Annotated in this window: 38 protein-coding genes; 24 read left to right on the top strand and 14 right to left on the bottom strand. The window is 54.7% G+C overall.

The features are described from left to right. On the top strand, nt 1–1376 hold a 1376-nt coding region (locus tag ACYX34_RS01205), incomplete at its 5' end, for a LamG-like jellyroll fold domain-containing protein (RefSeq protein WP_462074728.1). A 127-nt stretch (nt 1377–1503) separates the two neighbouring features. Further along, nucleotides 1504–1704, top strand: coding sequence for a hypothetical protein (locus ACYX34_RS01200; protein WP_462074727.1), 201 nt, complete (start codon nt 1504–1506; stop codon nt 1702–1704). Nucleotides 1705–2191: 487 nt separating this feature from the next. Here ACYX34_RS01200 and ACYX34_RS01195 read toward each other — a convergent pair whose 3' ends face one another. Continuing rightward, complete coding sequence (locus ACYX34_RS01195; RefSeq protein WP_462074733.1) at nt 2192–2503, bottom strand: fibronectin type III domain-containing protein; 312 nt, start codon at nt 2501–2503, stop codon at nt 2192–2194. 507 nt (nt 2504–3010) lie between these two features. Next, on the bottom strand, nt 3011–3508 hold the full coding sequence (locus ACYX34_RS01190) for a fibronectin type III domain-containing protein (protein ID WP_462074726.1): 498 nt from the start codon (nt 3506–3508) through the stop codon (nt 3011–3013). Between the two features lie 2395 nt (nt 3509–5903). On the opposite strand from ACYX34_RS01190, the gene ACYX34_RS01185 reads away from it, so the two are divergent. Continuing rightward, nucleotides 5904–7184 carry a fibronectin type III domain-containing protein gene (locus ACYX34_RS01185; protein ID WP_462074725.1) on the top strand — a complete coding sequence of 427 codons (1281 nt, stop codon included), beginning with the start codon at nt 5904–5906 and terminating at the stop codon, nt 7182–7184. Between the two features lie 1936 nt (nt 7185–9120). Then, nucleotides 9121–10155 carry a hypothetical protein gene (locus ACYX34_RS01180; protein WP_462074724.1) on the top strand — a complete coding sequence of 345 codons (1035 nt, stop codon included), beginning with the start codon at nt 9121–9123 and terminating at the stop codon, nt 10153–10155. 82 nt (nt 10156–10237) lie between these two features. On the opposite strand, the gene ACYX34_RS01175 is transcribed toward ACYX34_RS01180, so the two are convergent. The 3 genes from ACYX34_RS01175 to glgC are packed head-to-tail and all read right to left on the bottom strand — an operon-like array spanning nt 10238 to nt 14406. Then, the gene (locus ACYX34_RS01175) at nt 10238–11293 is read right to left on the bottom strand and encodes a DEAD/DEAH box helicase (RefSeq protein ID WP_462074723.1); all 1056 of its coding nucleotides are present in this window, start codon (nt 11291–11293) and stop codon (nt 10238–10240) included. 40 nt (nt 11294–11333) lie between these two features. After that, nucleotides 11334–13193 (bottom strand): helicase-related protein, encoded by a 1860-nt coding sequence (locus ACYX34_RS01170; RefSeq protein WP_462074722.1) that lies wholly within the window; start codon nt 13191–13193, stop codon nt 11334–11336. Next, entirely contained in the window at nt 13168–14406 is a 1239-nt protein-coding gene (gene glgC / locus ACYX34_RS01165) for a glucose-1-phosphate adenylyltransferase (protein ID WP_462074721.1), read from the bottom strand. Before glgC ends, ACYX34_RS01170 begins: the two co-directional genes overlap by 26 nt. A 138-nt stretch (nt 14407–14544) precedes the next feature. Between glgC and ACYX34_RS01160 the strand changes: the two genes are divergently transcribed. From ACYX34_RS01160 to ACYX34_RS01120, 9 genes are all read left to right on the top strand, one after another. After that, on the top strand, nt 14545–14829 hold the full coding sequence (locus ACYX34_RS01160) for a hypothetical protein (RefSeq protein ID WP_462074720.1): 285 nt from the start codon (nt 14545–14547) through the stop codon (nt 14827–14829). A gap of 262 nt (nt 14830–15091) precedes the next feature. After that, complete coding sequence (locus ACYX34_RS01155) at nt 15092–16324, top strand: TolC family protein (RefSeq protein ID WP_462074719.1); 1233 nt, start codon at nt 15092–15094, stop codon at nt 16322–16324. Between the two features lie 40 nt (nt 16325–16364). Then, nucleotides 16365–17552 carry an efflux RND transporter periplasmic adaptor subunit gene (locus tag ACYX34_RS01150; RefSeq protein WP_462074718.1) on the top strand — a complete coding sequence of 396 codons (1188 nt, stop codon included), beginning with the start codon at nt 16365–16367 and terminating at the stop codon, nt 17550–17552. Between the two features lie 55 nt (nt 17553–17607). Then, entirely contained in the window at nt 17608–20679 is a 3072-nt protein-coding gene (locus tag ACYX34_RS01145; RefSeq protein ID WP_462074717.1) for an efflux RND transporter permease subunit, read from the top strand. A gap of 39 nt (nt 20680–20718) precedes the next feature. Beyond that, on the top strand, nt 20719–21513 hold the full coding sequence (locus ACYX34_RS01140) for a HEAT repeat domain-containing protein (protein ID WP_462074716.1): 795 nt from the start codon (nt 20719–20721) through the stop codon (nt 21511–21513). Nucleotides 21514–21572: 59 nt separating this feature from the next. Next, on the top strand, nt 21573–22118 hold the full coding sequence (def, locus tag ACYX34_RS01135; protein WP_462074715.1) for a peptide deformylase: 546 nt from the start codon (nt 21573–21575) through the stop codon (nt 22116–22118). A 225-nt stretch (nt 22119–22343) separates the two neighbouring features. Beyond that, complete coding sequence (locus tag ACYX34_RS01130) at nt 22344–24068, top strand: ABC transporter ATP-binding protein (protein WP_462074714.1); 1725 nt, start codon at nt 22344–22346, stop codon at nt 24066–24068. A gap of 299 nt (nt 24069–24367) precedes the next feature. Continuing rightward, nucleotides 24368–24562, top strand: coding sequence for a hypothetical protein (locus ACYX34_RS01125; RefSeq protein ID WP_462074713.1), 195 nt, complete (start codon nt 24368–24370; stop codon nt 24560–24562). Between the two features lie 5 nt (nt 24563–24567). Beyond that, a complete protein-coding gene (locus tag ACYX34_RS01120; RefSeq protein ID WP_462074712.1) occupies nt 24568–24777 on the top strand; it encodes a hypothetical protein in 210 nt (69 codons plus the stop codon). 143 nt (nt 24778–24920) lie between these two features. On the opposite strand, the gene ACYX34_RS01115 is transcribed toward ACYX34_RS01120, so the two are convergent. From ACYX34_RS01115 to thiS, 9 genes are all read right to left on the bottom strand, one after another. Further along, the gene (locus ACYX34_RS01115) at nt 24921–25253 is read right to left on the bottom strand and encodes a hypothetical protein (RefSeq protein WP_462074711.1); all 333 of its coding nucleotides are present in this window, start codon (nt 25251–25253) and stop codon (nt 24921–24923) included. A 75-nt stretch (nt 25254–25328) separates the two neighbouring features. Further along, on the bottom strand, nt 25329–25838 hold the full coding sequence (locus tag ACYX34_RS01110) for a M67 family metallopeptidase (RefSeq protein ID WP_462074710.1): 510 nt from the start codon (nt 25836–25838) through the stop codon (nt 25329–25331). 243 nt (nt 25839–26081) lie between these two features. Then, nucleotides 26082–26885 carry a molybdopterin-synthase adenylyltransferase MoeB gene (gene moeB / locus ACYX34_RS01105; RefSeq protein ID WP_462074709.1) on the bottom strand — a complete coding sequence of 268 codons (804 nt, stop codon included), beginning with the start codon at nt 26883–26885 and terminating at the stop codon, nt 26082–26084. Between the two features lie 37 nt (nt 26886–26922). Further along, the gene (locus ACYX34_RS01100) at nt 26923–27171 is read right to left on the bottom strand and encodes an NIL domain-containing protein (RefSeq protein WP_462074708.1); all 249 of its coding nucleotides are present in this window, start codon (nt 27169–27171) and stop codon (nt 26923–26925) included. Nucleotides 27172–27173: 2 nt separating this feature from the next. Next, complete coding sequence (locus tag ACYX34_RS01095) at nt 27174–27446, bottom strand: MoaD/ThiS family protein (protein WP_462074707.1); 273 nt, start codon at nt 27444–27446, stop codon at nt 27174–27176. Further along, nucleotides 27443–28693 carry a threonine synthase gene (thrC, locus tag ACYX34_RS01090; protein WP_462074706.1) on the bottom strand — a complete coding sequence of 417 codons (1251 nt, stop codon included), beginning with the start codon at nt 28691–28693 and terminating at the stop codon, nt 27443–27445. The genes ACYX34_RS01095 and thrC overlap by 4 nt, the downstream gene beginning before the upstream one ends. 22 nt (nt 28694–28715) lie before the next feature. Then, on the bottom strand, nt 28716–29534 hold the full coding sequence (locus tag ACYX34_RS01085; protein ID WP_462074705.1) for a HesA/MoeB/ThiF family protein: 819 nt from the start codon (nt 29532–29534) through the stop codon (nt 28716–28718). Between the two features lie 153 nt (nt 29535–29687). Next, on the bottom strand, nt 29688–30617 hold the full coding sequence (cysK, locus tag ACYX34_RS01080) for a cysteine synthase A (RefSeq protein WP_462074704.1): 930 nt from the start codon (nt 30615–30617) through the stop codon (nt 29688–29690). Further along, complete coding sequence (gene thiS, locus ACYX34_RS01075; RefSeq protein WP_462074703.1) at nt 30614–30814, bottom strand: sulfur carrier protein ThiS; 201 nt, start codon at nt 30812–30814, stop codon at nt 30614–30616. Before thiS ends, cysK begins: the two co-directional genes overlap by 4 nt. Before the next feature lie 269 nt (nt 30815–31083). Here thiS and ACYX34_RS01070 point away from each other — a divergent pair, with 269 nt between their 5' ends. The 11 genes from ACYX34_RS01070 (at nt 31084) to ACYX34_RS01020 (ending at nt 40173) form a co-directional block, all read left to right on the top strand. Next, nucleotides 31084–31461 (top strand): hypothetical protein, encoded by a 378-nt coding sequence (locus tag ACYX34_RS01070; RefSeq protein ID WP_462074702.1) that lies wholly within the window; start codon nt 31084–31086, stop codon nt 31459–31461. Beyond that, nucleotides 31458–32021, top strand: coding sequence for a phospholipase D-like domain-containing protein (locus ACYX34_RS01065; protein WP_462074701.1), 564 nt, complete (start codon nt 31458–31460; stop codon nt 32019–32021). Before ACYX34_RS01070 ends, ACYX34_RS01065 begins: the two co-directional genes overlap by 4 nt. 49 nt (nt 32022–32070) lie before the next feature. Beyond that, nucleotides 32071–33342 carry an FAD-dependent monooxygenase gene (locus tag ACYX34_RS01060; protein WP_462074700.1) on the top strand — a complete coding sequence of 424 codons (1272 nt, stop codon included), beginning with the start codon at nt 32071–32073 and terminating at the stop codon, nt 33340–33342. 4 nt (nt 33343–33346) lie between these two features. Further along, nucleotides 33347–34099: a hypothetical protein gene (locus tag ACYX34_RS01055; RefSeq protein WP_462074699.1), complete on the top strand. Its 753-nt coding sequence runs from the start codon at nt 33347–33349 to the stop codon at nt 34097–34099. Between the two features lie 41 nt (nt 34100–34140). Then, the gene (locus tag ACYX34_RS01050) at nt 34141–34851 is read left to right on the top strand and encodes a TPM domain-containing protein (protein ID WP_462074698.1); all 711 of its coding nucleotides are present in this window, start codon (nt 34141–34143) and stop codon (nt 34849–34851) included. 79 nt (nt 34852–34930) lie between these two features. Further along, a complete protein-coding gene (locus ACYX34_RS01045; protein ID WP_462074697.1) occupies nt 34931–35203 on the top strand; it encodes a type II toxin-antitoxin system Phd/YefM family antitoxin in 273 nt (90 codons plus the stop codon). An 8-nt stretch (nt 35204–35211) separates the two neighbouring features. Next, nucleotides 35212–35469, top strand: coding sequence for a type II toxin-antitoxin system RelE family toxin (locus tag ACYX34_RS01040; protein WP_462074696.1), 258 nt, complete (start codon nt 35212–35214; stop codon nt 35467–35469). 25 nt (nt 35470–35494) lie between these two features. Further along, a complete protein-coding gene (locus ACYX34_RS01035; RefSeq protein WP_462074695.1) occupies nt 35495–36268 on the top strand; it encodes a DsbA family protein in 774 nt (257 codons plus the stop codon). Nucleotides 36269–36386: 118 nt separating this feature from the next. Then, nucleotides 36387–37661 (top strand): toll/interleukin-1 receptor domain-containing protein, encoded by a 1275-nt coding sequence (locus ACYX34_RS01030; RefSeq protein ID WP_462074694.1) that lies wholly within the window; start codon nt 36387–36389, stop codon nt 37659–37661. A 20-nt stretch (nt 37662–37681) separates the two neighbouring features. Further along, nucleotides 37682–39280 (top strand): tetratricopeptide repeat protein, encoded by a 1599-nt coding sequence (locus ACYX34_RS01025; protein WP_462074693.1) that lies wholly within the window; start codon nt 37682–37684, stop codon nt 39278–39280. A 158-nt stretch (nt 39281–39438) separates the two neighbouring features. Next, nucleotides 39439–40173 (top strand): oxygen-binding di-iron domain-containing protein, encoded by a 735-nt coding sequence (locus tag ACYX34_RS01020; RefSeq protein ID WP_462074692.1) that lies wholly within the window; start codon nt 39439–39441, stop codon nt 40171–40173. Nucleotides 40174–40414: the final 241 nt, after the last annotated feature.

Here is a 40414-nt window from a genome sequence, read left to right as displayed (position 1 = left end):
TGGTGACCCTCGGTAATCTGCACGGCAGTAATCCCTTCAGTGGGCAGCTTGACGAGCTGCGGATCTATAACCGGGTGCTGACTCTCACGGAAATTCAAACGGATCGCTCTACGCCGATCGCCCCGGGATCGACCGACAGCACGCCGCCGAGTACGGTGGCGGGATTGAATGCCACGGCTGTCATTGGCCCACAGATCAATCTCAGCTGGACGGCGGCCACCGACAACATTGCTGTTACCGGCTATCGCGTGGAGCGCTGTCAAGGGCTAGGCTGCACGACCTTTGCGCAAATCGCGACTCCCTCCGGGACCACCTTCAGTGACACCGGCTTGGCTGCTTCCACGGCGTACAGTTACCGGGTGAAGGCGGTCGATGGCGCCGGCAATGTGAGTGTGAATTATTCGAACGTGGCCACGACCACGACTGCTGCGGACACGACGGCACCCACCGCGCCGACTGGCCTGGCGACGACGACCGGGACCACCCAGATTACGCTGACCTGGGCGGCCTCCACCGACAACGGGGGAAGTGGTCTGGCCGGCTACGAGGTGCTGCGCTGCCAAGGGACAGGGTGCACCAGTTTTGTGTTGATTGCCACAATTAGCACGACTAGTTACACCGACACCGGTTTGGCGGCCAACACCACCTACAGCTATCGCATTCAGGCCGTCGATGGGGCGTTGAATCGCAGTAGCTCTGCCAGTATTTCCGCAACGACGGGAAGTGGTGGAGGAGGGAGTACTGGCTTGGTGACAACCATGGGGATGAATGAAGGCAGTGGGACGACGCTGGCGGATGCCTCAGGGAACAACCACACGGGGACGCTGGTCAACGGCCCACTCTGGGTGGCAAGTCAGGCGACCTATGGGCAATCGGTGTCATTCGATGGCGTCAACGATGCGGTGTCGGTGGCCAATCCCAGCACGTACAACTTCGGCACGGCTGATTTCACGATTGAACTCTGGGTCAAGCGTAACGGACTGGGCGGCGGCCAACGGCATCTGCTGAGCAAATGTGATGCAACGACCTGGGTTGTTGGCTGTAAAGAGCTGTACTTTAACGCGAACAATCAGTTGGTGTTCGGATCATTTAGCACCGGGGACACCCTTGCGAGCACCATCGCGGACACGAACTGGCACCATGTGGCGGTGACGTTTGCGGACAGCACCAACACGCTGCGGATGTATGTGGATGGGGTCTTGATCACGGCAATCACCAAGGCACTGGAAGCGGATGGGGCGACCCATGTGGTGACCCTCGGTAATCTGCACGGCAGTAATCCCTTCAGTGGGCAGCTTGACGAGCTGCGGATCTATAACCGGGTGCTGACCCTCACGGAAATTCAAACGGATCGGGCCACCCCTCTGTCGCCATGAGAGTGGCCGTAGCTAATCGAACGGAAGACCCTATAAGCGATTTGTGAGGAAATCGGTTATTCATTACACGCTTGGGCGCATCGAAAGGGGTTGAATTAAAAATGTGCAGGGCCATCCCGTAATAGGGATGGCCCTTTTTTTATTTCCGCAGGTTTATGTTGCTGAGATCGACGTTGGCTTCCGTCTCGTGATGCAGTTGGATTCTGGACTCCTTGAACAGGCGAACGCTATGACGGTGACTCGTGTCGTGAGCAAGGTAGATGATCCTGAGGGTAGCCCTGTCGACGGAGGGTGGCGTCTTCAGCGTGTGGTGTTTTTTCTCGCCTGAGTAGTGGCGGCACTGTGTTTTTGAGGGCCCTCGACAGGGGGCTGGAGGATTTACAAGATCACCCTGTACTCTCTTCTGAACAACTGTCGCGTTGATCAGGCCAGACGGCGTGATCGCCAGAATGTTGATCAGCGCGTCCTCACACCAACGGACATTGCGATAAGTTGTGCGTTCGCTCACGCCGTCGCTGTGCCTGATGTGTAGGTACGGTGGTTCTTGCGTTCCGCCTAAGCATGCTCCGGCTCGTCACGGCTCGATGGCAAACCAAATCGCTTGGCGGTGGTGGGTATTCGCGCCAGTACTCCAGCGTCATCAGACGGCTGCCACCTCTACAACCGTTTGTTTCCCACCTGGTTGGCCGCGGGAACATCTCCTCCGGCATCTCTTCACATCTCTAAATGCCCATGACGGTCTTCCCCTGACTGGAGAGGTCCCAGCTGTGATTCCATGTCTCGGGGAATCATGAATATGGAGTTATGCAAAAAGTCTATTGTATTGTCTTACTGACCTCGTTGGATGGGGTGCTTTCGCCAGCACCGTTATAAGACGTAACGGCGAAATAGTATGTTCGGCCAACAGCCAAGCTGCTCACGGTTGATGATGTGACCGTGCCCACCGTAATGGTTCGTGTATAGAGCCGGGGTGCCTCGCCGACATAGACTTTATAGCCAGTTACGGTTGTGCCGGTGACTGCGTTCCATCTGAGCGTTGCCGACTTTGTAGCTGTTGGTGTTGAAGTAGTGGGCGGGGAGAGAACTAATGTCGCAGAGACGGTTCTTGTGCACCAGGTGCCCACCATGATCGTGATGGTGGCTTTATAGGTGCCTGCCACGAGCCCTGCCGTGTTGACAGCGGCTGCGAACTTCGCACTAGTAGTTATGTAAGTTTTTGCAGGCGACACAGAAAGCCAGGAAGCATTGTCGGAAGCCGTAATGGTAGCTTGCCACGTAGATTTCCTGGAGACAGTGATTGTTTGGTTTGGTGGGTTTGTCGCTCCCTGCACGGCATAATAAGTCAGCGATGTGGGTGTCGCGGTAGTGGCAGTGGCGGCATCATGACACGCTAAGCCTTCAGAAACGAGCCCAAAGCACATGAGCATTGTGACTCCGATCCTCCCCCAGAAACTAGGGGAGACCGAAGCGAGATCTTTACAGCGGGATCGAGCCGTTTGGTAAGTGATTGCTCTTAAAAAGTCTCTCATAAAACCTCTCCATCAGCTGGAATGCGTCTCTTGTGCTGAATTGGTTTGAGAAAATACTTCTCGTGTAAGTGAAACAATAATTGACTGAAGCGTAAGTGCAGTCATCTATGATTGGATCGGAGGAGTTACTATTGTAATTGCATTCGAGCAGAGACTGTCGGTTTCATTGAATGCTTGGATAGCGAGAAAATATTCTGTGTTGGGTTCGAGCCCCGTGATCGTAGTGTGTGTGTCCTCGACGGTTTGGCTTTTTTGAGAGGAGCAGACACTTGGTTCAGGTTCATCCGGGTTCGACTCTTCTGATGAGCGTTTCCCATAATGGATGTTGTAACCAGCTGCTTGGAAATCCGATGGAGGATCCCAAGCTATCTGCGCAGTAACATCTGTTGCTGTCGAAGTCACATCAATCTTTGGGTCTTCTCCGTCATCAGCCTGTGCCACACTGGATTGAGGGGCATTGTTCGGAGAAGTTATCGGTCCTTCTGTGCCATCATTCGCGCAACCAGCCAGCGATATAAGTGGCAAAAGAAAAAGTACCAGATGGACCATCGAGATGATAGGGTTTCGGGAGGCTAAGGTAATGAGGATCTTAAACGGCAACATAAGAGATGCTCCTCTGCTGGATCGGTAAGGGGATTTTGATGCTATATGAGGGAACGTCTAATCAATGCGATGCTCTTCTACAACCAGCTGTCAAAATGCTGGGGATATAAATGATTTCTGCTCAATGGCTCCAATCTGAGCCAAGCGTTCCCTGCGCATCGCGCCAGATGGTGACCTATGTAAGACGCAGCGAACCACCGCCGTTGTTCTTCTTGAGGAAGCTGAGTGAGCAAGAGTGATGCCGGAAGAATCTTCGCTATGTTCTTGCTTTCAAAAGGATTTGCACCGCTGCTCGAAATTTGGAAGTGTAGTTTGTGAAGGGATCAGCCTGCAGAAGGATTAAGCACGCACAAGAATGAGGTCTCCGGTGGGCACATATTTATTCCTAGCCATCTTACTGAGGCGTAGATGTAAATGGAATCAATATAATGCTGCTCCCTTAGTATTTGGTGCACTGCTGATGGTCTATCGCTAGTTTCATTTATGGTGCCAACGAGGGGGTATGTGAGACTTTTCCCCAGCTCGTCAGTAGACTTTGTGAAGGTAGCGCGTTTGCTAAACTTGAGTGTCATCGACGCGATGACTGTGGTGGGCTATAGGCAGTTGATCTTGTGGGGCTGACCAAGATCCTCAAAGCATGAGAAGTTTCGCGCGTGTGAGTCAGTGTGGGGCGCCTGCTCTCCCTGAGTGAAGATGCGGTGAATCACTCCGTGGTGGAACTCAGTTTTGATCTCCTCATGTTTGAGACCGCTGGAGTATTTCATTGCCGTTTGAGCCTATGACACTGATGGTCTTAGTAAAGACATCACGTTGGATGACGTCAGCCTGACCGCGTTACATCGTAGTACTTGGAAACTCAGGATCGAGGACGTGTGTCACTTACGATATCGTCAACGCCACGGGCTTGTTTACAGCTAAGCCGATCACCATTGATAGCCCTCACGATTTGATCGACAGACATGAGTTACTGGTATTCAAGGGGTTTCTTTGGCACGGTGAAGTCGTGTTCGATGTGATTGAGGGCTGGAGAAAATATGGCGAAAAAACAGCAGAGTGGCGCCGATGTGCTGGATGAGCTTCTGCCGTTTCCGGCGATTTATGAAAGGCCGAGCTGTCCATGATAACCAGGTGCGTCCAGGTCAGACACGGACATTGCCTAGCTTTGAGCCAAGAGTTGAACGCCTGGCATCGCACCGTCTTCAAAGAGGACCGGTCCTGAAAAATCCGTCCCTAGGCCTGCAGTGCGCAGTCTCCTATGCCAGAATATCAGGCCGTACACCCGGTGTCCCTTGGGTGGATACCCATATAGCCACGTGGGACGGAAGGCGAGAAGACGCATTCATCGACATGGATGAGCTGCTGGCTGCGACGTATGCATTGCGCATGAAGACGCACCAACTTTCTTCGTTGCAGCGGGCTGCACTCTGTGTAGCCGGTCGTTTCCTCCCGGATCCACCACATCTTGTGGAATGCGTTCCTGATGCACTGGCATGAGCCCCCGCAATGCCGAGCTGCTTTCCCTTCTGTTAGATCGTCCTGCGCGGTGACATGACGCCGCAAGACTTCCCGATCTAGTTTGTGCAGTTTTGGGCCCAGGGCGTCCGTGTGTCAGCCCATTGAGCTTGAGCTACCGGGACAGGCTCCCCTTGCTCACCATGAACCATCGGTCCGTCTCCGCCTTACTGCAGCCCTCTCGCACAAAACTTACTACCTTCCCGTGCAAATCCAATAAACATCTCATACCCTAATTTCTTCCACAGTGCACTTCCTCTGTTCATCAGTACCTGTGAGCGTAACTAAGCTATAACGCTTTTCCTGTGAGGAAAAGAATGCTGCAGGCTCTGGAAAAACCATGAGTGCAAACTCAACTTCAGCTTGATCTTGATATAGTGCGTCCTCGCATTCCCTGACTTACCCTCTTTAGATTACGAGCAGGCTCCGAGACCTCATCCTTTTCTCATAGTTGTGAAGTAAGTCCATTCTTGTCCTTTCTCTCTACGATTGTGAACAGATCGACGTCTGTGCTTGTCCAGAAATGAGGCTCCTCAAGCCATCGGCGAACATTATGTACTAAACGTTGTTGCTGTAGGAGGATACGTACATCGCCCATTCTTATAAAAATCAGGCTCTTAGCTGCCAGACAATTTCAATGTCCCGCGTTTTTTGTACAGTGGGGGGATCGGCACCGATAATATTCCAAGGCTTTCTACTCAGACGCCGTGGCCCACATCTTGCTTGATCTTCACAGCCGTGTGACGAGTTGTCGTGCTCTCGAGTCTCTTCTCTGGTGTCTACGTATAAGGTTTTATAATTAGATGAGTTTTGATGACGCCTATTGGCATCCTATGGACGGCAGCGTCTGTTGTGGTCAGCGTATATTTTAAGGAGTATTTACATGCTTGGGGTAAAAACGATTGCCACGGTTCTTGTCTTCTGGTCGAGTGCTGCATGGGGTGCCATGTTGACGTGGACTGCGAGCACTGGGGCGGACGTGGTGGGCTATCGCGTCTATAACTGTAGGCAGTTGCCCTGTGCGCCATCAGCCGGCACCGCATCGCTGCTGGCTACAGTGGGGACTACGACGAGTTTCAATATTGGAACACCCGCTGTTATCCAATACTACGTGGTTACGGCATACACCTCCGCAAATATTGAATCGGGCCCGAGCAACACTAGTACCTATACCCCAGCAAGCACTCCACCCCCTTCCACACCGACACCGACAGTAACCCTGACGGTGCTGGGGGCGCCGACCTCGGGGCAGCCGTGGACGGTGCAGGCATATCCCGCCAATGTGACGGGAACAATAACGGTGGAATATTGGGTCAACAATACGTTCAACCGCACCGAATATAACGCTCCTTATTGTCCATTCGAGGCCAATGAGGACGGCGCGTTGTGCCGCACAACCGTAAGACCATTTGGAAGTTACACTATTGAGGCACGGGTGAAGAGCAATGGGATCGAAGTCGTTCGCCGGGCTATAACAGTTCAAGCGTCTGCAGCCCCAACCACCACCTTGACACCGACACCTCTACCGACACCCACACCGATACCGACAGTGACACCGACCTCGACACCGACAGTAACCCTGACGGTGCTGGGGGCGCCGACCTCGGGGCAGCCGTGGACGGTGCAGGCATATCCCGCCAATGTGACGGGAACAATAACGGTGGAATATTGGGTCAACAATACGTTCAACCGCACCGAATATAACGCTCCTTATTGTCCATTCGAGGCCAATGAGGACGGCGCGTTGTGCCGCACAACCGTAAGACCATTTGGAAGTTACACTATTGAGGCACGGGTGAAGAGCAATGGGATCGAAGTCACTCGCCAGGCCATAATAGTTCAAGCGTCTGCAGCCCCGACCACTACCTCGACACCGACAGTAACCCTGACGGTGCTGGGGGCGCCGACCTCAGGGCAGCCGTGGACGGTGCAGGCGTACCCGGCTAACATAACAGGGACCGTCTCAGTGCAATTTTTGATTAACAACACCCTCAATCGCATTGAAGGTTTTTCTCCCTATTGTCCGTTCGATGGCGCGGACAATGGGACCCAGTGTCTCACGGCCGTGAGACCATATGGGTTCTACACGATAGAAGCGCGTATGCTAAGCAACGGAGTGGAATTGGCTCGAAATGTCATCGTGGTTAAAGCCAGTAGCCAGTAATTTTAATTTGATTTACCGCAAAGGCTCGACCATCCCAGAGTTGCCATTGGTTGGTGTGAAAAGAGAATGAAAGTGGCAGTCGACGAGTGTGTTGGGTGAAGTGAACGGGCACCTCACGATGCTCTGACAGATCGCGCTTCATCATACGGCGTTCTCATGCTCGAAGTGGAGTTCAGCTGCAGATTGAGTCCTTGTCCAAGGTTTAAGCGTGTGGCCAATGGGGGAAGCAAAAAGGCGTGCACACTCGAGGCTGTCGGTGCTCACCAAAACAGTCAGTAGTGAAGCAACCAATGGTCAGCTGCTGGTGCGATGTGACAGCGAGTCGGTGGCGACCTGGTTGGAGCCGATAGCTTTCCCCTTGGGATGCCTACACCTTAGGGAGTTATAGAAACGTTGGCAGCGGGTGTGTCCGTTGACCTACACCGATCCACATGGTTCGCGCCGTGAGGATATCTTGGGCAAGTCCGTAGCGAGAGAACCAACCGGTATCGTCGTTAGGCCCAGCCAGCCGCTTAACGCGAGAGTCAAAGGCACGACGCGTGATCGTCTTGCGTCGGCGGTTCAAGGACGAGGTAGTGGTGGGCGACGAATCGTTGTAACTCGCGCTGGGCTTCCTTGAAGCGGATGATGCCGCCTCAGTCCTACATGATCTCGGTTTCACTACGCAAGACCTCACACGCTGCCGCTTCAATGCCAGCGCGGTCGACTTTCCACATAATTGGTAGCCCCTGTTTGTGTGTCTGTCTAAGACTTCTATCCATGGTTTGAGATTGACCAGCCGACTGTTTCTGTGATCCGGCACCACACGCAAGATTTGCCATGTGGGACAACCGTGACTTGTGATCAGCTATGCCCATCGCTATGCACACCTCGCACAAACGATGCTCCTACACGGCAGTCGGATGTTTGAGCAATGGGTCACGAATGCACGGCTCCGCAGTAGCTGTGATGACCACGCTAACCGCTGTGAATGGGCTCGAACTGCACTTGTACCCACCTCATTGGAGGGTGGGCTTTCGCAGGCACTGTTATACGCAGTAACGGATAAATAGTAGATGGTTCCAGTCGTCAACTAGTCAACAGTATACGATGTGACATTGCCGACAGTAATTTTCAGCTATAGAGGCCGGAGGTTCTCCCTACCCTCACGTTATAGCCATTCAAGGAGTGCGTTTCATACGAGGTTCCTCATTAGGAAGTTGCAGGCCTCTCGTATCATGTGCCTCAACTCCACGATGCGTCTTGCCTGCGTACGGCTGAAGGTAGAGAGGCAAATAGATGCCTGGTCGAAGATTGGGGAGAGTTCCTTAATTTCTGGTGGCAGGGTGCTGTAATGGTGTAGAGCGTACAATGCCCGTACCCGCTCGTATCGTTTGCATCAAAAAAGTACGTGATGATTATTCAGCCTGTACGCACCTCTTGAGTCAACATCACAAACGGAGAGTTCCGCATACATGCACATTAGGCGTCGCATTGTGAATACATGCTTGTAGTGGTGTCATGGATCATTGTTCTGAATAAGCCTCTGCCTTGCCACGGTAAGATGTATGTGGGGCCTCACATCGCATCTGTAAGAGATGAGAAAATCCTGTCCGTGCAGTTGTGTCTCCCGTATGATCCATTTGAATGTGGTAAGAATGTGTTTTGGCCAATGAAAGTTGGAGATCACTTGTGTTGAGGTCTGGCTCAATCATGGCACGACAAGATAGATCTCCCGCGCCTGTCTCAACAATACAGCTGTCGGCTATGAGCGTCCGGATCTCTACCGGTTGAGTATTAAACAGCGTACGATGATCGGATGCGGCTGGTCTAGCTGTCCGCGCTGATGTGAAAGATTCTTTGGAAAAACGAGATGCGATTTGCCTGTTGGGGGAGCATGCTGGAGAGCTGAGTGATGATTTCATGCCGTGGGTATTCAGCGGGAAGGAGTTCGGCGGTGAATGTCTCTGTATTTGCCAGATCAGTCGTTTTCGTCACCGTTCTTCTGTTGGGAATATTGACCGTGGTGCCGTGCGGTATGACCGAGGAATTACTATCAGATCAGCCGAAAAGAGTGGATCTCACGCTTGGGACCTGGATCAGTGTGGGAGACACTCGGTGGGCCCACAATGCGTCGTCGCAAGGGCTTTTAGGGAATCCGACTTCGCGGCTGACGTATGCCGATCATTCCACGAATGTGGTGGAGCTGACCGCCAAAGTTTATCTCAGACCTCGTTTCTTTGGCCGGGTGCAGGTGGGAGGGGCTCACATCGGAGGGGGGCGTCTGACTGACGACGATTTTCTCGCGGCCGACGGAGGAAATCCCTCGCTTCGAACCCATAGTGATATCAGTGGATCTGGACTGTGGTTTCTGAACGCCGATTTGGGCGGATCCTTGATGACCTTCCCCCATGGGCAGGGGCATCTGGATGGCTTTCTCGGCTTCCAGTACTGGCGTCAGGAGCATAAGGCCTACGGGGTCAGGCAGGTCAGTTGTTCGGTGGCAGGGGCCTCGACGGATTTGGATATAAATGCGCCAGGGCTGGACCCCTTATGTGTACCGGGTGGTGTTGGTATCAGCAATCGTGCGCTGGTGCTTTCCAACAGCAATGCCTGGTATGCGCTTCGAGTTGGTGCCGCCAGTGAGTATCACCTGCTACGCTGGTTGACCCTTCATGGTTCAATTGTGCTAAAGCCTATCAATTTCTTTACCAACGAGGATACCCATCATTTACGAGTCGCCGATGGTGAGTTACAAGCTCCAAGTTTTACCATGCGTGGCATTGGGTTTGGGGCGGATGCCGAGATCGGAGCGACGCTGCATCTCACGCGATGGCTTGCGGCCCAAGTCGGCTATCGGGTCTGGTGGAATCGCTTGATCGAGGGCACCTGGGAGAGTCATCTCACGGACGGTCGATCGGCGTCCTTTCCGCTGACGGAGTTTCAATCCCTCCGCCATGGCCTCACGGCTGGCCTCACGGCTTCTTTCTAAGCAAGATGTTGGAAAAGGCCACCAGTGTTCTCGTCACGTCGCTCTCAATCGTGTGAAGTGTATCTCGTGAAGCATCGTTTACTTATCGCCTTGGACGTCCGGATGGCAAGGTCTCTTCTTCGTATTCAATAAAGAGGTGTTTCGCTTCGGGATGAAGGTGACTGGGATGACCCTGTGGAATGCCGAGCGTACGAAACAAGGGGGTGAGTCTTCCATTAGGGTGAAGGTAGCCGGCTCTCAGAGGCACGGTGCGCTTGCTGTGTCGTACTAGTCGACAGGGAGTAGGCCGAATCGATGTCAGCCAGTCGGCGATATCTTGAGGGTTGCCGATGGAGGCCGAGAGTAACAGCAGCCTAGCCTGGGAGGGACAGAAGATGATGGTTTCTTCCCACACAACCCCTCGCTCAGGATCAGCCAGGTATTGTGACTCATCCAGGATGACTAAGCCGAGCGTGTCCAGGCGAACATCGACCTCGCCACTCGCTGCATCGTAGAGCAGATTACGGAGAATCTCCGTCGTCATGACAAGCAACGGAGCTTGTCCGTTCTCCTGGCGATCACCGGTGAGAATGCCGACCTTGTCTGGTCCAAAGATCTTTGAGAACTCTGCGTACTTCGTATTTGACAGAGCCTTGAGCGGCGACGTGTAAATGACGCTCCGATTATCCTCCATGGCCAGACGAGCTGCTTCAACGGCTACATAGGTCTTCCCGCTTCCAGTTGGGACGCTGATCACCACATCGGTTTCACTCACTGCGGCCAAGGCTTCAACTTGCCAGGGGTCCTGGACGAATGGTTGAGGTGCCGGCACACCGATTCCTTGTAACCACTCTGTGAGGGAGACGGGAGGATCCGACGGCTCGGAATCCGAGGCCCTGGGTACAACTTTCTTGTGAGCGATGGGTGGAGCTCCAGGCCTTCTCGACGATCCAGATGTTGGACTGGATTGACGCTCTCCGATCAGCGTCAGCAGATCGGACTCAAAGCCGACGCGATTCTGGCTTGAATGTTGGAGCAGCAGCTCGATCAGGCGTCGTTTCCCGGCACGAAAGTGTCGATGGAGGCGCCCGCGGGCCAGACGGTGGAGCACTGCGACAGGTTGTTGAGCCAAGAGCTTTTCGAGTTCGTCGGTGGTCATGCGAGAGCTCCTAGCTGGCAGCTGATTACTGAAAGCGTCATCACGGCAATTCCTCCAACACGCCGCGTCGGATCGCCGTGATCGCTTGGGCTGCGGATTCAGCGAGGCCGGGGTGTGTCGCGTTGAGGGTTTGCACCTGGGACAGATACTCCAGGGTTCTGGCCAGAAGCCGATAGATGTCGCCTTCAGCCATAGTAGTCAGTTTGCAGAGTCCGATCCAGGTGAGGGTTGGGTCGGCGACCCAGCGTTCCACTAGAGCGGCCACGTCTGCGCGGAGGAGGGGAGGATCTTCATAGGGAGACAAACTCTCTGCGAGTTTGCGTACTTGCCCAAGCAAGGAGCTCAACCCAGGACTGATGCGCGGAAAGGCTCCAGGTCGGTCGTCATCATGAGCCAAACTGGCCAAAATGCCGGCGAGGAGTGACGGGTCTCCTCCCGTGAAAGCTTCGGCACGAATCAGCTCGGTAATCAGCAGGGAATGATCGATTCGAATGAGTCGTGCCCATTCTCCCTCAGCCGTCAGCTGTGTCGTTAGGGTGAGATAGCCAAATTTCTGCAAGACCTCGACGCGCTCTTGGAATCGATGCCATAAACTGGTGCGCAGGGCTTGGATGGATTTGATATGCCGCTGCTGTTCCTGCCGGAGGCGTGACGCCGTGAGGAAGTCCTTTTGGCAGGCGGATCGCGACGGACAGGTCGGACAGGGGAAGTCTTCGAGTGATTGGACGATGGTGTCAGGAAGAGGCTCGCCGTTGCTGGATACCAGGATGGGGAGAAGGGGCAACCGGAGCGGCAGTTCTTCTAACTGGTGGCTCAGTCGATCGAACGTGTCAGTGGAACACCAGGGATAGGACGAAGTTTCCGGGCAGTCGTACGTACGGTCGTACACTTCCTTCACGCTGGTGACCGGACATTCGGTGACGGCGCTCTCCGGCCGCAAGATGGTAAGCATCGAATTCTTTTGACCTTTGCTCCGATACTGGCGAAGCACGATGCCCCGTCCTCGGCTCAGTCCAACCACCCGTCCTGGTGTGAGGAACGGCAGCCGCGCCGAAATCTCTGGCGGTTCAGACCGATAGGTTGGATGGCGCGTATGGCGGTGTCTTCGTGCATGGTCGAAGGTGTGCCATTGGGTGATCCAGTCCGTGCAGACGCGAGGGCCGAACGGTTCCATTTTGATGTGGAGGGCGTCGAGTTTCTGCTCAAGGACCTCGGCTCGCTGATTCAATTGAAACTGCGCAAAACTCTTGGCCAGAATTCCTTGGATGTGTTCGTGGGGGTGAGCCTTCAAGAGGTTCAAGACCATCGGATAGCTGATGGTAAACTGGCTGTCGATGGCCTCCGGCTGTCCGGTCAACCCCTTGGTCAGAACCGACAGATCGATATACGGTGAAGGGGTGATCACAGCGAATCCGACATGATCCTTCCCTCGGCGTCCGGCTCGTCCCGCGATTTGCTGGACTTCGCCGGCCGTCAAGTCGGTGAAGTCGCGAGACTTGCGGATGCTGGACTGTGTGATCACAACTGTGCGAGCGGGAAAGTCGACGCCTGCCGCTAAGGTCGTGGTGGCAAAGACTGCATCGAGGTGCCCCTGTCGCATCAATTCTTCGATGGCGATTTTCCAAGACGGCAGATGCCCGGCATGATGGGCGGCCACACCGATTCGTTGGACGATGGGAATCATCGGGTGCTCGGCAATGCTGGGGTGTTGAGCCATGACTTGTTCAAGGGCGTTCGCGATTGCCTCTTGCCGTACGGTAGGCAGAACGAAGTTGGCGTGGTCGAACGCTTCCATGGCCTCGTCGCAGGCTCGCCGTGAGGTGAGAAACACGATCGCAGGGGTGAGATGTTTTTGACGGAGTGCGGAGATCAGATCAACCGGATGAATCGACGGAGGCATGCAGCTTCATTCCTTTTGAGATCACCACGAGACCCGATTCCGTGACGGTAAACCGCTGTGCATCGGCCTCTCGGTTATACCCGATCTCTGTCTGGGGAGGGATCGTCACATCCTTGTCGATGATGGCGCGCTTGATGCGACTCTGTGCCCCGATCGTGACATTTTCCATCACCACGGAGTCACGGACATCGGCATGGTCGTGCACGTGGACGTTCGGAGACAGGACTGAATTCTGGACCCGCCCGCCAGAGATAATACAGCCGCCGCACACGATCGAGTCGAGTGCGACACCCATCCGACCTCCCTGAAAATCCTGGGCGAAGACGAACTTGGCCGGTGGAAACTGTCCCTGGTAGGTTCGGATCGGCCAGTCCGCGTCGTACAGATTGAACTGTGGATCCACGGAGACCAGATCCATGTTGGCTTCCCAGTACGCATCGAGCGTTCCGATATCACGCCAATACTTGACCGCTTTCTTGTTCGCGTCCTGAAATTTGAAGGCATAGACCCGTTTCTCGGCAATCATCTTCGGGATGATATTTTTCCCGAAGTCATGTGCGCCGCCTTCTTTTGCATCGGCAAGCAGGTATTCGCGGATCGCCTTGGTACGGAAGAGGTAGATACCCATCGAAGCAAAGGCATGGTCCGGATCGTTGGGGAGAGGAATGGGATGCGCGGGTTTTTCGTCGAACCGTGTAATCCGGTAGTCTGGGTTCACCGCAATGACCCCGAAGCGAGAGGCCTCTTGGATGGGGATGTCGATGGCCCCCACGACCGCATCCGCGCTCGTGGCGATGAGCCAGTGATACATCTCCGCGTAGTTCATCTTGTAGACGTGGTCGCCGGCGAGGATCAGCAGGAACTCGGGGCGTTCATCATCGATCAAGAACATGTTCTGATACACGGCGTCGGCCGTGCCGCGATACCAATCTTCGCTGATGCGCTGCTGAGGAGGGACCGAGGCGATGTACTCGTTGAGATCGGCGCTGAGAATGTTCCAGCCCGCGCGAATATGTCGATCGAGGGAATGAGACTTATATTGGATAAGGACGGCGACTTTGCGAAGCCCTGAATTCAAGCAATTACTGAGCGTGAAGTCGATGATGCGATATTTCCCGCCAAAGGGAACCGCCGGTTTTGCCCGTTGTGCCGTGAGAGGATTGAGCCGCTCACCTTTTCCACCCGCCAAGACCATGGTGAAGATATGCTTCATGGGTGCGATTCTAGCAGGACTGTCTTGAAATAGAAAGAAAACGGAATCGTTGACTTCCTCTGCCATGCGGATAATACTAGCTACCAGAACGCCGGATTGAGCCACTCGGCTCGGTTGGCCATGAACAAAGGAGTGAGCATGAAGCGAGATGTCGTCATCGCGGCGTTGCCACGAGTAGATTCCAGACGTGTTACGAAGCTGGCGGAGAGAACCTCGGACCCACTACACGACATGGCCTGGCGGCTGGAAAAGTTGGAGGAGCAGATCCAGAAGTTGTCGGAACTGGTGCGTGACCATGCAGAAGATATGGATCGCTTGGTTCGGATCGTGGCCGAGAATCAGGATGTGGTGCGCCAACAGTTGCTGAGAAAACATCATGAGAAGGTTCGGGTGCGGAAACACCTTCGAGCACTCAGTTCATAAGGCCGCTGTGGATCGTTGATCTCACACCGATAGTCTGGTCGAGCGAGCGCATTACGTTCTGGTCCGAACCTCGCCACGATACGGGTTCCGCCATTCCCATGTTCTTGGCATCTCCATTGAATAGATCGAGCCTGATAGGTGAACGATTCATTGGAGCAGTGCCTCCTCACCGATTGATCAGATGAATTTCCTTGCGTCCATCCTGTGCTGTGTGTGCTGCCTCAGCGGTGTCATCACCGGTACTCCTGACTGTGAAGCAGCCATGACAGACTCCACGAGGAGCGGCGCTCCTCATACGGCTTCAACGCTACGATTGAGTCTGGAGGAGGCGATCGGCCTTTTTTTGCAGCAGAATCTTGATCTGCTGATCGCAAAGTATGGAATTGAGTCCAGCAAGGGCGCGCAGCTGACCGCTCGATTGTTTCCCAATCCCATAGCGTCTTTGGGACTCGTGAGCTCGCCCGTTCAGGGGCGCACGCTGGGGAATAGCGGACAGATCGCCCCCCAGATCCAGCAGTTGTTTGAACTGGCCGGCAAACGCGGGTATCGGATCGAGAGTGCCGAATTCGGACTCCAGTCTGCAGAGGCCGGCTTTGAAGACGCCGTTCGCCAGTTGCGGTTTGCCGTGAAGGATGCGTACTACCGAACACAATTGGCTCGAAGACGTCTGGTGCTGGCGGAGGAAAATCGTGACCGTTTTTCGCGTATTCTCGAAGTCAATACCATTCGATTCAAGAAGGGGTATATCGCCGAAGTTGACTTGATTCGGATTCGCCTGCAGTTGATCGATTTCCAAACGCAAGTCATTCAAGCGATTCAAGAGTCGGAATCGGCCAGATCCGATCTCCGCCAGCTCTTGCGGCTTTCCCCGGTCGTTTCGGTTGAGTTGACGACGGAGTTGGAATATCAGCGAGTGGATCCGGACATCGTCAAGTTGCGTGTGCTTGCGTCGGATGCTCGTCCCGATGTTCGTGCGAAACGGTTGATAGTGTCACAACGTGAGGCTGAATTGAGTTTGGCCAAGGCGTACCGGATTCCCGATGTCACCATCGGAGCGGGGTACGCCGTCCAGGGATCCCATGGACCCGACAATTCGAATCAAATGGCCTTCAGTCTTGGTGTACCACTGCCGTTGTTCAATCGTAATCAGGGGAAGATCGTGCAGGCCGAGGCCTCAATGCAGGCGGCGGGAGCCGATCTCAGCAAGACGCTCAACCAGGTTGAGAATCAAGTGGAGGTTGCTTATCGCAACTTGCTTGAAAGCCGTCGGCTGGTTGAGGCTTTTCTGGGAGGGGTGCTCGATGACGCGCGGTCGACCTTTACCATCGCCGAGCGAGCCTATGATCGGGGTGGGGCTACGCTGATCGATCTCCTTGACGCGGCCAGGACCTCGCGGACGATCCAACAGAATTATATTGAGGCCTTGTTCAATTATCAGCGGAATGTGATTCAACTGGAAAGCGCCGTTGGGACAGACCTCACGTCATCGTCATGATGCCGTAGGTGCGACGCAAGGTAATGATTGAGATGCAACAATGAAAGACTGTCGGTTGTATTGCTCCAACGAGTTTCCCTGGTGTGTGTGTGCACTGGTTGCCAGTGTGATCGTTCTCACGCTCACAGCCTGCGGACAACAGGATCAGCGTCCCCATTCACAGCCTGCAGTATCTGCGACGGATAAGGGGGAAGCAGCACATCCCATCGAATCGGCGCCGCGTGTCGAAACGGCTCTCGTTGGGTTCAATTTGTCCCGCCAAGGATTGACCCTTTCGGGAAAGATCGCCTATGGCGAGGACAAATATTCACGGGTGTCTTCTCCGTTGCAAGGACGTGTCGTTGAGGTGAGCGCTCATCTGGGAGATCGGGTGAAGGCGGGGGACGTGTTGCTGGTTGTTGATAGTCCGGACATCGCGCAGGCCTATTCAGAGTACGTCAAGGAAGACTCAGACTTACAATATGCAACGAGGGCCCATGAGCTGGCGAAGGATCTGTACGAGGACAAGGCACTGGCGCTGAAAGATTTAAAACAAGCCGAGAACGAATTGGTCAAAGCGCGCGCAGAGTTCCGTCGAGCAAAGGAGCGATTATTGTCGCTTCGGGTCGCCCCTCAAGAACTGAACAAGCCAGTGGACAAGCAGCAGATCACGTCGCGCTTCGAGATGAAGAGTCCACTGAGCGGGAGCGTGGTTGAACGGACTGTGACACCTGGCCAGTCCGTGACCGGAGATCCCGACCATGTGCTATTTACGGTGGCTGACTTGGATGTGCTGCAGGTTGTCGCCGATGTGTATGAGCATGATTTGGCTTTAGTGCGGGAAGGGCAGTCCGCAGCGGTACGGGTAGAAGCCTACCCTGGCGTGGAGTTCCCTGCCAAGGTCACGTCGGTGGGCGATGTCGTCGATCCGGCCTCGAGAACCATCAAGGTTCGGGCACGAGTCGACAACCAGGCGCACAAGCTGAAGCCGGAAATGTTTGCGCGGCTACAACTTGATGTCGGAGAGACCGGGAAATTTTTGACCGTGCCTCGGGAAGCGGTACTGGAAGTCGACGGCAAACAGTTTGTGTATGTCGTCGAGGACGAGCATCGCTACAGCAAACGAGAGGTGAAAGTCGCCACAATCTCGCCGGATCACACGCGGGTTATTGAAGGGCTCAAGCAGGGAGAACGCATCGTGACGAAGGGAGCGGTACTGATCAAGGGGCAGGAGGTGCAGGGACGATGATTGCTCCTTGCCGTCGCCTCCACCGCCGGACGAGCCGTGCGTTTGTTGAGGGCCGATGATCACAAAAATCGTTGAGGTGTCACTCGTTCAACGATTCCTGGTCTGTGCACTCGGACTGCTGCTCCTTTTCGGCGGTCTCTACGCGTTTCACCTGCTCGACATCGTGGCGTATCCTGATCCAGCGCCTCCCATGGTGGAGTTGATTACCCAACTCCCCGGCTATTCGGCCGAGGAAATCGAGCGACAGATGACGATCCCGATCGAGGTGGCCTTGAATGGCACGCCCCGTCTGACGGATATTCGGTCGCTCTCGATCTTCGGCCTCAGCGACATCAAGGTGTATTTTGACTTCGACAGCGACCTCTTTCGGGATCGCCAAGAAATCTTGAATCGCCTCAACGCAGTCCAATTGCCGCAAGGGGTACAACCCGTGCTCTCTCCCTGGTGGGCCATCGCCGAAATCTATCGGTATGAATTGAGCGGTTCGAATGCGAGTCTGACGGATGTGAAGACGATACAAGACTGGCGGGTCCGTCGAGCATTCAAGCGGATACCGGGAGTCATTGACGTGACGACCCTGGGCGGGACCACGAAGGAATACCATGTCGATATTGATCCGGGAAAACTGATCAGTTACGGCGTCAATCTCTCGCAGGTGATGACGGCTCTGTCGAACAGCAATGCGAACGTTGGCGGTAACTACTTAACGATCGGGGCGCAGAGCTACAACATTCGTGGACTGGGGCTGATCAACGATCTGGACGATATCGAGAATGTCATGGTAACGGAGAAAGACGGTACGCCTATCTTCGTGAAGACCCTGGGAAAGGTTACCGTAGGCCATCGTGTGCGTCTCGGGAAGGTTGGGATCGATGACCGAGACGATGTCGTGGAAGGGGTGGTATTACTCCAGCGCGGTGCTCAGGCTTTATCCGTTCTCGAGCGAGTCAGAGAAAAGGTGCAGGAACTGAATGAAGGGAAACTGCCGGCCGGAATCACGATCAACACGTTCTATGACCGGACGACACTCATTCAGACGACGGTGGAGACGGTCACCGATATTTTGATCAGCGGCATGGTGCTGGTGTTCGTCATCCTGTTTCTGTTTCTCGGACATTTCCGCGCGGCACTCATCGTCGCCTTGACCATCCCGCTTTCGCTGCTCTTCACCTTTACCATGATGGTGGCTGTCGGTCAGTCGGCCAACTTGATCTCCTTGGGTGCGATCGATTTCGGAATCATTGTGGACGCGACGTTGGTCATGGTCGAGAGCATCTTCTTTCAGCTGGCACACAGTAAGACCCATCAGGTGACGATTCACCAACACATTATTCGGGCGGCCCGCCGAGTCGGGCGGCCCATTTTCTTTTCGACGGCCATCATCGTCGTGGCCTTTGTGCCGCTCTTTACGATGACCGGTGTTCCCGGAAAAATCTTTGCTCCCATGTCGATCACCTATGGGTTCGCGTTGGTGGGGGCCCTGTTGATGGCATGTACCCTCGCCCCAGTGCTCTGCTCGTTTCTCTTGCAGTCGCCGATCAGGGAAGCTGATACGGCGATCGCCCGGCTTGTGCGGCGTACCTACATGGGGCTTGTGGCATGGGCGCTCGATCATCGAATCCTGGTGGTCGGATTTTCGACAGGGTTGGTGGCGCTCGCTGCTCTGACGCTGCAATCGTTGGGCGGCGAATTCATGCCGGCGTTGGAGGAAGGGAATTTATGGGTGCGGGCTACCATGCCGGTCGATATTTCATTTGATCAAGCGGATCGATTGGCGAACGACATCCGTCGGATGTTTAAAGAGTCTCCGGAAGTCGAGACGGTTGTGTCTCAACTCGGACGGCCGGACGATGGGACGGACCCGACCAGCTTTTTCAATGCCGAATTTATGGCCAATCTGAAGTCGGCATCGGCCTGGCGTCGCGGCTTGACGAAGGAGGGCTTGATCGAAGAAATCGAGCGTCGACTGAAGACAATTCCCGGTGTTATTTTTAATTTTTCCCAAGTCATCGAAGACAATGTTGAGGAAGCAATGTCGGGCGTGAAGGGGGAGAATTCGATCAAACTGTTCGGCACGGATCTCAAACTTATGGAAGCGAAGGCTGCAGAGATTGAATCGGTCATGCGCAACGTTCCCGGGGTGAAGGACTTGGGAATTTTCCGATTGATCGGGCAGCCCAATCTACTGATCCAGGTCGATCGCGAAGCCAGCGCTCGATATGGCTTACGAGTCTCAGACGTGAATGCCGTGGTTCAAGCCGCCATCGGCGGTCAAGCGGTGACGCAGGTGTACGAAGGTGAAAAACGCTTCGACCTGGTTGTTCGGTTTCTGCCGGAGTATCGGCAGGATGTGGACTCCATTGGCAATATCTTGGTCAACACACCGGATGGGGCCAGCATTCCGCTCAAGCAGCTCGCGGCCATTACCATGCAGACCGGAGCCTTCATCATTTACCGTGAGAACAACGAACGGTATATCCCGATCAAATTCAGTGTGCGCGAGCGCGATCTTCAGGGTACGGTCGAAGAAGCGCAAGTGAAGTTATCCCAACAGGTACGGTTGCCGGATGGATATCGGATGGAATGGGCCGGGCAATATGATCAGCTCAAGGAGGAACAGAAACGGCTGGCGAAGATCGTGCCCGTGAGCCTGGCCATTATTCTCTTTCTGCTCTATAGCACGTTCGATTCCTTGAAGAACGCGGTGCTTGTCCTCGCGGCGGTCCCGTTTGCCTTGGTCGGTGGAGTCTTGTCGCTGGTCATCACGCAGACCCATTTCAGCATCTCGGCTGCGGTGGGGATGATCTCGACCTTGGGGGTTGCGATACTGGGTGGTGTGTTATTGATCTCGCGTATCGAGGAGTTCCGTATGGCCGGGCTGGGTCTGCGGCAGGCTGTGATGCGCGGGGCCGATGTCCAGATGCGCCCTATCCTCATGGCGACCTTGGGAGCGGCGATCGGGCTGTTGCCGGCTTCGCTTGCGACAGGCATCGGCTCTCAGGCACAAAAGCCGCTGGCGCGTGTCGTGGTTGGTGGAATGTTGACAGCGGCCTTTTTAATTCTTGTGGTCTTGCCGGTCCTCTACGAAATCGTCCACCATCGTGATAACCTGGAAGAGCGGGAATAACCGAATGTCTCGGGTCAGCGAAAGGGGAAAGTCATCATCGTGAAACGATCGTATGTGTTCCGACTGGGAGTGATCGGGTTGCTGAGCGTGATGGGTGGGGTGGGTCCTCTGTGCGCATGGGCGGATCAGGGTAGAGCCTGGCCTGTTCAAGTGCCCTATGACGCTCCTCCGGTGAATCCAGATGTGCCAGATGTCTCAATCCCTCTCAATCAGATGACACTTGGCCCGGAAGAGCTCAAGCGCGCCGAGGCCTTGTTGCCGTTGCTGGAAGGGAAACAAGAGTTTTGGGCCATGGGGGAATTCGTGCATTTGGGTGAATCGTCGGTTCCGGTGTTGGTCAAGGCCTTGACCATGTCCAGCCCAAGAATCCGGTACAATGCGATAGAAACCCTGTTGATGATGAAGGGGGTGGCAGGGGTGCCGGCCCTCGTCACGACGGCGAAGGAGCCGAGCGAACTGTCGCGTGTGCGGGAACATGCGTTACGGGTGGCCGTTCGGCTGGATGCGGCGAAAGCTTCCGAGGCCCTCGACGTGATGGCCAAAGATCCCAATCCGTCAGTGCGAAAGGCTGCCGCGTTCGAGGCGCGGTACATCCGTCAGAAGGCCGTCATCCCCCTCCTGATTCCCATGGTCAGCGATGACGAACGGTTCGTGGCGCTGTCCGCCCTGCAATCGCTCTGGATTTTGACTCGCCATGAAACGGAATTCCATGATTGGGACACCTCGACCAAACAGGATCGTGCGGCCTGGGCGAGCGAATGGGTCGAGTGGTGGGACAGCAACAAGGAGACCTTTGAGATTCCGGAACCTCGACGACCCAAGCGGAGTCTGTGAGGGGACGTTGAAGAGGTTGCGGGCTTGAAGACGCCTATGTTACGAATAATACAAAGGTTGTGAAATTGAAGACAGGAACCATGCTGAAGATCGCCAAGCTGGGGAATCCTATTCTCCGGAAGATTGCCGTGCCGATCGATCCACGAGAGATTAAGTCGTCGGAGATCCAGCGGCTGATCGATGATATGTTTGAAGTCATGTATGACGAACCGGGTATCGGGTTGGCGGCACCTCAAGTCTCGCGGTCGGTTCAATTGGTTGTCATGGGTTGCAAGGGGGAAGGGGGATTTCCTGAAACCGTCCTCATCAACCCTTCAATCGTCTACTATGGGCCGGAGCAGGTGGAGAGTTGGGAAGGGTGCCTGAGTGTCGATGGCTTGAGAGGGAAAGTCACCAGACCATCACTGGTGCGAGTCAAAGGGTTGGACCGGAAGGGTAAGCCCTTGGATTTTGAAGCCACGGGCTTGTATGCAGTTTGTATCCAACACGAGTTAGATCACCTGATCGGCAAAGTCTTTCTCGATCGCATGAGGGACATGTCCACCCTCACGCAGCTCGACGAATTTTCACAATATTGGCAGAAAGAACCCAGTAACGTAATCTAACAGGCTGCGGAAAAACTCATTTAATGCGAACAATATGACTGAAAGTTTCCGTACGATGCTCATGCCAGAACAATTTCAGGATGCTCAAAAAGGCTGTCCAGCAAGGCCGCAGCGAGTGAAGAGGCGAGGCGTACGCTTCGGTACGTTGAGCCCTCTGCACGATGCGAGAACGCCGCTGGCGGACTTTTTCAGCATCCTGCTAATGCTTGCCTTGTCGAACCGCTTGTGAAAGCTCTTCTTCGTGTCCTGCAGTACCTGCGACCCCATCGTACTCTTGCCGTTCTGACCTTGCTCTGCGCCGCCTGTGCGACGGCGATGGAGCTGGTGCCGCCTTGGGTCATCAAGGTCATTATTGATGACGTGATCCAAGCGAAGCAGGCCTCGTTGCTCCCAGGGGCGATTGGGCTTCTGGTCGGGGCCTATCTGCTCAAGAACCTGTTTGCTTCGTTGCGGATCCGACTCAATAACCAACTCGAGCAGACGGTCGTGCATGATCTTCGCCGGCACATCTTTGCCGCCCTGCAACGCCTGTCGATCACCTATTTTGAGAATCGCTCGACAGGCGAAATCATGTCCCGAGTGACCAACGACACCGAACATGTCGAACGGATCTTTATTGATGGCCTTGAGGGGATGATGACGGCGTCGTTGACTCTTGTCGGCATCACAGGACTTCTCTTCATGCTGAATTGGAAGTTGGCAGCGCTTGCGCTGCTGCCGATCCCGCTGCTCGCCCTGTCGGCCAGTTGGTTCACATCTAAAGTACACGGCTACTATCGAGAGACCCGTCAGAGTGCTGCGGAGCTGAACGGCTATCTGCAAGATGCCCTGTCCGGCATCAGGGAAACGATGGGATTTAGCCGTCAGGGTCATGAACAGGCACGGTTCGATCGGTTGAGCCAGGCCTATAGTCAGAAAAACCTGAAGGCTATGGTGCTGTGGTCGATGTATTCGCCGGGAATGATTCTCGTCGGGGCCTTCGGGACGGTTTTGATTCTCTGGTACGGAGCCGGTGAGGTAATGGACGGGCGACTGACGCTTGGCGAGTTGGTGCTGTTTCTTTCGTATTTAGCGATGTTCTATGTGCCCATCAACCAGATTCACTCAGTCAACCACATGTTGCAGCATGCGCTGGCGGCAAGTGAACGGGTCTTTGATGTGTTGGATACGATACCCGACGTGGCTGATCGTCCAGGCCTGCTCGCTCCCAGTCATCGTGCACAGGGCGAAGTGCAATTCGAGCAGGTGCAGTTCCACTATCGATCTGATGTGCCGGTTCTGAAAGGATTTTCCGCAAAGGTTTCGGCGGGAGAGCGTGTGGCGTTGGTTGGGATGAGTGGAGCTGGGAAGAGCACGCTCTTGAAACTGCTGATGCGATTTTACGACGTCACAGAGGGGGCGATTCTGATTGACGGGAAGGATCTCCGTGATCTACCGATTGCGTATCTGCGACAGCAAATCGGGTTTGTTCAGCAGGAACCCTTTCTGTTTAATGGGACAGTCAAAGATAACCTCCTGTATGGTGATTTGAACGCAGAGCAAGATCGACTCGAAGTGGCGGCGCGAGTTGCTCGAGCGCATGAGTTCATTGCTGCGTTGCCTGAAGGCTATGAGACGTGGATCGGTGAACGGGGTGTCAAACTCTCCGTTGGGCAAAAGCAGCGGGTCTCGATCGCCCGGGTATTACTGAAAGACCCACCGATCGTCATTTTTGATGAGGCGACATCCAACATTGATACGGAGACCGAGGTCAAAATTAGGGAAGCGTTGAACGAACTCACTGCTGGACGCACTACCTTCATTATTGCCCATCGCTTATCGACGTTGCATGATGTGGACAGGATTCTCGTGCTCGAAAACGGACAGTTAGTGGAAGATGGTCGGCATGAGGAGCTACTGAGCCGAGGCGGGGTGTATGCGGGTCTCTACGAAGCCCAGTTCCAGGTGTGACAGGATACTGAAAAATCCTGCCAACGTCGTTCTCACGTTGCTCAAGGCCTCGACGTACCAATCGCGTACGCCTCACCTCCTCGCTCGCTGCGTCCTTGCTGGACTGGATTTTTGAGCATCCTGTGTGGTTTCTCTGAGCAGGGCTAAGATTGGAGCCTGTCGAGTACAATGTTTTCGCTGTCTGCAGGGGCGGAGCGTGAGTGAAGTGTGAACTGGTCATCATCTCTGTGGTTGCGACACGAGAAAGAAGGCCGGTATACTTTCCCTCACTCATTCATTCACATGGAGTGTTGCATCTTATGGTGCTGGTGTACGAAAGTGATCCGCTGGACGACGAACATGCGCGTGGACGGTTTTACCACATCTGCCGAGGGCGCATCGATCGGACTCCCTTGAGTGTTCCAGAACCAGATCGACCGTACGAGTGTCAACAGTGTGGGATTGACCTCGAAGCGGAAGATTTTTTTATGGCTCTTCAGAAAGGATCGGTATAGAACGCATGGCCGGAAGCGTGGGAAGAAAAACAGTGGGGGTGTCGCGGGGGTTAATGATGCTGTGCGAAACCTGTTATGCCCAGGTTATTGCTGACAAGCTCACTGACGAAAAGAATTTTGTCGCCGACGCGGATACGCTCTTCGATACCATCTGTTGCGGATGCACCGACATTAACCGACCCCTCATCGACGATATGGCTGGCAGCGGGGAGTGATGGTGAAGCGTTGTTGGCCCTTTGATAGAACTCAGGGCCGTGAGCCTGCCGAACGGTGAAGCCTAACGCGTGAAGCGATGAAGTAGTGAGCGGGTGTGTAATGAATGGTGAAAGGCATCCGCTCAGTACAAGAATTGTCAGGCTTATCGCTCTTTACACTCCTTCCCATTGAAGTACATACAAGTCGACTCACCAGATTTGACCTTCCAGGTTTTGATCAGCGGCAGTTTGTCCTCGCCTCGCATTTCGACGACGAAATCCACAAGACCGGAGATGGGAAGCTTCTCCATGTGCGGTTTTGCGTCCTCCGGCACTTCGATATAGAACACCGTGGCACTGGTCGAGATGAGGATCTGACTCTTTTCCTTGTCGATGTAAATCACGGGACTGTAAAAACTACGGTCTTCAGCAAAGACAGGTACAGTCAATAAAAGCAGCAGCAAGAACAACGAGAGGGAGTGTTTCAATAACTTCATGAGTGGTGCTCCTCGTCTAAGCGCTAGAGGAACATTAGTATATTCGGAGATGGATGTGAACCGGAAAAATTTCGCTTAGTTGATGACAACTGCAGCGGGCATGACGCGGCCAGACTTGATCCAGTAGGTTTTCACGTCCGGTTCTGCGTTCATGAGCGAGACGATGAGATAAGCGGGGAGGGGGAGATTGATCTTGGGCCAAATCTCTTCATAGTCAGTGGCGATTTTGATATCGGTGACTGATGGGCGGGCTGGATCGTGTGGATGAGAGTGGTAAACGACTTGTAGATCGAGCCCATTGTTGCGTATGTCTTTCTTGGCAGTCGAGAAGTCTTGCATGTCCATCACGAAAGCAATCTCTGCTCGTTCTTCAGGCGAGAGCCGTTCGAGGTGCGCCACTTTGGCTGAATCGAACGACGAGAGGTTTTGCGCGCCTTCCATCGCGACGATGTTCTTAATGCGATAGAGCTTGGTAACCAAGCCGTTATGACCAGCCAGCAGCCCGCAACATTCGTACGGAGTCAGCTCCTTCGCATGGCCGATGATGTCATCAAGGATTGCTTGAGGAATAACAAGGTCTGCCATGGTTAATTCAGCCTGAAGGAGGCAAGGTGCCCAAGGAGCAGTATGCGATGAGTCTGCAAGATGGTTAAAATGACTGTCCAGCGAGGCTGCAGTAAGTGAGGGCACGAGGAGGTACAAACCAAGTTTCGCTTGAAGCGCTCGCTTCGATCACATGCGAGCGGATAAGCATTTTGACATCGCCTTCCGTACGTTGAGGGTCCGAGCGATGCGAGAACGAAGCTGGCAGTCGGTTTCAGCATCTTGCTAAATCGTGCAGCTGACCGTGTAGTCCAGGCTGAGATCCTTGATCTTTGGATTCGGTCCGCACAGAGGACAAGCCGGATCTTTGGGGCGACTGACTTTGCGGAACTTCATGTCGAGCGCGTCGTAGATCACAAGCTTATCCGCGATGGTTTCGCCGATCCCGAGAATTTCCTTGATCGCTTCCGAGGCCTGAAGAATTCCCATCGTGCCGGCTAAGACACCAAGTACACCGGCTTCTTGGCAATTTGGGACCAGCCCAGCCGGCGGTGGTTCAGGATAGAGGCAGCGATAGCAGGGGTAGCCTTGGTGCGGCTTGATCGCTGTCAGTTGACCTTCAAAGCGGAACATGCTGGCAGAGATCAGCGTTTTCTTGGCGAAGAAACAGGCGTCGTTCACCAAGAAGCGAGTCGTGAAATTATCCGAGCCATCGAGCACAATATCGTATTGTGAAATGAGAGGGATGATATTGTCGGCATCGACAAGCTGGTGATACGCATTGACCGTGATTTCAGGATTGATGGCCGAGAGCGTCTGCTTGCCGGACTCGACTTTCGGCTTTCCAAGCGTGGCGGTCGAGTGCATGATCTGCCGCTGGAGGTTGGAGAGGTCAACCACATCGCCGTCGACCAATCCGATGGTCCCAATGCCGGCCGCAGCAAGATAGAGCCCCGCTGGAGACCCCAGGCCTCCGGCACCAATCAATAAGACTTTGGCGCGCTTGAGCTTCAGTTGTCCCTTGCCACCCACATCCTGAAGAATAATGTGTCGGCTGTAACGTTGTATTTCTGACTCAGTCAATTCCATTACTCAGTCGCCTTACCCCTTTACCCTTCACTCGTCATTACTCGACTACATTCAATTCAATCGGATCGACGACGCAGCCCTTTTTACGCAGGCCTTCGACCGCACGCTCGATTTCGGCTGTTTCGCCAGAGATTTCGACATCCGCCCACCCTGTGGTATCCCGAACATCGGCACGCCTGACATCGGTCACCACATTATATTCACGCCCGATCTGATAGATGATGGGTTGCCGAATCGTATCTTCTGGAAAACGAATATGGAATCGCAAGTGTGAGACATGCGCCATGGTTAGCCTCCCGCGATCGCCGGTACGATCGAGACTTCATCGCCGGTTTTCAGGGTGGTATCTTTGCCTTTGAGGAAACGGATGTCTTCCTCGTTGACGTAGATATTGACGAACCGGCGCAGCTCTCCGCTCTCGTCGCAGAGGCGGGCTTTAATGCCGGGATAGGAGGCCTCCAGCGAATTGACCAGATCAGTGATCGAACCAGCTGCGATGTCGACCTCTCCTTGGTTCTTGGTCAACGGTCGCAGCGGAGTTGGAATACGGACTTTAATCATGAATCACCACCACCATTTTTGCCGAGTTTGAAATTTTTTTCGAAGGCGACGAGACTGGGTTGAATGCGGGTCGGCCGACCGACGGCATCGATCACCGCTTCCTGCGTCTTTAACCCATTGCCCGTAATGTAGGCGACTGTCACCTCGTTTTTCTTGATGATCCCTTGCTTGACCAGCTTCTTCAGCACACCGATCGTGACCCCACCGGCTGTCTCTGCGAAGATGCCTTCGGTCTGGGCCAGCAGCTGGATGCCTTCCACCACCTCTTCATCCGTCACCATGTCCATGGCTCCTTTGCTTTCAGCCGTGGCCTTGAGCGCGTAGTAGCCGTCCGCCGGGTTGCCGATCGCGAGTGATTTGGCGATCGTCTTCGGTTTGACAGGTTTGAAGAAGTCGCGACCGGCTTTAAATGCCGTCGAAATCGGCGAGCAGCCTTCTGCCTGGGCGCCGTTGATCTTGGTGCGTACCTCGTCGATCAACCCGACATACTTCATTTCGTGCAGGCCTTTCCAGATCTTGGTGAGGAGCGAACCTGAGGCCATCGGAATCACGACTTGATCGGGCGTCTTCCAGCCCAATTGCTCAACTGTCTCAAAAGCCAGTGTTTTTGAGCCTTCGGCATAGTAGGGACGAATATTGATATTCACAAACGCCCAGCCATGTTCAGCCGCGATCTCGCTGCACAGCCGGTTGACGTCATCATAGTTTCCTTCCACCTCAACGACGCGTGGCTTGTAGATCAGGTTGCCGAGCACTTTCGCGGCTTCAAGGTCGCCGGGAATGAAGACGTAGCAATGCAAATTCGCGGAGGCCGCGTGCGCCGACACCGAGTTAGCTAAGTTGCCTGTCGAGGCACAGGCGACAGTTTCGAACCCGAGCTCTCGTGCCCTGGTAAGGGCAACCGCCACGACGCGATCTTTAAACGACAGGGTCGGGTGATTGACAGTGTCGTTCTTAACGTAGAGTTCGTCGATCCCGAGGTACGCGCCGAGGTTCTTGGCCCGCACCAGAGGAGTGAATCCCGCATGAGGTCCTACGAAATTGGTGCCTTCGACCGGTAACAGATCGAGGTAGCGCCACATGCTGTCCGGTCCATCTTCGATCTTCTTGCGCGAAATCGTCTGCTTGATCTCGTCATAGTTGTATTTCACTTCCAGCGGACCGAAGCACATCTCGCAGACGTGGATCGCCTTGGTCGGATATTCCTTTCCGCATTCGCGGCACACCAGCGCTTTCATCTTGCTCATCGTGGCACCACCTTCTCAAATTCTATGCAGAGGGACGTACGGCACATCCCGCATAAGGGTCTCCATCGTCAAACAGCTCGGTAATCGTCGGATGTTCCCCACAGAGTGCACAATTCGGGTTGCGACGGACTTTGATTTCTCGGAATTGCGTTTTCTTGGCATCGAAGTCCAGCATACGATCGGTCAATGGTCGTCCAATGCCCAGGACTAGCTTCAAGGCTTCCGTGGCCTGGATCGTCCCGATAATGCCGGCCAAGACACCGATCACGCCGGCCTCCTGGCAGGAGGCGACGAGGCCTGGTGGCGGAGGCGTTTTGAATACGCAACGATAGCAGGCTGACTTCTTCGGGATGATGGTCGTGACACGTCCGTCGAATCGCAGGATGCCGCCATGGATGAGCGGCTTATTCGCGAAGAAGCAGGCATCGTTGATCAGAAACTTAGCCGGGAAGTTGTCGACGCCGTCGATAACCACATCGTAGTCGTTGAAGATCTTGAGCGCATTGCCGGCCGTGAGACGCTCTTCGTACATCGAGACAGAGACGTCGGGATTCAACTCCTGGATTTTTTCTTTACCTGAGAGCACCTTGGGGCGTCCTACGTCGGGAGTATGATGAAGCACCTGGCGTTGCAGATTGGTCAGGTCCACGACATCGCTGTCAATCAGGCCGATCGTCCCGACGCCCGCGGCAGCCAAATACAGTGCAGCAGGTGAACCGAGCCCACCGGCACCGACGAGCAGAATACGGGACTTGGCGATCTTCCTCTGTCCCTTGCCGCCGACCTCAGGCAACAGGATGTGCCGGCTGTAGCGATTTATTTGTTCTTCGGTGAAGTCCATGTTTCACGGATTGCTGAACATAGCCTCCAGCTTTGTTCTCGGCTTGAAGAATTCCTCAACGTACCACAGAGGGTACGCCTCCGGATTCTTCTCGCCCGCGGCCTCGCTGGAGACTAGTTTGAACAGTCTTCCTAACTCTTAAGGGGCTGATCGTCAAATATTAAAATACTTCTCAATGCTGATATAGCGCTCGCCGGTGTCGCACAGAATGGTAACGACGTTTTTGCCGGGGCCCAGTTCCTGGGCGACTTTCTGTGCAGCGAATACGTTGGCACCGGCGGAAATGCCTACCAGTAGGCCCTCCTTTTTCGAGAGCTGCTTGGCGGTCTGATAGGCCTCGTCATCTGTCACGGTGATGACGCGGTCGAGTATTTTTCGATTGAGGACCTTGGGAATAAAGCCAGCGCCAATCCCTTGAATCTTATGCGGGCCAGGATCGCCGCCGGACAACACCGGTGATGTTGCTGGTTCTACCGCGATCACCTTTACGTTCGGATTCCGCTCTTTAAAGAGCTCGCCGCATCCCGTAATGGTTCCGCCGGTGCCCACTGCCGCCACAAACGCGTCGATTGTTCCTTCGAGCGCGTCCCAGATTTCCGGTGCCGTCGTCATCTTGTGCATCGCCGGGTTGGCCGGGTTGGAGAATTGATCCGGCATGAAGTACGAAGGATTTTGGGCCAAAATACTTTCCGCTTCCTTAATGGACCCTTTCATGCCCTCCCAGGCCGGTGTCAGGACCAGCTGTGCACCATAAGAGGACAATAGGCTCGCCCGCTCCATACTCATGCTTTCCGGCATGACGAGGATCAGTTTGTATCCACGCACGGCTGCGACGAGGGCCAGTCCGATTCCCGTGTTGCCGCTGGTCGGCTCCACGATGGTTCCACCCGGTTTGAGCTTCCCTTGCCGTTCCGCCTCATTGATCATGTTGAGACAGATCCGGTCCTTGACGCTGCCTCCGGGGTTGAAAAACTCGACCTTCCCGTAGATCGTGGCGGAACCTTCTTTCGACAGACGGTTCAATCGCACAAGGGGAGTCTTGCCGATCAGCTTCGTGATATCGTGATGCAAGGTCGTGTTCACCGACCGCCTCCCATGTAGAAGAGGAACTCAAGATGGTCCCCTTCATTGAGGTGGGTCGTGGCCAGATGGTCACGATCCAGTACTTTGTCGTTTACTTCAACGGCGACCATCTGCGGTTCGATATTCTTGGCCTTGAGTAAATCGAGAACGGTTCCGCCCGGGACTTCTTCAGGCTTCCCATTGATTTTGACCTGCACGGATTCTCCCAAGTTGGCTTAGAGATTAAAGAATTTCGAAGCTAACAAAGGCAGGCGCTGCTTGTCAAGGCTCCACATGCACATGAGAGACCAGAATGTGCAAAAGGATTCATGGTCTCCCACATGGTTCATGTGTGTGAGGAGAAAATCCTGAGATGATTGCTTGACATTAGCTCTGCCTCATCGCCACTATGCCGCCTGCATGTTGCGAGAGAGAAGCTGAATGAGCGGCTTTTCTGACAAGAGCGTTCAGGACGCCATCCGTCGAGATGTGGAAAAAGAATTTTCTGTTTCGCGCCGCAGAATCAACGCCGCTGGCCGAGTCTGAAAACGAGCTGTTTCATGATACGGAACCGGCACTGGACAGCGCCGGCCTCGTGCTGGACAAGTTCCTCTCTGTGTGGGTGCAGGGAGACGGCACCGAAGAGCAGCCGTCGGCCTATACAAGTCTGTATGTGCGAACCGCGATGCTGGATGTGAGGAAACACATCAGTCTCTTGCAGCCGCTTCAAGGGCGTTCCCATCAGATCAAGCAATTGCTCACGCCGGAGCAAAAGCAGTTTCTTCGCCAATGGCTTCAGGTTCAGGCCCCACAGGCCTGGGAATCGTCAGACGATCACTTCCGCGACCTCTTCGAGCTGGAATGATCCGGCCATCACCGTTCTCCGTCTTCACGTGGTGCTGGCGGCTGGTCGCCATCTGGATACTTGCCGTTATTCTGCTTGGGCCAGGCAGAATGGTTTTAGCCGCGTCGATAGAGGTCTGGTACGGCCCGGAGGATCGGCCACTTGAACATCTTGTCCGACTGTACGATCGTGCCACACGCTATATCTATGTCGCGAGCTATGGGTTCACGTCGCCGCTCTCGGTGAAGGCATTGGTCGAGGCCTCACGACGGGGGGTCGAAGTTCGGATCCTGACGGATCGAGAACGTCTCAATGATCCAAAGCAACGAGCAGCCCTCTCCGCGTTGCGTGAAGCCGGGATCCCTATCCGGATCAATCAACATGACAGCCTCATGCATCTGAAGCAAGTTGTCGTCGATGATGAAATCAATACGAGCGGTTCGATGAATCAGACGACAAGCGGCAATCAGTACAATGACGAACGGCTGGATATCATCAGAGACCATGCAGTGACCGTGAAGGCTCGGGAAAAGTTTCTCTCGCTGTGGAAAGACCAGGAACGATTCGGGGAGTGGAAATAATAGGAGGGTTGGCGGTAAGGTGGCGTCGTATCTGCGTGGTTGAGGAACCATGGTTGAAGAAACTGACATTGCTGTTGTGGGAGCCGGTGGGGGCGGGGCCGTGCTGGCCCTTGCACTCGCACAGAAGGGGATTAAGACGATTGTTTTGGAACAGGCACCGGGACCACCGCAGGGATTACGTGGAGAAATTCTCCAGCCGAACGGGCAACAAGTACTCGATCGGTTGGGATTGCTGAATAAGCTCCCGGCTTCCTCCACGCGGACGGTGCATCAGTTTCATTTCTGCCGGGTGGGTGGTCAACGGCTTTGCACCATCGACTATCGCGACTTGCCGCCTCCGTATAATCAGGCGGTTGTGACGCTGCCGAATGTGGCGCACCATGCCATTGTGGATGCGGTCGAACGAGAGCCCTCCGTCTCGTTACGGTATCGAGCGACCTTTACGGGGTTGCTTCGTGAAAACGGACGTGTCGTCGGCTTGACCGCTAAACAGGGAGAGCAGGAGAGGACAATCAAGGCCAAGGTGGTGGTGGGGGCTGATGGAGCCTTCTCGAAAGTCCGCGAGGCTTTGCAGATTCCGGCTGATCTCTATCTGTATCCCCAAGGGTACTTGATCGCGTTGTTGGACGCGGCGATTCCAATGGCCGAGGCGAAATATTTTGTCGGGAAGCGAACGATTCTTGGTTTGTTTCCTGCCGCCGGAGACAAGGTGTATGCGTTCTACATGATCAAGACCGGTTCGTATGATCAGGTGAAGGAGCGAGGTCTTGTCGCACTGCAGAACACCTGGATCGCAATCGATCCGGCCAGTGAGCCGATATTTCGGACGTTGAGCGATTGGAAGCAGACGGCATTTTTGCCGACCGGGCGGGTTCGGACCCCGACCTGGGTAGCTGATGGGGCGGTCTTGATTGGAGATGCCGCGCATGCCATGAACCCGCACGCGTCGCAGGGCCGCATGCAGGCGATGGTGGATGCGATGACGCTGGCCGATCTTCTCCCAGAATGTCTCGCGACGAATGACTTCTCTGCCGCCACACTCAAACGCTATGAAGATTCACGACGACCTCATGTCGCGATGCTGCAGAAGTTGGCCGATGAACAGGTGCTGTTCTGGAACACCGCGAATCCAATTATTGCCTTTCTTCGGGATCGTGTCTTCAGCACATTGGACCGCAATGCGCGTCTTCGCTATCGAGTATTATCGACGACCGCCGGACTCCGCAAAGCCCCTCCGTTCGGCCTGCTGGATCGCCTGATGGCGGCGGGATTTCTGCCGGATCCCTCGTCTCGTGACATGGCAGCGGGAGGCATCCGGTAAGGACATGCAGTCAGTGGACTGGACCATCGATGGATTGCCGGAAGAGACGCAAAAACTCCTTCGGGCCTATGTGAAGGATGTGACGAAGGTTTATGGATCTGAACTGGAAGGCATCATCCTCTATGGCAGCGCGGTGCGGGGGGAGTTTCTGCCGGGCCGCTCCAATCTCAATCTTCTCTTGGTGATGTCGTCCTACGACCTTGCTGCGTTAACAAAGTATGACAGCCTTCACAAGCGATGGAGCAAGGATCAAGTGGTCGTGCCTCTGTTCCTGACCGTGGACGACATCCAATCTGCCTCAGTTGCCTTTCCGCTAGAGTACCAAGACATCCACGATTGTCGGCGGTTGCTGTGGGGGCAAGATCCCTTTGTGGGGCTCAAGATCGATGCCCGCTACTTAGCCGCAGAGGTGCTCCAGGCCCTGCGAGGAAATTTGCTCCGGCTTCGGCAGCGGCTGGTCGAGGGCCGAAGCACCGAAGAAGCCATCACCATTCTCTTGGCCCTCTCGATCACCGCACTTCTTCCGGCCTTGCGTGGCGTGCAGCGTTTGCTCGGTCGACCGGTTCTTGCTCATGGAGAGCCGTTGCTCAATGATATGGAAGCTGCTCTCTCCGTCGATCTGACCGGGTTGCGCGATGCACTGCTCCTCAAGCGGGGGCAGATTTCCCCTGGGCAGAAAGAGACTCCGCGACTGATGGATCGGTACCTCGAAGGCCTGACCAGGCTTGTGACAGCCGCAGCGGCACGGATCACGTGATTGGGTCACTTCCAAAGAATGCATGGCGTGGGATCATCTGGATGAGCTTGCTCGTCTGGATCGTCGCACCGCTTGCTCATGCCGCACTCTATGACCGGTCGAAGGAACGGGTTCAGCTTCCGAGCCCTATCGGCTATGTGAGTGACCATGCGCAGGTCGTTGAGCGAGAGTGGAAAGACCGCATCCGGTCCGTCTGCACCGATCTTGAAAAGAAGAGCGGTGTGGAGATGGTGATCGTGACGGTGCCAAGCATCAAACCGTATCCCTCTGCCAAGGAGTATGCGGATGCCCTGTACGCAAAGTGGCAGATCGGTTCGACGCAGCAGGAACATGGATTGATGGTGCTGGTCGCAGTGCAGGAGCGACAGGCCGCAATGACTTTGGGGCGTCAGATGCTGCCGGCTATCACTCCAGAAATTCGGAATAAAATCAGCCATATGTATCTTGAACCGGCCATTGAACGAGGACATTTCGGCGAAGGGTTGTACCGTACTGCCGTGGCACTGGCGACACCGGCCCAAGAAGTGAGGCTCGAAACTCCGTCACGCCGGCGCATCAAGGGTCTTGGGATTTGGATTACGCTCGGTACCACCATTGCGGTCGTAGGGTTTTTCTGGTGGCTCAGCCGTCCTGACCTTCGACATCCCTATCGGCGGATTCAGAAGGGCGAGTATTGGGGAACCGGCCAAGGCGGCTTCGGCGGAAACTGGGGCGGTTTCGGCGGCGGGACGAGCGGGGAGGGCTATCGATAGTTCGAGAGGGCTTTGCACCGCGAGTGTGAGAGCCTTATGGTTGCTTTCATCAAATTGTTCCTTCGGCTATACTCACCGCATGAAAAAGGGAAGTGTGATGACCAGGGTCAATAGTGCCGAGGTCAAGAAGCAGTTGGGACAGATTCTTGCGCGCACCGCGCGCACGAAACGTCGAATCATGGTCACAAGCCGGGGTAAGGATGTGGCGGCCGTGGTGCCCATTGAAGATGTGCAGTTGCTTGAAGAGATCGAAGATCGGTTGGATCTGGACGAGGCTCGTGCAGCATTGGCGAGTGTGAAGCGAGAAGGTACGGTCGCATGGAAAAAAATCAAACGGGACCTTAGGTTATGAGTTGAACGGTGCTCTATCAGATCGAGTTCTCTCGCCAAGCTGATCGTCAGTTCCGAAACCTGCCATCACAGATTCAACAGCGGCTCAAGTCAAGAATCGATTCCCTTGCAACAACACCGCGCCCGCATGGATCTGAAAAACTCAGCGGTGTCGATCAACTCTACCGGATTCGGGTTGGAGACTATCGCATCGTCTATGCTGTGGAAGACAATCGCCTGTTTGTCCTTGTAGTTAAAGTGGGCCATCGCCGTGAAGTATATCGTTAGTCGGACCCATAGAGGAGACCAAACAATGAAAAATCCCCATCTTGGGAGCTGCTTCCCATTGCCGCTGACCATCCTTGCAGGCCTGGCCCTGTTCGTCGCTGGTTGTTCAACAATGGCCAAGGATACCAACGGTGTCTCGACTCCGCCTCCGGATGTCGCTGATGCCGCGATTGAGCACTATATCCGAGCCCATCCGGAAGTGATTGAGCAATCGCTGCAGGCGATGGAACTCAAACGTGAGGCGGAGCAGAAGGAGCGTCAGAAAGTTGCTCTCAAGACCAAGCAGGACGAGCTGCTGCACGATCCCCTGTCACCGGTCAGCGGTAATCCGAAAGGCGAGATCACCTTGGTTGAGTTCTATGACTACCGCTGCGGCTTCTGTAAACGCGCGGCACCGGCCGTCACGGAACTGCAGAAGGTCGATCCTCGGGTACGGGTGGTCTATAAAGACTTTCCAATTCTGGGCGAACCATCCGAACTTGCAGCCAAGGCCGCGCTTGCCTCATATGCGCAAGGGAAGCACCAAGCTTTCCATGAGGCGCTGCTCGAGTCCCATGCTGATATGACGAAGGAGTCGATCTTAAAGATCGCGGCAAAGGTCAGTCTCGATGCGAAGCGCCTGGAAGCCGACATGGCCAATCCAAAGTGGCAGGTCGCCATTCAGAAGAATCGAGCCCTGGCTCGCGAGCTCGGCATCTCAGGAACTCCTGGGTTCATCGTGGGTAACGAACTGGTGCCTGGGGCGCTGGATTTGAATGGGCTGAAAGAATTAATCGCACGGGCGGGGTATGGGAAGTGAAGGAATCGAATGGAAATCCAACGGTAGGTGGAAGATCCTACATGTGTTGTATGGATAAAACAAAGATTCCTTGCTTGCCAGGTCCTTCTAAACATGATTAGGCGTGAGGAGGCTCGACATGCCTAATCCAATTGTATTTATTTCCTATTCACACGACTCGCCTGTCCACAAGGCGTGGGTCCTCAGGCTTGCGACAGACCTCCGAGCAGCTGGTATTGATACCTCACTCGATCAGTGGGATCTTGTGCCTGGTCAGGATGTAGTCCGATTTATGCAGGACGGGATTGCCAAGTCAGACCGGGTCCTTCTAGTCTGTACCGAGCAGTATGTCCATAGGTCAGAAGGAGCCTTAGGAGGTGTCGGATATGAACGCCTCATCGTTACTGCAGAAATGATTGAGGCGATCGAAACTAAGAAATTCATCCCGATTGTTCGGAACACCACGTCATCTCCAAAGATCCCGAAGCATCTCGGACCGAGGCTCTACATAGACTTTAGCAATGACGCAACATATGCCACCGAGCTGGAAAGGCTTTGTCGGGAGCTGCTTGGGCAGCCAGCTATATCCAAACCTCCGCTCGGGTCCAACCCCTTCTCTGCGCTAATACCGACGGATGTAGTGCCTGCCCGAACGGTGCTGGGTACTGGTACGTTGCCAACAGGAGAAGCGCTGCTTACTGGTAAATGGTTTGAAACCGCGCGATCGGCAGCTGAAGCTGGCATGAAGAATTTCGGTATTAAGGCAGGAATGGAGTTACGATTCGCATTGCACGAACCGGTCAACAAGTCCCAACTTGATCTTCTTACTGCCGTCCAAACGTCCGAGGTTCATACGTTCGGTTGGCCGATTGGTATCACTCTGGAGAATAGGAATGAGTACAAGCCCCGCCCTTTTGGTGATGGTATTCGAGCAGAGATTGCAGTTTCTGATGATGGCCTGTCAGGTGGTAAGTCCTATGACTACTGGGCTTTGACCAAAACTGGAGACTTTTATCTGTTGCAGGACCTCTTTGAGGATTCGAGGGATGAGGGGAAAATATTCTTCAATACGCGCATTGTTCGTGTGACGGAATCCTTAATGTTTGCCGGAAATCTCTATACGCATCTTGGCGTGCCACCCGAAACCCGTTTTAGCGTGCGAGTTACACACTTTGGACTTTCTGGACGCACGCTTGCAAGTGCGGGTAGACGCCGGCCTGTAATTTCAGGAACTTGTGTAGATGACAGGTGTGAAACCGAAACAATCATCACACTTGGCTCGCTGCGAAACTCTCTTGTTACAGATGTGCAGCGGTTGACGGCACCTCTTTTCATGTTGTTTGAGTTCACTGAGTTTGCTGAGGGTGTGTACGAAGACATTGTGCGAAGATTCGAGAATGGCGAGTCATCATGATGCTGCGGCTGTGGAGGCTGATGCGCCACCTGACCGTGCTCCTTGCGGCGTTCTTCTTCGGGTTGGTCGGGGTGCAGGCCACGCATGGCGACCCCGGGTCCCAGGTTCAGGCGACCGAGGCGGCTCAGGTGGTACTCTATGAGAACCTTGGCACTCTGCACTACCCAATTACCACGGCGGTGCCGCTTGCGCAGCGATACTTCGACCAGGGATTGCGGCTGTACTACGCGTTCAATCATCAGGAAGCCATTCGGTCTTTTCAAGAAGGCGCGCGGCTCAATCCGGACTGCGCGATGTGCTACTGGGGCATCGCGCTCTCCTACGGGCCTAACATCAATGCGCCGATGGATGCCGCGAGCGGGCGTCTCGCCTATGCCGCCATTCAGCAGGCCAGCCAGCGTGCGACAAGGGTGAGCGATCGAGAGCAAGCCCTGATCCGAGCGCTCGCGACGCGGTACGTAGCCGAGCCATCAACAGACCGGACTAAATTGGATGCCGCCTATTCACGCGCAATGGCCGATGTGGCACAGCGTATTGTGGATGACCCAGAGGTCAAGATGCTGTACGCAGAATCGTTGATGGACTTGAGCCCATGGGACTTCTGGACTGCGGATGGCAAGCCAAAGCCGAATACGACAGCGTTCTTGTCCAAGCTCGAAGAGGTCTTAGCCGCCCAGCCCGATCATCCTGGTGCGAACCATTTCTACATCCATGCGGTTGAAGCGGTTCAACCGGAACATGCACTCGCAGCTGCCGAGCGCCTCGCAGGCCTAATGCCTGGCGCAGGCCACCTGGTCCATATGCCGGGCCATATCTATATCCGAGTCGGTCGGTATGAGGACGCCATCAAGGCCAACGAGCATGCCGTGCATGCGGATGAAACTTATATTCGTGACCACAATCCAGCCGTCGGCATCTACGTGCTTGGCTATTACCCACACAACTACGATTTTCTCGCGTTCGCCGTGAGCATGATCGGTCGTGAAGCGCAGGCCATCACCGCCGCGGACAAAATCGCGGCCTTGGTACCGGAGGAGCTGGTGCATCAGCCTGAGATGGCGTTTCTCCAACATCACCAGACGCGCAAGTTGCAGATGCGTGTGCGATTCGGCCGATGGGACGAGCTGCTGAATGTGGAGGGACCGCCTGAGGATCTGCCCCATGCTCGCGCGATGTGGTTGTACGCGCACGGGCGAGCGTTGGCGGCACGTGGTCATCTCAAGGCAGCTGATGCCACCTTGGTGCAATTGCGCGCGATTGCTCAGGATCCTCACGTGAGGTCGCTGAGGCTGGAATTCAATACCTCCGGTGCCGTGCTGGAAATTGCCCTCGAAGTACTTACCGGCCACATCGCCGCAGCAAAGGGTGATCTGCCTGGCGTAATCAGTCATCTCAGGAAGGCCGCGCGACTGGAAGACGCGCTCGTCTACGGTGAGCCGCCAGAGTGGACGGTGCCCGTGAGAGAGGAGCTTGGTATCGTGTTGCTCAAGGCTGGGCGCCCAGATGAGGCTGAGCAGGTCTTTCGTGAAGATTTGAAGCGATTTCCTAAGAATCCCTGGTCTCAACAAGGTCTTGCCGAAGCCCTCTCTGTCCTGAATCGTAAAACCCAGGGCGAATGAGGAATAGAGTGGGATATCTCGTACAGATGATCTGAAGATGTCTGTAGATTTTTATTGGTTAATTTGGGTCAGGCAGTAGTCAGTTGCCTCCCTTGTACCGACTTCCCCTCGCTGGATCTTTACGTAGGATCGCATCCCCAGGTTCTTGAGGAGGTTTCATGACAAAGATCACCGAGATTGCTCCTGACCTATTCCGCATCACGACGTTCGTTGAAGCGTTTAATATTCAGTTTAGCCAGTTTTTGATGCGCGACGATCAACCGCTGTTGTTTCATACCGGTCCGCGTGCGCTATTTACAGAGATCAAGACCGCAGTGACGTCGCTCATTGATCCACAGACTTTGCGTTGGATTGGATTCAGCCATTTTGAGTCCGACGAGTGCGCGACGGTGCCGGAGTGGCAGCAACTGGCTCCGCAGTCCGAAGTCGTGTGCAGTGTGGTAGGCAAGATGGTGAGCGTCGATGATTGTCTGGCGCTTCGTCCTGCCAAAGGGATGGTGGACGGAGAAGTGCTTGAGACAGGGAGATATCGCTTCCGTTTTCTTTCTACGCCACATGTGCCTCACTGCTGGGAAGCAGGACTCTTGTTTGAGGAAACCCAACGGACGCTTCTGTGTTCTGATCTCTTTCACCAAGACGGAGATGTGGAAGCCATGACGGAGTCGGATGTTCTCGAGCGCTGTCGGAAGACGTTGGTGGACTATCAGCAAGGTCCGCTGGCGAATTATGTGCCCTATTGTTCCTTGACGGAGGCGACGCTGAACCGACTGGCGGCACTGCAACCGAAGCGGCTCGCGACTATGCACGGCTCAGTCTATGTCGGTGATGGAAGCCAGGCACTCCATGGTCTTGCCGCTGTTTGGCGGGACGTTCTTAACACACAATCTGGATAGATCCAATCAGTCCTCTCAGGAATCATATTTTTCTTGGGAATAACGCCTACCGTGGCGATACTGCGAAAGTAGAACATCCGGCCACTACGAAGCACGGAGGGCTTATGACCGGTCCGGCCAAGATCGTTGTGCGATATCAGAATGGATCGATGTTAAAGGGCTATGCCCAAGACTTCTCTCCCGGCGCCCAATATTTTCACGTGAAGGCAGAGGGAGCCAAGACATCGGCACCGCTCACGCG

Source organism: Nitrospira sp. CMX1, assembly GCF_054902215.1.
This window is presented reverse-complemented; position numbering and strand designations above follow the sequence as displayed.

Bases quoted from the DNA above. Each gene is read 5' to 3' on its own strand.
- ACYX34_RS01050 (WP_462074698.1), top strand. From the start codon at position 34,141: ATGAGCTTGCTCGTCTGGATCGTCGCACCGCTTGCTCATGCCGCACTC.
- ACYX34_RS01110 (WP_462074710.1), bottom strand. From the start codon at position 25,838: ATGGCAGACCTTGTTATTCCTCAAGCAATCCTTGATGACATCATCGGC.
- ACYX34_RS01195 (WP_462074733.1), bottom strand. From the start codon at position 2,503: ATGGTGGGCACCTGGTGCACAAGAACCGTCTCTGCGACATTAGTTCTC.
- ACYX34_RS01035 (WP_462074695.1), top strand. From the start codon at position 35,495: ATGAAAAATCCCCATCTTGGGAGCTGCTTCCCATTGCCGCTGACCATC.
- ACYX34_RS01145 (WP_462074717.1), top strand. From the start codon at position 17,608: ATGATCACAAAAATCGTTGAGGTGTCACTCGTTCAACGATTCCTGGTC.
- ACYX34_RS01150 (WP_462074718.1), top strand. From the start codon at position 16,365: ATGAAAGACTGTCGGTTGTATTGCTCCAACGAGTTTCCCTGGTGTGTG.
- ACYX34_RS01020 (WP_462074692.1), top strand. From the start codon at position 39,439: ATGACAAAGATCACCGAGATTGCTCCTGACCTATTCCGCATCACGACG.
- ACYX34_RS01095 (WP_462074707.1), bottom strand. From the start codon at position 27,446: ATGATTAAAGTCCGTATTCCAACTCCGCTGCGACCGTTGACCAAGAAC.
- ACYX34_RS01155 (WP_462074719.1), top strand. From the start codon at position 15,092: ATGACAGACTCCACGAGGAGCGGCGCTCCTCATACGGCTTCAACGCTA.
- ACYX34_RS01170 (WP_462074722.1), bottom strand. From the start codon at position 13,193: ATGCCTCCGTCGATTCATCCGGTTGATCTGATCTCCGCACTCCGTCAA.
- ACYX34_RS01030 (WP_462074694.1), top strand. From the start codon at position 36,387: ATGCCTAATCCAATTGTATTTATTTCCTATTCACACGACTCGCCTGTC.
- ACYX34_RS01200 (WP_462074727.1), top strand. From the start codon at position 1,504: ATGGCCCTTTTTTTATTTCCGCAGGTTTATGTTGCTGAGATCGACGTT.
- ACYX34_RS01120 (WP_462074712.1), top strand. From the start codon at position 24,568: ATGGCCGGAAGCGTGGGAAGAAAAACAGTGGGGGTGTCGCGGGGGTTA.
- ACYX34_RS01160 (WP_462074720.1), top strand. From the start codon at position 14,545: ATGAAGCGAGATGTCGTCATCGCGGCGTTGCCACGAGTAGATTCCAGA.
- glgC (WP_462074721.1), bottom strand. From the start codon at position 14,406: ATGAAGCATATCTTCACCATGGTCTTGGCGGGTGGAAAAGGTGAGCGG.
- ACYX34_RS01115 (WP_462074711.1), bottom strand. From the start codon at position 25,253: ATGAAGTTATTGAAACACTCCCTCTCGTTGTTCTTGCTGCTGCTTTTA.
- ACYX34_RS01060 (WP_462074700.1), top strand. From the start codon at position 32,071: ATGGTTGAAGAAACTGACATTGCTGTTGTGGGAGCCGGTGGGGGCGGG.
- ACYX34_RS01175 (WP_462074723.1), bottom strand. From the start codon at position 11,293: ATGACCACCGACGAACTCGAAAAGCTCTTGGCTCAACAACCTGTCGCA.
- ACYX34_RS01185 (WP_462074725.1), top strand. From the start codon at position 5,904: ATGCTTGGGGTAAAAACGATTGCCACGGTTCTTGTCTTCTGGTCGAGT.
- ACYX34_RS01190 (WP_462074726.1), bottom strand. From the start codon at position 3,508: ATGTTGCCGTTTAAGATCCTCATTACCTTAGCCTCCCGAAACCCTATC.
- ACYX34_RS01055 (WP_462074699.1), top strand. From the start codon at position 33,347: ATGCAGTCAGTGGACTGGACCATCGATGGATTGCCGGAAGAGACGCAA.
- moeB (WP_462074709.1), bottom strand. From the start codon at position 26,885: ATGGAATTGACTGAGTCAGAAATACAACGTTACAGCCGACACATTATT.
- thrC (WP_462074706.1), bottom strand. From the start codon at position 28,693: ATGAGCAAGATGAAAGCGCTGGTGTGCCGCGAATGCGGAAAGGAATAT.
- ACYX34_RS01085 (WP_462074705.1), bottom strand. From the start codon at position 29,534: ATGGACTTCACCGAAGAACAAATAAATCGCTACAGCCGGCACATCCTG.
- ACYX34_RS01045 (WP_462074697.1), top strand. From the start codon at position 34,931: ATGAAAAAGGGAAGTGTGATGACCAGGGTCAATAGTGCCGAGGTCAAG.
- ACYX34_RS01125 (WP_462074713.1), top strand. From the start codon at position 24,368: ATGGTGCTGGTGTACGAAAGTGATCCGCTGGACGACGAACATGCGCGT.
- ACYX34_RS01025 (WP_462074693.1), top strand. From the start codon at position 37,682: ATGCGCCACCTGACCGTGCTCCTTGCGGCGTTCTTCTTCGGGTTGGTC.
- ACYX34_RS01070 (WP_462074702.1), top strand. From the start codon at position 31,084: ATGTGGAAAAAGAATTTTCTGTTTCGCGCCGCAGAATCAACGCCGCTG.
- ACYX34_RS01100 (WP_462074708.1), bottom strand. From the start codon at position 27,171: ATGGCGCATGTCTCACACTTGCGATTCCATATTCGTTTTCCAGAAGAT.
- ACYX34_RS01065 (WP_462074701.1), top strand. From the start codon at position 31,458: ATGATCCGGCCATCACCGTTCTCCGTCTTCACGTGGTGCTGGCGGCTG.